Raw genomic sequence first — 54,240 nt, 5'->3', positions numbered from 1 at the left:
ATCTTGCCATGATGCTGTCCTGCGTTAGCTTACGAAATCAACTTTTTAAAAGTAGGGGGAATGGGTGCTAACGATTCTTTTCACGCAATCTATTGCGCTATGTATGCCATTTGGAATAAATAGCGCAAAAAGTGGCGGCTATTTTCCAATTACCCCCAAATCTACCCAATCCCCATCGCCTAAAAAATACCCTGATCACGGTATTTTTGCTTTTTTATTGGATAGGAGAATTCAAAACCAATACTTTGTAATAAAACACTTTACCTTTTGGGCTTTTTCTAGAGATTTTAAACCATTCAAATTCCTCGGCAATTCTTTTTATTGCTTGTTCTAAAGCGCTATCAGAAAAAGATCTAACAAATAAATTATGAGATTTCAGCCTTGTCTTTATTTCGCTTAACCTTCTTTCCTCTCTAAAATAAGTATCTGTTAAAAGTTGGTCTTTAACGAACCTATGAGCATTATGAATTTTTGATAAACTAATGAAATATTTAGGGTTTGCGGAATCATCAGACTTAAAATTAATTAGCTTCTGAAGTTTTGGGATATGGCTAGTTTTTACCGGATACTTATTTGAAATTTGAGAAGATGTTAAGCCGAATGAAAGCGCAATTTCATTTAGCTTATTTGGGGATATATTTGAAAGCTTTAAAATCGCCCTGTCGATTGTAGGCTTTGAGACTTTTGTGAATTCTACAATTCCATCAACCGTTAAATCTGCCTCCTTCATAATTAATTGTAAATTTTTGGAGATGTTTTCTGCTCTTAAATAGTCTATTTTGCTCATAATGAGCAAATCGATAAATATTTTCTAGTACATTTTATATCAATAATTTTTTTATTTGTACTGAAATATATACTTTTGGAATATCAGGTAATTAGACCTGAATTAATTGAAGATTATTAGCAGTCATTAAACTAAGAGTCTCTATCACAAATTCCGACAATTTGACAAGGGAGAGACGGTAGGTTAATGCCCAAGAGGTTATTTTGTGTACATTTGTATGCACTATAGCGCTTGGGCCCTATCGAAATCACCCCTTAAGGCGTCGGAACCTTGTGATGTGGTTGAGATAGAAGCCCACGCTATAGTGTTCTTTTTTTCGACCTCGTCCAGACTCGTTTTTATATAGCTGACCAATGCAAGCGAGTATGATACACAGTTCCACATTCGAATCGAATAATCAGCTTCTCAGCCAAGAGAAGGGGAGGACTGCTGTCTGTATGCCGCATGAGTCTGGAAGAACCCTCACCCTATTTGAACTTTTAAAGAACATCATCAAATCTCCGGTTTGATGGATGTGCCCTAGGTAAGGAAGGGTAGAAGTGGCGTTTTTGCCACCGATCCGGATTCCCTGTTCCTTGTTGTTCCCGATCTGCTGCAGAAGGTGATGGGAAAAGTATGCCCTCTTTCTTGATTTCTTAGGATGCCGTTGCTGCCCTTAAGGCTTGCCTGACACGCCTATGTCTATTGTTCAGGCTTCTTAGCTCAGCTTCGTCGCAGGCCGTTCTTCCCAGCATGCTTTCCTGCATGAGTTGGATGGAATCTCTATGCCTTTACTTAAGATTGAAAGAGGATGAGTGTTCGCTCTATCCAATCCAAAATCACTTATCAACCAATGTACGAAAACCACTGATCTGCTACTAACTGACAGGTAAGCAAAGTTGCTTGTCACCCCAAAACCCTCCGTACTTTCCTCATAATGGTAAAACGATTAACGATTCCCATGCAGCGCCGGATACACATACGGTGACGACGCTGCAGCGGAGGGGTAAGGTGCTTATTTACTGAAGTTCCTATTGTCTGTGCTTTTCAAATAAGGATCTTCTAAAAGAATAGGTAAAAACCAATTAGTGTTTTTAAATATATCCACAGTCTAAACAATCAAAAAAATTATGAAATTACGTATATCCCTTTTTCTTCTCCTTTTCACTTCTTATTCATTTGGATTTTCCCAAACAAATGAAAAAGAAGCCTTGATTTACGGAGAAGTATATTCCTTAAAGCCCAAGGAAAATATTCGGTTCCTTCTCTGGAATGATGTTTTTGAAATGTCAACTAAAGAAGAACCCAAACAGGATTCAATTATTCCGTTAAATCGAGCATCTGTTTATGCAGGTGCTATTTCACCTAATGGTCGGGACTTCAACTTACATATCTCAAATGATATACTTCCTGCATGGATAAGTTTTGAAGATACTTTAGATGGTTTTTCTTATGGACCTTATTTGCTTTCCCCCTCAGATAGCATCAAAATAATGTTCGATCAGCGAAAACAACAGGTGAATTTTGGAGGGCCTTCTAAGCATAGTTTTGAAATGGCTTCCAGATTGAACAGCTTGATAGATCAAGCTTGGTTTGAAAATTCGAATATGATTGATTTTTCAGCGTTTTCCGATATTCAACCTGAATTGTTAAGTAAATTAAGTGATAATAATAAAAAGTTTAGAAGAGAAGTAATTCCCATTTTAGATAGATCTGAAAGAATCACTAAAATGAATCAAAACTTAGCATTGGCTAAAAGTAATGATTTTATTCAAACAGCTCAATATTTCAGATCCAGAGTCTCAGAAGCAACTTTTTCAACCTTAATGATTGAATTTTACTCTCAAATATACAAAAAGGTTTTCTATGGCTTTTATGGATATTATTTCGGGGATTTAACCGAAAAAGCTCCTGAGTTGATTGATTCTTTTTCTCGATTCTTTGAATTTATGGAAAGTGAAATCGATAGCCTTAGCGCTATATATAATCCAGTTTTTTCCCCGACATATTTGAAGATGCAAGAAAACCGAATCCTTGGTAAATCAATGATTGAAAGTAAATCGTTTTTTGAAATTTCTAAGTTGGAGTCTAATCCACTTATCCGTGAAAAAATACTTGCTGGCTATTTTTTGCAGAGAAATGTCATAATTAAAGAGGGTTTAGGTGATTTCACAAAGTTCCTATATGAGGTTAACGACCCCCAACTTAAGGAAAGGCTTCAGGTATGGCATCTGGCTAGTACTCCAGGTTTACAAGTGCCCGATTATTCGTTCATTGATGATAGCGACAATGAGGTTAGGATTTCTGACTTTAAGGGGAAAATTGTATTAATAAATTTTTGGTTGACAGGATGTTCTGCTTGTAAATATTTTAATCAGCATCATTTAAAGAGAATTGTAGATGATTATAAAAGCGACTCTGATGTTATTGTGCTTTCTCTAAGTTTGGATTCCAAGAGGGAGATTTGGTTAAAGTCCAAAAAATCTGATATCTACTCTCCTAATGAAGTTATCCAACTATGGACTGGGTATGAAGGGAAATCTTCAGATCATCCTTACCTAGCATATTTTAACATAACATCTGCACCTCAACTTCAATTGATTGACCAAGAAGGTAGACTTTTCCGACTCGGTATCTCAGAAAAGACCTACAGTAGCATTAAATCTGAAATTGAGTCCTTAAAAGAAAATTTTTCTAGCACTATCTATCCCTAACATTAAAAACAATGAAAGAAATAATATTATTGGTGGCATTGAGCCTTATTGTTACATTGAGTTTTTCTCAAAACGAGAAATTTGTAATATCTGGAATAGTTAAAGAGTCTAATTCTGGTCTTCCTCTTCCTGGTGCAGTAATTTCACCGGGGGATCTTTCTATTGGAACAATTACTGATCAAAATGGAAAGTTTAGTTTACAGCTAGTGGCAGGAAATTACACCATTTCTGCTTCCTATCTAGGTTTTGAAAAATCAGAATTAAAGATTTCTTTAACTGAAAATATTGAGATTATTTTTAACCTTAAAGAATCGGGTATGGATTTAAGAGCCGTTGAAATAATGGCAACAGGTTATCAAGAAATCCCAAAAGAAAGAGCTACAGGGTCATTTGTTCAATTAGATAATGAGCTTATTAATCGTAGGGTTTCTACTAATCTGATTGATCGTCTTGAAGATGTTACACCAGGTTTAATTTTTAACAGGACAGGACCAGCAAATGACCCAATTAGTATTCGGGGCAGGAGTACAATATTTGCCAACACTCAACCTTTGATCATTATAGATAATTTTCCTTATGATGGACCTTTGGAAAATATTAATCCAAATGATGTAGAAACCATTACAGTCTTAAGAGATGCTGCTGCTGCCTCGGTTTGGGGGGCAAGGGCAGGGAACGGAGTTATTGTAATAACTACCAAAACAGGAAAAGTTGGAAAACCAAGTCTTTCAGTCAATAGTAATATTAACTTTTTTCAAATTCCTGATCTTTTTTATCAGCCTGTTATGTCAGTCGATGATTTTATAGAAGTTGAACAACTGTTATTCTCCAGAAATTTTTACAATGCACAAATCAATAATATTAATAGACCAGCACTTTCTCCCGCAGTTGAAGCAATGATTAAAGCCAATAATGGTTTAATTTCATTAGAAGAACTAGAAGAGAAATTTGCATTATTCAGATCAAGAGACACGAGAAGGGAACTTACAAATCATTTTCATAGACCTGCTGTAAATCAGCAATATAATATTAATCTGAATGGTGGTTTTGATAACTATAGGTACTCAATTTCTGCAGGTTTCGATAAGAATCTTGATAATATTGTTGGGAATGATAATTCGAGATATACATTAAGTATTAAAAATAGTTGGAGTTTATTGAAGAATCATCTTGAACTAAATACAGGGGTTTATTTGTCAAGATGGAATAGAAATATTCGAACAGATGTTCCAAGAACTCTATTTCCATATGAAGTTTTTAGTGATGAACTGGGTAACCCGTTACCTGTTACATTTGGATACAGTAGACGATTTATTGAAAGTATTTCCGAAGTAGGATTGTTGGATTGGAATTACTATCCAATAAAGGAAGTGGGTGCGGGGAATAACCATAATCAAGAAAATGATGTTAGACTCAATTTAAACCTAAGCTACAAAATAGTTGATGGTCTCAAAGCAGGTATTTTCTATCAATATTGGACAAATGGAAATAACACGGAAAACTTGCAAGGCCTTAATTTGTTTTCTACAAGGGATCTGGTAAATAGATTTACCCAGCAATCTCCTGGAGGTGTTCTATCTTTTCCTGTGCCTAGAAATAGTATTTTGGATATTCAAAATACTCGTGCTTTCAGTCATAGCCTCCGCGGTCAATTATCATATAATAAGAATTTGAGCTCTGTATCAACCATAGATGCTGTAGCAGGTTGGGAATTAAAGGATTTACAATCCATAAGCAGAGAATTTAGATATTATGGTTACAGGGAAAATATTGGTATTTCACAACCTGTGGACCTTATTAGTAATTTTCGTCAGTTTCATAACGGATTTCAGACTACAATATTTGATGGTACCAGGCATAGAGGATTTACAGATAGGTTTTTATCCCAATATTTTAACGCTGCTTATACATATAAAAAACGATATAATTTATCATTTTCTGCTCGAAGAGATGCTTCAAATTTGTTTGGAGTTGATATTAATCAAAGAGCCGTACCACTTTGGTCATCTGGTTTGGGGTGGGTTATTTCAGAGGAAAGCTTTTTTAATTTAACTTTTCTTCCATTCTTAAAATTAAGAGCTACTTATGGGGAAAATGGGAATGTAGACAAATCTGTATCTGCCTTAACCACTGCTGCTTATTTCGCAAATCCTTCTTTTTTATTGGCAGGAGGAGAACTTGCAGCCTTGATAACCTCTCCTGAGAATAGATCACTTAGATGGGAAAGAATTAGGATCTTTAACTTGGGTTTGGACTTTGAGACAAAAAACAGCAGAATTAGGGGTAGTATTGAAACCTACGTAAAAAACGGAATAGATCTCATTGGGGATTCACCCTTTTCCCCATCAACAGGATTCTTTAGAGCTCGAGTTAATAGTGCAAGCACAAAAACTACAGGGATGGATTTAGATATTCAATCTATAAATGTGAAATCCAACCTACAATGGACAACAAACTTAATGCTTTCGACGATCAAAGAAGAAGTTACAGATTACTTTTTTAGAGCAACACCTCTCAACTATCTAGCCCAGTCCCAAGGCCAATTATTTCCACTAGAAGGAAGACCTTTATTCTCTATATACAGTTTACCATGGCTAGGACTGAATCCAGATAATGGTAATCCAGTAGGTATTCTGAATGGAGAGCCAAGTGAAAATTATTCTGCCATTTTTGCTAGTACAAGCCCAGAAGACCTTACTTTTCATGGGCCTAGAAGACCAGGTATATTTGGTGCACTAAGGAATACTTTTCTTTACAAAGGATTAACTTTATCCGTCAATATGTCTTTTCGGGGAGCATATTATTATAGAAGAGAATCGGTTTTGTATAATACCATACTCAGAGGGCAGGGAGGACATGCTGATTTCAGCAGGAGATGGCAGCAACCAGGCGATGAGTTAACCACAAATGTTCCTTCTATGCCTTTAACAGCAAATAATGTTAGAGATAATTTTTATCGGTATGCAGAAACCTTGGTAGAGCGAGGAGACCATGTCAGGTTGCAAGATGTTCGGTTATCGTATAATCTAAATTCAGCTAATGGATCAAGATTTCCATTTAAAAATGCTGAAATTTATACATATATAAATAATCTAGGTATAATTTGGAAAAAATCTAGCGATCCAATTGATCCAGATTTTAGACAAATGCTTCCTCCAAGAAGTATCGCAATGGGTATAAATATAAATTTTTAACCATCTAACCTTAAAAATAATGAAAACCAATATTCTATATTTAATATTTATTTCAGCACTTAGTTGCCTGTTATTTTCATGTGATGATTTTCTGGATTTCAAACCAAGGTTAGAGCTTGAGGTACCTGAAAATCTTGATGAGTTAAGAGCTCTTTTAAGCAACGAACAAAGGATGAATGAGGGGGCGGTAATAGATATGATTGCATCAGATGATTTTTATCATACCAGAGATTTTATAGATTCTCAGGATAATCCTCTATATTTTAATGCTTATAAAAGACTCCTAACCCCTGATATGTATGGTGATGCTATACAACCAGAATGGACAATATTATATTCACAAATCTATACCGCGAACTTTTGTTTACAGCAAATCAATAATATTCCAAGAACATCTGGAAATGCTGTAGAATGGGATCAGGTAAAAGGTATGGCTTTATTTAAAAGAGCTTATGCCTATTCAGAATTGCTGAAAATATTTGCGCCGATTTTAACCGAACAGACTGCTAGTGTCGAAAGTATACCTCTTGTTTTAATTGCAGATATCAATACGATTGAAAGTTTCACAGCTCTTGAAAAAATTTATGAACAATTATTCATTGACCTTTTGGAGGCAGAACCTTTGCTTAATGATATTCCAGACATTAGAACTAGAGCTTCAAAATCATCAGTCTACGCACTTAAAGCAAGAGTATATTTAAGTATCAATGAATTTGAAAAAGCGTTGACGGAGATTGATAAATCTCTTGCCATTGATGATAGACTTATTGATTTTAATAAATTAAATCCAGCTTTAAATTTTCCAATCGGAATAGATAATGAGGAATTTATATATTATAGATTTTCAGGGGTTTATGGTCAGCTTAATTCTAATCCAGAAGCGAGGATAGATACTTTATTATTTGCTTCGTATGAAAATAATGACCTTAGAAAGACAATTTACTTTTTTAGAAATCCAGCAGGAAATATTAATTTTAAAGGACAATTTACAGGAAGGTCAAATTATTTTGTTGGGCTATCCGTAAGTGAAAGTCTTTTGGTAAAAGCAGAGTGTGAGGCAAGACTTGGGAATCTTCCTGGCGCATTTGATGCTCTGAATAAACTTTTGGAATCAAGGTTTTTATCAGGGACTTTCAAACCTTTAAAACCATCAGACTTTGATGATCCGCTAGGATTAATTCTGCAAGAAAGAAGAAAAGAGTTACTGTTTAGAGGCTTAAGGTGGTCAGATCTAAAGAGGTTTTTAGGCAATAGAGATGAATGGTTTCCTTTAAAAAGAGTTTTAGGAGTCGATACATTGGTAATGCAAAATTCTAAAGAAGCTTTTGTCTTTCCTGTGCCACTTGAAGAGTTTACTAACAGATAAAAAACGAATCAGGTAATTTCCATTGGAAACTACCTGATTTTATTGTTTATTTTAGTCGGAAAATTCCATTTGACCCTTGAATAGGAATTGAAAGATTTTCATCCTCAAATAAACATTGCGCTGTAGGATTACTCAAACACTCATATTGAGTTGATCCCATTTGTACTGGAACTGGCCCTTCATCAGGATCATTACCCCAAACGGTTTGATTTGTGTCAATCGGCTTCGTAAAAGCAAAAGCAAATACCGCTGCCAACATAAATACTCCTGCACGTAGCAGGTTTTTAATCGAATTTTTCATAAGATTGTATTGAATATAGTTAAAGTAATTCCGGTCGTTTGGCTAAAGGTTTTTCTGACAGCCTTTTGAGAGGAACGGCCGGTTTTATCCCCTCACTTCCAGTTTGTCACCTAGTAACTCCCCAGAAGATTCTTTGTGTTCATATCTTTTTTTCCTTCATTAGAAGATTTCTTCTTTTTCCATTTTCCCAACTTTACTGTCTCGCTTCTAATCTCTCGATTCTCGCGTCTCATCCCTTCCTCCTTCATCCCTCATCCTTCATCCTTAAGTTTCTCGCATCTCGCATCTCGCTTCTCATCTCTCGCTTCTACTTCCTCCCCAAATAAATCCCCACCACAGCAATTCCCAAAAAGAAGAGATTAAACCACAGATGTTCCCACCAGCCCAACTGATTCAATATTCCTCCACAGCTGCAAGGAACCCTACCAAATACATTGGTCAGTACTAAAAGGATATACCCGGAAAAAATTGCCATCAACACAGCCGACAACTGGAAACCATAGCTTCTCCAGGAAGGAATCAAGAGCATCATGGCAGCAATGATTTCTATCAATGGAAGACCCACCCATAATACGTCAGCCATCCATCCAGGAAAAACCTGATTATGCAGAGCTCCATAGCTTCCTTGTGCATCAATTACTTTGGAAACAGCCGTATACGTCCACAAACCAATCAAGCTAAGCGCACAAAATTCTTCCAAGAACTTTTTACTGAATCTTTTTTCCAACCGATTTATATTGAATAGTACCATCTTTTAGTTTTTAATCAGTGTATAAACTAATGTTGAAATCCTTACTCAAACTTTTCGGTTTGAAATTAGGAGAATAAAATAAATTAAAAAGTCTCATTTGAGACATAATAAAGAATCTGTAAAAAAGGTATCATTTGGGTAAAAATTTGGTTTTTCCAATTTGATTCAATGAGAACAACTAGATTTTTATAGGTTTTTAGTAAATTGTGATTGTTGTTCGTTTGCCGCAGTTCCAAGCTGTGTATGTATTGGCATTTTTTGCCCTGTAATACTTATGTAAAATTTTATCAAGGATGGAAGAGCTAGTAATTACAAAGCTTAAAATGATTTACGCTCCACTGATGTCAGTAGATGATAAGGTTTATAAAAAGCTTGCGCCATACCTTCAGTACAAAACCTATCCAGAAAATACCATTCTTAAAAATTTTGGTGAAGTAGAAACATCTGCAAGGTTGATCGTTGATGGTGTCATTTGTCAATATCAATTGGATAATGAAGGAAATGAATATGCTGCCAAAGTGTATTACAATGGACAGAATGCATTTGATCTTATTTCCTATACTGACCAACACGTAAGCGACACCTTGATTATTACCAAAACAGAAGTAGAGATCATTGAGCTTTCCAAAAAAAATGAAGAAGAATTATTAAGGCATGTTCCTGAGGTGATTTCTTTGGCAATAAAAATAAATCACTTGATCATCAAAGAACAACAAAAATGGGAGCAATTACTCAAACTCCCTAAACAGGTCGCCTACGATACTTTTTTAGGATTGCATAAAAATTTAGGAACTTGTCTCAAGGTGAAAGATCTTCAAGACCTTTTGGGCATCAGTAGAGCACACTTTAGCAGAATACGTGCCAAAAAAACGTAAATAGCTGTTAACCATGAATTTAGTCTCATTTGAGACATTTTTTTTATTTCACAAAAGATATTTAGTTGAAAATTTTTTATAAGCTATCTCCTTAACTAATTTCCACTTAAAAGTTGGAAGCCCATTGTTTGATTAAGTTAAAAAAAAGGAGAACTTATGAAGCATGTTAGCAAATCTCAGATCACCACTACTCACGGACTTTTATCCGATTTTGATCGTCACTACCCCAAGGAATTGGTCTACTGGGACTCCCTCGAATGGCAATTGTTTACTTGGCTGAATAAGCAAGGACTCCTAAAAAATGAAGTTGAGCACGTAAGAACCCAAGTATCGGCTATCTTAAAATTTGCCCCGAGACTCTTTCCTTATACCAATCCCCGCTTGCAGCTACTCTTTGCCAAGTTGTTTACCTTGCTCTTTATCATGGATGATCAGGCAGATCATCACAAGGGGAATTTTTGGGAAGAGGCATGGAATAAGCACCTGAAAGGAGGGGCGCATGACTTGATTGCTCCTTGTATGGAAGTGATACAACTGATCAATTTACACCGATCTACGGGTCATTCATCTGCACTCGTCCTCCTGCTCCAAGAATTTATTTACGCTGGCATGCAGGAAAAAGTACGGTGGAACAAGGAGGGCAGCCTTCACTATCAGGCCTACCTAGATTTTAAAACCCAAAGTTCGGGAGTGAAGATTGCTTTTGAATGTCTACATATTGCCCATCCAGAAATTGGCCTGATACTTTCTCCCAATCAGTTTGCCCTGCTCAAACAGAAGCTTTCTGCACTGATCATTCTGTCCAATGATCTGGATTCTTATCCAAAGGAATTGGCAGTAGGGGATACCAATAACTTAGTCATTTTGTATCAGCAGCAACGGAAGATAAAGCTCAGTTCCGCGATTGCCAACGTACGCACGCATCTGAAAGATGAATGGAAGGCCTTGGATGACTTACTGCTCAAGCAATACCACAAGTTCCATCAGGGAAAAGAATCTCCCTATTCGGTTTCCAAAACTATCAAAGAGCAAGTAGAGTGGAGGCAAAGCATTACTAAGGTTTTGGCCATTTTCTTCGGTTGCAAGCATTGGGCATCATTTGATACAGGCAGGTACCAAAAGAGATGATCGTTCCTTGATATTCAAATGAGGATGTTAAAAGCAAAAAATTACCCTCGTTCTGATTTTCTCCGAACCTTTCTCCGAACTTTTCTCCGAACTTTCTGACTATTTCTTTAGCGGGATAGTTGATTTCCTGAAAACGTTGGCTGGTTTTTCTCCGAACTGAAAGTAGGCATGCTAACCATTTTCTCCGAACTGGAATTGCATTTCCTCCGAACTTTAGTTGATTTTTATTACGAACCTAAATCAATTTTGTTACGAACCTAAATCCATTTTATTACGAACTTAAAAGTGCCTTTTTCAAGCTAAAATGGGGTTTTTATAAGCTGGATTGGATTTGTTACGAACTCAGGATGGGTTTCTTACGAACTCAGCTTCATTCCTAATCAATGATTTTCCAATACACCCTTGTTTTCCCAATCCTTTCCAAAACATCTTTTTTGTTTCAGGGAGTCAATGTGTTCGACCACCGTTGAATTATTAATCCAAGCATTTCGGCCATCTTACGAATCGAAATCCGTAGCTCTTCTTGAAGGAGAGAAAGGACCTCCAATTGTTTTTCTGACAGTCCGATTGTATGGGGTATTGTATGGGGTATTGTATGGGGTTCAATACCTGATTGGATGGGTTTTTGGGTGAGTTTTGGATGAGGGAATTCCCCATCTTTAGCATCCTCTTGGAACTGCACCGATAGCTCCATGATTTGACAAAAGCCCCTTTTTCCACCAATACGCGCTATAAACCCTAATCTTTTTAAGATATTATTGATTTCAATATAGTTTAGCTTGATGAACGTTGAAGCGCCCAAGGGTAATATTTACTCTTGAGATAAGAACGAGGGTGAAAAAAGCAAAAAATTACCCTCGTTCTGATTTTCTCCGAACTTTTCTCCGAACTTTCTGACTATTTCTTTAGCGGGATAGTTGATTTCCTGAAAACGTTGGCTTGTTTTTCTCCGAACTTACCCTTCGTTGGTAGCTTTCACTTTTCAGAAGCTGTAAATTCATTTTCTCTCACAGAGTTGAATCGGTATATTTTTTTTGTTCATTTTTTTTTATTTGTTCACGTCACGTGAACAAGTTGTTTTTGTGAACATAGAAGTAAAAACAGTTCAAATTTTATTTTTAACATACGTGTGTAAACAAAATTGTCAAGGGATATCAAACCGGATCTGAGTAAACTAAGGCCGGCAATTTTTTGGGATACTTCTTTAGATAAAATAGATTGGTTGCAACATCGGCAATATGTAATGGATCGTGTAATGGAAAGAGGGAATGAAGATGAGAAAAAGCTAATCAAAGATTTTTATGCCTTAGAGGGAAATAGTATCGATTTTATTTTTTTGATTTTATGATGTAAGGACTTTCTTATTCTTCAATCCCTCCATACTGATCCTCCATCAAGTCCAAATAAGCACCTTGAATTTCCTCGGAAAGAATGGACTGTTAGACCAATTGAAGTGTCTTCATTTTGAATTTTATCAATCGCTTGAAAGCTCTTTCGATTGGATTGCTCCTGTATTTATTAGACTAAGATAAAGGTACCATACAAGAATCGCTTTTTTACCATTTGGTAATTGGAAGGACTGGACAAATGCAGAATTTTGTCAATTGTTTGTTTAATTCAAAACTGTAAAAAAATGAAAAATAAAAGATTTGGCTTGAGTGGTTTAATGGCCCCTCTACTATTTGTCATTACTTATGTGATCATGGTTTCTCAGAGTCCAGAATATAGTAGTTTTACCAAAGCTGTGAGTGAGCTTGGCTCTATTGATGCACCCAATAAGTGGTTATGGAATATTTTTGGGTATATTATTCCGGGTATTTTGATAGCTTTTTTTTCTATAGGGCACTTTAAAAGTATGGGTTCTATGACTAAAAGCAAATTGCCTGTGATTGGTATTTTTTTCAGCGGTGTGTTAATGAGTCTGTCAGGAATTTTTCCAGGAGATTTTGATGATAGAACTTCAATTACTATGATATTACATACCTTGGGGAGTTTTGGTTGTTATATCTTTTTTTTACTAGGTGCATTTAGCTATCCTAAGTTGATGAGAAAAAGTAAGTACTGGAAATCAGCTGTTTTTCCTTCACTTGCTTTTACTTGGCTTACGATAGTTTTTGGAGCATGGCCATTTATATTTACCCAAATGCCTGGAATAGGTCAAAGAATTGTCTTCTCATTGTATTTCTTATGGGTTGGCTTCAATGCGCTAAAGCTTTATTATTATGAGTTGGAGAAAGATGAACTTTTATTAACCTAAATGAGTATCAAGATGGGAACAGTAAAAGTAGTTTGGCGGAATCTAATCTTGGCGCCTATTTGGTTTTTGATTGCCTTAATTTCTATTATTTCCTATTTTATTATCCAAGGGATGGATGAATCTGATATTTCTGAACAGATAATCACGAAAATCCCTGTAATACTTTTGATAGCTCAATTATTGATGTTGATCTATTTGCTGATTTCCACAAGGAAGATTGGGTTTGATGTAGTTAAAGATGGATGGAAAGCCGAGAAAAGAAAAATACCAATAGATATCATTGGGGGGATTGTTACAGGAGTAATTCTAGCTATAACGTATATTTACTACTTATCACCCTTGCAGCAATTTTTACAACATCGTTTTGGAGACTATGTGCCTGCGGGGGAAACTATGACTTCTTTAGGAATGCATTCTATGGCATTTTTCATAGCAAATGTTTTGTTGGCTCCTTTTGTTGAAGAAAGTCTGTATAGAAATTTCGCAATGAGAGAGTTTTTGAAGCAGTATGGACCTGTACAATCAATAGTTCTAACATCAGTTATGTTTGGATTAATGCATTGGCTGGGAGGATTTTGGTATATTATACTAACAGGGCTTTTGGTAGGTGTTCCGTTGGCAATGATTACAATCCAGCGAGGGAATCTGATTTGGGCTTTTACCGCCCATGTGGTATTGAATAGCATAGAGTTTAGCCATATTTCGAGCCTTTAGAAAATAGGATAATCCATAATTTTTTACCAAGAAAGGTTACAAGGTGATAGCTTAATCATTTTGTCAGGATGTTTTATCCATCTACCAAATGGTAATTTAGGTCAAGAACACACATGGTTTTTTGAGGGCTGTTTAAGTGTAGTGTCAGTAAAAATAATCCAAAAGCACTGTAACATTTTCTAAAGCTCTGTATCTAAAGTAAAAACGAATCTATTTAAAATAAAAAAGGGTGTTTGAGGATATCTACAAAAAGTATTGGCAAAAGGTCTTTAGGCTTTGTATGGGGTATGTTAATGATACCGAACTCGTGAAGGATTTAGCCCAAGAAACCTTTGTGATTGTCTGGAATAAGCTTTCTGAATTCAGAAATGAATCCACTATAGATACTTGGATTTATCGGATCACTTCCAATACCTGTTTAAGGCAAATTGAACAACAGAAACGTTTTCCTCGAGATGAACTGCCGACCGATTTGGTCATAGAAAATGAACCGGATGTAGAATCTAAAACCACTTTTTTATACAAATGCATTGCGGAACTTCATGAGATTGACAGACTGATAATATCACTGGAACTTGAAAATGTAAAGCAGGAAGAAATTGCTTCCATTCTTGGACTCTCAAAAACCAACGTCCGGGTGAAAATCCACCGGATAAAAGAAAAATTAATGGAAAAATTTAAAAAATACCATGAATAACAATGAATTAAACAGGCTTTGGTTGGGTAAAACAAGTAACCCACCAACCATAGATGAAATACGGGTTAGACTTCATCAGATGAAGAAAAAAAAGCAAGTAGAGCGTTTTGTTCTTGGTGGAATTGTGATCCTTACCATTGCTGCAATTATAACAATATGGATATTTTTCCAACCTACGCTTATCTCTACAAAAGTGGGGATCATTGTAACCCTTGCAGGAATGATTTTCTACCCCTTAGCATATTATCGGGTTATTCCTAATTTAAATGAATTCAATGAAGACTCCACTAGCAGTGTGTTTTTAGAAGCACTTTTAAAACTCAAAGGCAGGGAGAAGTTTTTGCAGACAAAGGTACTTGGAGCATATTTTATCATGCTATCTACGGGGCTTTTCCTGTATCTTTTTGAGTACATCTCTAAAATGGATACCATCCTGGCTTGGTTGTTTTGCTTGCTTACAATTGCCTGGTTAATGTTTAACTGGTTTTACCTTAGGCCAATTGTTGTTAAAAAAAATACAGCTAAACTGAATGAAACTATTGAAAAAGTAAAAGCTATCCAACAACAAATCGAATTATTCAGATGAAAACCATAGTTATTTATTGTGTATTATTAATCCTTGTCTCAACAGCTAATGGGCAAGGGCTGTATGTAAAAGCATACGGAAACCCTGCTGATTCTCCTGTGATTTTTTTACACGGTGGTCCAGGATTTAATTCAGCAGGATTTGAAGCAACTACAGCCCAACGTCTGGCAGATACCGGGTTTTATGTAGTTGTATATGATAGAAGAGGAGAGGGGAGAAGCCAACATTTACAGTCCTCCTACAATTTTCAGCAGTCTTTTGCTGATTTAAACCAACTATTTCAGACGTACCAATTACGTAAAGCCATTTTAGTGGGACATAGTTTTGGAGGGGTATTGGCAACCTATTTCGCCGATGAATTTCCTGAAAAGGTCCAGTCCGTAATTCTAGCAGCAGCTCCTGTTTCCATGCAAGAGTCATTTAAGACCATTATCGATGCTTCAAAAATTATCTATCAATCCAAAAATGATAGTGTAAATCTTGCTTATCTGTCCCAATTAGAAGAAATGGATAAATCCTCTCTTGCATACAGTTCTTATTGCCTTATGCATGCCATGCAAAATGGTTTCTACAGCCCAAAGAATTTAACAGAGGAGGCAAAACAGTTATATAATATCTTGTTAGCTGACCCGGAAATTGCGAGTCATGCTACTCAAATGACTTATCAGGCCCCACAAGGTTTTTGGAAAAGTGAGGCTTATACATGTATAGATTTAACAGATAAGATCAACGCTATAATTAGTAAGGCTATAAAGGTTTATGGGATCTATGGTAAAGAAGATGGACTTTACTCAGCCAACCAAATTTCAGCATTACAAAATTTGATTGGCTCGGAAAATGTGCTTTACCTTGATAATTGTTCTCATAATGTTTTTATCGATCAGCAAGCTCAATTTTTATCAGCTATCAATCATTGGATGAGTAACCAGCCAATTGAAGATTTTGGATTTTAAAAATTAAAAGAAGGTGTCTATGTCGTTTTCACAAATTACCATGATGGTAACGTTGGCAGTCTTGTTAGATTAATCTTTTCTTAAAATTATCAAATACGTATGCAATTCAAATTCATGTATAGTACCTCTCTCTTTGTTCTTTTTCTATCAGTTGTTGCCCTTGGACAGCAGCAGGAGGCAATGGAGACGTATCTTAAGCAAAAGCAGGAAGAATATCAATTACCCGGTCTAGCGGTGGGTATTGTGAAAAACGGGCAAGTATATTTTCAGCAGGGGTATGGTGTAGCAACTATTCATTTCCCCAAACAGATCACTGAATATTCAGTATTTCACACAGGTTCTGTAAGTAAACTTTTTACTGCACAGGCAATCCTCAAACTTGTAGAGGCTGATAAAATAGGCTTGGATACCCAATTGGCATCTTTAAACTTAGGACTCAGATTAAAAGATAGACAAATCTCAGAGATTACTATTCGTCAATTGCTAGAGCATCAATCAGGTCTACCCGATGTTTGGGGGTATCATTGGAGAAGACAAAACACGGACTCTTTAGCACTTCAGCGCTATTTTTCCAAAAAGAAACTGAAGCTTGCAACCTCTCCAGGAAAAGAATACCGTTACAGCAATTTAGGCTACAATTTATTGGCATTGATAGTGCAACAAGTAGAGGGATTATCTTTTGAAACCTTTGTCAAAAGAGAAGTGCTGCTGCCAGCAACTATGACAACAGCGGATTTTAGATATTTTGCTATTCCCGAGGAAATGCGGCTCTCTCCACATACAAAAAATTTGTTTGGCAAGGTAAAGGTTCGCAAAATCTATCCGTATACCCGGGAGCATGCGGGGAGCAGTACCTTGAACTCAAGTGTTGAAGAGTTAAGTAAATGGATGATACAGTTTATGAATGATCCCTTTCATCAACAGTTTTTAGTGCCATCGCCAGTGTATGCCTATAATTCATTGGGCTTTCAGTTATATCGTGTTGCAGGTAAAGATGGATTTGGCCATTACGGAGGAGATAAAGGTTTTCGGGCATTTTTAATGATGGTTCCTTCGGAAAAAACCGGTATCGTTCTATTGTCCAATTCAGATTTTAACGAGGACTTTCGTCAAGATATAGGATTCACATTGATGAAATCACTCCTTAACCCTTAATTTCTCTAACTGATTAGTAATAAAAATAAATTATAGCTAAAAAAATACATCATGAAACGGTCACTTCTTTTTATAGCAGCCACCATCCTGTTTGTTCTTGGTGGATTTATATCTTATAATCATTTCTCTTGGAAAAAGCTGCCTAACTTTGAATCTTCAGGATTCGAAGAGATATTCGATGAAATATATACTAAACAAGGAAAAGAATCTAGTAAAACACTTCGGGAACTTGTTTCAACTTTAAAAGTACCATCTGCTTCTGCGGCAGTTGCTGTCAATGGTCAATTGGTGTGGGTAGGTACCTATGGCTTTGCTGATATTGAAAAACAAACGAAAGTTTCTCCTCTGACACTTTACAGAATTGGGAGTACTTCCAAAGCCTTGACTTCGGTTGCGGTGATGAAACTTGTACAGGATGAAAAGCTTGACTTAGATGTGCCGATATCTACGATTATTCAAAATTACCCTGAAAAACAATGGTCTTTTAGTACCCGTCATTTGCTCTCGCACACTGCAGGACTTCCTGATTATGAAGATTTAGGAATTAAAGGCTTATATTATAGCATGTTGAACTTCAAACAGTTTTCTTCTGTGGAAGAATCACTTGCATTGTTTCAAAATATTCCTTTGCTATTTGAGCCTGGTACCGGATTCAAGTATAATTCTTTTGGTCCTGTACTTGCTTCTAGAGTAGTAGAGATAAGTTCAGGAATGTCTTTTGAAGAATTTATGAATAAGTATATTTTTCAACCCTCCGGTATGAAGAATACCTATTTGGAAAAAGGGAAAAATAATCCAGCTTCAATTGCCAAATTTTATGAAACTGATAATCAAGGTAGCTACAGAAATTGGCATACTTTCGGATTCCCCAAACAAATCCAGAATTTGAGTTATAAGTGGGCAGGAGGAGGGATGCTTTCTACACCCACGGATTTGGTATTATTGGGGAATAGATTACTGACAGATAATGAGTTTATAGGAGAAGATATAAAAGGGATTTTCTTCACCCCTCAATTATTGAATAACGGTGAAGTTAATATTCAGAATTATGCTCTGGGATGGAGATTGAATCAATCCTATACTTCTAAGCACTTTAAGAATAGAACTGTAACTATGATGGTACATCATGCAGGGATAAGTAAAGGATCAATGAATTTCCTCTGTCTTTTTCCAAAAGAAAATATTGTCATCAATGTTTCAACCAACGGGAGAAGTGAGGATATAGATTTTTCGCATTTCTGGGATTTTACTATGCAGCTTGTTGCTCCTTTTGTTGATGGATTACATAGTGAAGGTATGTAGAAGTAGAAAAAATCTTTTAATAAAGAGTAGCTATGTTATCAATACAATGGGGGTAATTTTCACAAAAGAAGACCTTGATTTTTGAGATTTATTTTTAACAAACTATGAAAATCATATTCTAGACAAAGATTTTGATTTCATAAAAGAAAATTCTTTAGCTCTAAAAAAGACCACCAACGGGAATTTAAACTATATCGCATGAGCCGCATTAGGAGGTTTTTATGGAGCCATCCCCAAAGGGTTACTTGCTTATTATACAGGAGTACATTATTTAGTTTTTGCAGGTGCCGCATTCGGCGCACTTATAGTGGTAATGAAGAAAATGAATGATAAAAAGAAACAAGTTTTAGAGCTGACTTTGAATTTAAGTAAAAGTATTTGGAATAATTATCATAAGTTAATCTACCGAATAATTAACTTTAAATCCATTCAGAAATGCATGATAGAATTAAAATTTTAATTGACAGATATGAAATCACCTAAACTTAAAAATAGAATTCTTGGGTTTATGGGAGGTATCATTATCGGTGCCACTGTTGCCTATCTTGTACTAGTGGTATTTGGTGATGTAAAGGGAGGTTCAGAATTCCCTTGGCACACTAAGTTACTGTTGTTTCCTGTTGTTGCAATAGCACTTTGGATAACCATATCCATTCATGAATTGGGCCATGTCTTCGCAGGACTTTCTCAAAAATTTGAATTTAGATTACTATCTGTGGGACCTGTGATAGTTGAAAAAGAGTTAGGCAAACTCAAATTGAAAAGAAATACAAATTTCAATACATTTGGAGGTGTTGCCTTGTGCTTACCGACGGATCAGCAAAATTTAAATAAGAGATTTGCAATCTTTGCATTTGGAGGACCTTTAGCAAGTTTAATTTTTGGTGGGTTTTTTTCCATCTTTCTAATCTTTATTCAACTGGATACTACCTTACTAAGGTTTTATTTACTTGAATCCTTTATCCTAATTAGTTGTATTCTTTCTTTTTGTATTGCTTTGGTTACATTAATTCCCATGCATTCAGAAGGATTCACTTCTGATGGAGGGAGAATATTAAATTTATTAAAAGGTGGGCCATCCGCCCAAATTGAATCAACATTATTGAATGCGATTGCTCAGGCGACCTCCGGGATTAGACCATCATTGATTAACCCCGATCCAATCTTAATAGCGCTTAATCTTCCTTATGAGTCTCCCTTAAAACCTTATTTAAGTGGACTATTGTATAACCATTACCAAGATGCAGGAGAATTAGAAAAGGCCAGTTGGCATTTAGATCAGTATCTGGAAGGTGCCCAATATATTCCGAAAGGCTATATTGCTTCGTTGTATTTAGAAAAAGCTTGGTTTGAAGCAAGACACAAGAAAAATCTCAGTCTTGCCAAAGAATATTTCTCCCGAGAAAAAGCAGGTGTAATGATACCTAAATCTCAGGTCTTGAGGGTAGAAGCGGCAATTGCCATGGGAGAAGGCAATTACAGCCTGGCTGTTAAAAAAATCAATGAAGCAATAAAAGAATTACCAAAACTAATAGATAAAGGTGCTGCAGTAGCTGAAAAAGAATGGCTTGAAGCGATGCTGGAGGACTGTAAGGTCGAATTATAGAAGAATTGATATCTTTCTTTTGCACTATGAAATTTAAATTTCACGGTGTAGATTCGACCTTATGAATTATGCACAAATACTTAAATCCTCTTTTGATCCCTATTTTCAAGCACCTCTTGAAATATGGGAAGGCTTTTTTCGTATGTGCAAGGTTGTTTCGGTGAAAAAGGGCATCATCATCAAAGAGTATGATGCCACAGAAAATTACTTTTATTTTATTGTAGAAGGGGCTGTTGGCGTGTTTTTATGGAAAGAAAACACCCCTGTTTGTCTTGACTTCGCCTTTGATGGTCAATTCTGCTCCGATTATATGTCAATATTAACGGGAGAGCCTACCCCTCTTTATTTAATGACCTTAGAAGATTGCTTATTCTTACGAATGAGTAAAGAGAAATACAATGAACTAACCCAAATGCCTATTGGTAAAATTATCCGATTAGTAGCCGGTGAGGTATCCTTCGTAGACAAACAACGGCAACAAATAGAATTGCTTACCAAAACAGCAAGCCAACGGTATCATTTGCTCTTGAAGCAATTTCCTGACATTCAAAACCGAGTCGCCCAACAGCATATAGCCTCCTACCTGGGTATCACGCCTCAAAGTTTAAGCAGAATCAAGCGTGAAAATTGACGCCTTTTCAGCTCGTTGATTTATGTTGACTCAAGTAAAATGGCCTAGTTTTAAAGAAAGGATTCAACTCCCTTAGGGTAAAAAGTCATTTTTTCTTTTATTCCATTGCTTTATTTGAGCTAATTTCCCTGAACTTTTTGACTATTTCTTTAGAAAAGGATTTGATTTAGTGAGAAAGTCACTTTCTTTACTTGTTCACGTCACCAGAAAAGTCCTTTGTTGGTAACAAGGAGAATATAAGGGTCATTGAATGAGTTTACTTTGAATTAACCTTGTTTTTAACTAAAATTAAAGTATGGAAGCTCTTTACATCGCATTATTATTTCTTGCTTTGGAGGCATTGATTAGAAAATTCCCGAATCTGATTGCGGGCTACGGGAGTTTGTCCCAGCGGGAAAAAGAGAACGCCATAAACAATGGACTCTCTGTTTATTACATTTGGATTTTTTTCACTATGAGTGCATTGATACTAATAGCGTATGTTGTTGGCATCTTGATAGATAGGCCAAACCTAGGGTCGGGCGTTGGACTGATCGTAACATTGCTTGGGGCAGTGGTACTGATTATTGTAGGCAATATGTTAGTTCAAAGAAAGTAGGGACTGATCAGCTCATTCTTTATTTGCCTCTTTTTCCCTTTCCAATCGCCTAAAATACCTTCGAAATAGAAAATTGCTCCTCATGGCCTCCATGTTTTCGGCAAAGGAGGCGGTGCCTTCTTCTATGTTGAGCATGCTTTTGAGCATGGCTTCTTTGAGTACAGGGTCTTCCAAAATTAGTTTAGCAGTTCCATCACTTTGCTCGATATCCTGGACAATGCTTTTAACCTGGAGCATAAGCTCTTGGGTTTGCTCGCTTACTTCAAGTAAGTGGCCTACAGATTGGGAGAAGTTGGTTGCAAGGATTGTGTCGGTAAAAACTTGTTGAACCAGGCCTTGACCCTGTTCTAAGGTGTACAGCATTCGCTTTCCGGACATGGCCATATCAGAAGCGTGGGTGCCGGCATTGCGGATTTCCTGTACAGTTGCTTTGACTTCCTTGACCAATACACTGTCCGACAGCAGGTTCCAAAGGGCTTTGCTGTCATTTAACTTTTGAGAGACATTGGATAAATGAAAAAATGTTTTCTCCAGATAGTCTCCCGTGGATTCCAGCGTTCTCAGCATTTCTTCCGTATCCAAGCCTGCTCGGGCAAAGAGGGTGTCTCCTTCCGAAATCATGGGAGAGTATCCTTCTTGTGGGAGGATTTGGATGATTTTGTTGCCCATCAAGCCATCCGTGTTAATGGATGTGAGAGAATTACTGCGGATAAATTGGGTCATTTTTCGCTGAACAGCCATTGTGATATAAATGGAAGAATCATTTTCCATGTTGATGGACCGAACGGTTCCGATATTTAAACCCTTAAAGCGTACATTATTGCCAGGAACTAAACCACTCACATTATCCACTACGGCTGTGATTTGAATGGCAGTGCCAAACAGGTTTTTGTTTTTCCCTATCATATACAAGGTCAAGACCAGGAAAATCAGTCCCGCGATAACCAAGAGACCAAGTTTTGTATTGTCGATTACTTTTGTCGCTTTCATAGTTATTCGAAAAACGCTTTAATTTTTGGATCAGTAGCAGCTTCTAATTCTTGGAAAGTCCCCGAAGCATAGTTCTTTCCGTCGATCAACATGATGATTCGGTTGGCGATCATGTTGATGCAATTCAAATCATGTGAAATCACGATTGATGTGGCGTTGTATTTTTTCTGCACATCAATCATCAGTTGAGAAATTTCCCTTCCCGTAATTGGGTCGAGGCCAGTGGTGGGTTCATCGTATAAGATTACTTTTGGTCGTAATATCAAGGCTCTCGCAAGGGCTACCCGTTTTCTCATGCCTCCGGACAATTCAGCAGGCATCATGTGGAGGGTATGAGCCAAGCCCACATCCTCCAAGGCTTCCAATATTGCTTGGTCAGCCATTTTTTCCCGTTTTTCTTTCGTCCAATGTCGGCGCAAGGGAAATAACAAATTCTCCCGAATCGTCATGGAATCATACAAGGCGTTGCTTTGGAAAAGAAAACCAATATCAGCTCTCCAAGTATTCAATTGGTCCTCATCCAAGGCGTCGATATCCTGACCAAGTACAGTTATTTTGCCACTATCGGCTGCTATCAGTTTGATGATGCATTTGATCAACACGGATTTCCCAGATCCTGATTTTCCTAGAATGACTAGGTTTTCACCCGTTTCCACAGCCATGGAGAAATCGCGTAAGACATGGTTTGTTCCAAATGACTTATTCACATGTTCTACCAGTACAATTGGATCTTTTGTTTGCATCTCAAGTCAAGTCTAGTAAATCAGTTATTTGTACAACCAATAAATCTATGATAAACACCAGTAAGGAAGCTACGATGACAGCTGTAGTGGCTGATCGTCCAACTCCTTCTGTACCTTTTTGGGAATAATATCCCTTATAACAGCCCACAATACCTATTGCAAAACCAAAGAAGATGGTTTTGATAAGTGATGGTACTACATCTCCAAAACTCAGGGAGTTGAACACTTGGAACCAATACAGACTCCAGCTGACATCACCTCTGAGATTGGTTCCCAAGTATCCACCGTATAGGGAAATAGCATTTGCGACACTGGAAAGCAAAGGGACCATGATTGTAGTAGCTAATACTCTTGTCACGATCAGGTATTTGAAAGGATTGGTACCAGAAACTTCCATTGCATCAATCTGTTCGGTTACCCGCATGGAACCAAGTTCTGCACCCATACCTGAACCAATCTTGCCTGCACAGATCAAGGCTGTGATTACTGGGGCAATTTCTCTGACCAAAGAAACAGCAACCATGGCAGGAAGCATCGCCTCGGCCCCAAACTCCACCAAGGTTGGCCTGGATTGAATGGTCAGTACCAATCCCATGATAAATGCAGTAATGCCTACCAAGGTCAATGTCTTGTATCCTACCCAAAAGCATTGATTGATAAATTCTTCCCATTCCTGTTTGGGCTTCACGAGCTCTCGGAAGAAACGGGCAGTAAACCTGCTTAATTCTCCAACTTCTTGCAGGAAGGCACTTTGTAGGATAAGAGGATTTCTCACGGGTTTGATTATTTTTACACAAGTTAGCTGATTTTAAAGATTAGTATTGGTAATCAAAATCAGTGGATTAGATGATAAAAATCATCTATTTTATGCAACCAACTTTCCCTAATTTCAAACCTTGAAAAACTTTGTGTTATGAAAAATGTGATGTTACTAATTGCCCTTTGGATATTTTCATTACCAAATCTGCAAGCCCAAGAAGCAATTTTCCGCTCCCAAGACTTGATTTCTCCCGAAATGGAGGATAATAAAGTAACGTTCAGATTTTATGCTCCAAATGCGCAGAAAGTTGAAATTACTGGGGACTTTCTTCCTACGGAAAAAATCGATTCACCCATGGGAAAAGTAGATGGCCCTGGCAAAGTTACATTGATTAAAAATGATAAAGGTATTTGGGAATTTAAAACCGAAACGCTGGCTCCTGAATTGTATAGCTATTCTTTTTTGGTGGATGGACTGCCGGCACTTGATCCCAATAATCCCTTTTTGATTAGGGATGTTGCTTCTGTGACGAATATTTTTATCATTGGAGGAGCGCAGGCCGATCTGTACAAGGTGCAGCAAGTGCCTCATGGAACAGTTGCTAAGCGATGGTATCCTTCCGAAGGTTTGAGAATGGTAAGAAGACTGACGATCTATACTCCGCCTGGATATGAACAATCTACCCAATCCTATCCCGTATTATTCCTGTTGCATGGTGCAGGTGGAGATGAAGAAGCCTGGATGACTTTGGGAAGAGCATCCCAAATCTTAGATAACCTCATTGCTCAAGGAAAAGCCAAACCTATGATAGTGGTCATGCCTAATGGAAATGTGATTCAAGATGGGGCTCCAGGAGAAGGATCTAAAGGGTTTTATAAGCCTCAGTTTATGATCCCTCAGACCATGGACGGGACCTATGAGGCCCATTTCGGTGAAATCATAGATTTTGTGGAAGCAAACTACCGCGTGAACAAAGAAAAATCCCAAAGAGCCATTGCAGGGCTGTCTATGGGTGGATTTCATACATTGCATATTTCCCGCTTCTATCCCAATGCCTTTGATTATGTAGGCTTGTTTTCAGCGGCTATTATGCCAAGGAAAGATGCTACCGGAAGAGTTTATAAGGATATCGATGCTACCCTAGAGCAACAGCGGGATAATGGCTATCAATTGTATTGGATCGCTATTGGAGAAACCGACTTTTTGTATGATGCCAATCAGGAGTTTATCAAAAAGCTGGATGCCATGAAGATGCCGTATACCTATGTAGAAACAGAAGGCGGGCATATCTGGAGAAATTGGAGAATCTATTTGAGTCAGTTTGTGCCGCAGTTATTTTAATACAATATGAGCTAGTAGCAATCAATATGGTAGGTTTATTTCTTTTTTTATACTGATGGTTAAAGGACTGTTATTCTCCTTCATGAATCCAAACCCCTGATTCATGAAGAAAACAAGGGCTTTCATGAACTTTCCAATTTTGAAAAACTTTAAGAACGTATGTTTGTAATGTATTCAAAAACAAAAATTTTGTAAGATTATATTTTTTGGTGACGACAACTCTTTTTCAGCTTTAAATCCGTTCTTCTGGCTGGGGAACGGATTTATTTTTTTATTCAAATCCAATGCTCAAGATTCTTCTTTAAAGGTGGCTTGTACACATGCTCATGTGTTTTTTGATTAAAAATGAAATCGGTTGCAAAAATTTATAATAATAAGTGTGTTTTTCACACTTTGTATCTATCTTTAACACACAAACCTATTAAACATATTGTATGAATAGTAATCAATTGAAAGAAATTGCGACTCAAGTGAGGCGTGATATTCTGCGAATGGTGCATCAGTGCCAATCTGGTCACCCCGGAGCATCCTTGGGTTGCGCCGACTTTTTTGTAGCACTTTATTTCTGGAAACTTAAGCACGATCCTCAGTTTTCTATGAAAGGGAATGGGGAAGATTTATTTTTCCTTTCCAATGGGCATATTTCACCTGTTTGGTACAGTGTCTTGGCACGTGCCGGGTATTTTGATGTAAGCGAATTAGCGACTTTTAGAAAACTAGACTCACGTTTACAAGGACACCCGACTACCCATGAAGGTTTACCAGGTGTGCGAATTGCCTCTGGCTCTCTTGGTCAGGGGATTTCGGTGGCTATTGGTGCCGCTTTAGGAAAAAAGCTGGATCAAGATCCTCAAAAAGTAATCGTATTGACAGGAGATGGGGAGTTGCAGGAAGGCCAAAACTGGGAAGCTGCTATGTTTGCTGCACACCATAAGGTGGATAATCTCATTGCTTTTGTAGATTACAACGGACAGCAGATCGATGGGCCAACAAAGGAGGTCATGGATAACGGAGACTTGGCAGCCAAGTTCACAGCTTTCGGCTGGGAGGTACTTTCGGCCGAAGGTAATGATATGGACCAACTATGTGAGGATATCAATGCTGCTTTTGAAGCTTCTGGAAAAGGGAAGCCTGTGGTTGTTTTATTACATACAGAAATGGGCTTTGGGGTAGACTTTATGGTAGGTACGCACAAATGGCATGGAATAGCCCCAAATGATGAGCAGTTGGAAAAAGCACTCGCTCAATTACCTTCAACGCTTCAGGATTATTAAACTAAGAAACCGATGATTTTAGAATATACAGAAAAAAAAGATACTCGCTCCGGATTTGGTGCCGGGCTTTCACAGTTGGGAGAAACACATCCAGATGTTGTGGCATTGTGTGCCGATTTGATTGGTTCACTCAAAATGGGTGATTTTCAGAAGAAATATCCGGAAAGATTTTTCCAAGTCGGTATTGCCGAAGCCAATATGATGGGAATTGCCGCAGGTTTGACCATCAGCGGTAAAATCCCATTTACAGGTACTTTTGCTAATTTCAGTACGGGTAGGGTATATGACCAAATCCGTCAGTCCATCGCCTATTCTCATAAAAATGTAAAAATCTGTGCTTCCCATGCAGGTCTTACCTTGGGGGAGGATGGTGCAACACATCAGATTTTGGAAGATTTGGGTATGATGAAAATGCTTCCGGGGATGACTGTTATCAATCCTTGCGATTACAATCAAACCAAAGCAGCTACCTTAGCTATTGCAGATCATTATGGACCGGTTTACCTGAGATTTGGAAGACCCGTGATTCCGGTTTTTACACCTGCTGATCAGGTTTTTGAAATTGGGAAAGCTTGGAAAATCAAAGAGGGTAAAGATGTGACTATTTTTGCTACAGGTCACTTGGTTTGGGAGGCCGTATTGGCAGAAGAAATCCTGAAAGCTCAAGGAATTGATGCGGAAATTATCAATATTCACACCATCAAACCACTCGATGAGGAGGCTGTATTGGCATCTATCCAGAAAACAGGCTGTGTCGTGACTGCTGAAGAACATAATCGCCTAGGTGGGCTTGGGGATAGTATCGCTCAGGTTATTGTTTCCAAACAGTTGGTGCCACAAGAGTATGTGGCTGTCAATGATAGCTTTGGAGAAAGCGGCAAGCCTGAAGATTTGATGAAAAAATATGGATTGGATGCCTTGACCATTGTCGAGAAGGTGAAAAAAGTCATCCAAAGAAAAAATTATGAATAAATCATTTGATGCAATTTTATTTGATCTGAACGGAACCATCATCGATGATATGGCCTACCATGCTAAGGCTTGGCATGAACTTTTGGTCCAAGATCTCAATGTAGCTATAACGATTGAGCGGGTTTGGTTGGAGATGTATGGGAAAAACAGTGAACTATTTGCCCGCGTGTTAGGTCCAGACGCCTTGACTGAGGAAGAAATGCATCATTGGTCCATTGAAAAAGAAAAACGGTATCAAGCAGTTTACAAAGATATCATTGCTCCAATTGAGGGTTTTCAGTCATTTATGGATTTACTTCAAGCGAAAAATTATAAAATAGCCTTGGGTACAGCAGCGATTCCTTTCAATGTGGATTTCTCATTGGATGCATTAGGGATTCGTTCCTGCTTTGATGCGATCGTTCATGCCGATGATGTGGTTTTAAGCAAGCCCAATCCTGAAGTCTTCTTGAAATGTGCTTCCGCAGTAAGTGTAGTGCCAGAGAAATGTGTCGTATTTGAAGATTCGCCGAAAGGAGTAGAAGCAGCCAGAAATGCGGGAATGCAGGCAGTAGCCCTTACGACCATGCATCCTGAAAAAGATTTCGCCTATTTAGATAATATTCTCTTTTTCATCCAAGATTACAGAGATGAACGCTTAGGTATTTTCAAGTGATGGTTGGAAAAACTGCTCTTCATTGAACGATTGATTACTAAACAAAAAAAGCAGAACGGGATACTCGTTCTGCTTTTTTTGTTCGTTTTGTATCGTTTACATGCCTAACTTATAAAAAGCATCACTCCACTTAATTTCCTGTTGAAGTTGCTTCAAAGAAGTGCCTTGTCCAATGGTGATATTTTCAATCCCTGCAATTTTAGCAAAGTCATCTAAATGCTCGGTAGTCAAGGACAAGCTCAAGCAAGTATGATGTGCACCACCTGCATATATCCATCCCGCACAACCTGTTTGCATATCCGGAAGGGGTTTCCATAAAATCCGTGCAACAGGGAGCTTAGGTAGTTTTTCTGTGACAGGTACTGCTTCCACCTCATTGACTACCAGTCGAAAGCGATTACCCATGTCTACCAAGGAGGCATTCACAGCGTATCCTGATTTTCCATTGAAGACCAAGCGAACAGGGTCTTCTTTTCCTCCGATTCCCAATGGATGTACTTCGCAACTTGGTTTATCTGCGGCTAAAACAGGGTCTACTTCCAGCATGTGAGCCCCAAGTACCATAGGGTTTGCAGGATCAAAATGGTAGGTGTAGTCTTCCATAAATGCACTGCCGCCTTTAAGTCCTGTTCCCATGACTTTCATAGCGCGAACCAAGGCTGTTGTTTTCCAATCTCCTTCCCCTGCATAACCATATCCTTCTGCCATTAGTCGCTGAGTTGCAATTCCTGGGAGCTGCTTCATGCCGTGCAAGTCTTCGAAGGTGTTGGTGAAGCCTTTGAAGCCACCTTCTTTCAAAAAGTTACGTAAACCGACTTCGATTTGAGCAGCATCTATTAAGGAAGATCGGCGGTTACCTGTGGATTTGAGCTCATCCGCCAGCGTGTAGGAACCCTCGTATTCATCAATCAAAGCTTGAACTTCCTGATCGCTGGCGGCTTGGATATAAGCTACCAAATCTCCAACAGGAAAGGTATTGACAGCGAATCCAAATTGTAATTCAGCTTCGACTTTGTCCCCTTCCGTGACGGCAACATTTCTCATATTGTCACCAAAACGGGCAAATTTAGCTCCTTGCCAATCCGCCCAAGCAGCAGCAGCCCTCGCCCAAGAGTCGATTTGGCGATGAACATCAGCGGATTGCCAGTGGCCTACCACCACCTTGCGTTCGATTTTCATTCTGGAAACCATAAACCCAAACTCTCGATCGCCGTGCGCACTCTGATTGAGGTTCATGAAGTCCATATCAATACTTCCCCATGGAATATCCCGATTAAATTGTGTATGCAAGTGCAGCAATGGTTTTTGCAAAATTTTTAATCCATTGATCCACATCTTGGCAGGGGAGAAGGTATGCATCCAGGTAATTACTCCAATACAAGCGGTTGACTGATTGGCTGCTTGGCAAATCTGATAGATCTCCTCGGTGGTTTTGACCGTTGGCTTGAAAATTACCTTAAGAGCAATGTCTTTTGAATTGTTAAGTTCCTGAGCGATCAATTGGGAGTGTTCTGCTACTTGTTGGAGTGTTTCTTCTCCATATAAATGTTGGCTTCCTGTAAGGAACCAAAGTTCGAATTGGTTAAAATCTTTCATTAAAATAGGTTTGGAGGTTTATTTTTTGGTTGATATTATTCAGCAGCCAGAGATATGTCACTTTTTGAAACAATAGGCAGGATATTGCTTAGGTTTCTTGTGTAGAAGTCCTCATTTAAGGAATAGTAATAAGCGCCTTTTTTGGAGCTGGATTTGTCCTTATCATTTTCCTTATGAAGGAGATTGGAAGAAAGGAGTTTGCGGGTAAAATTTCGCTTATCCAGTTTGATGTCATACAATCCCTCGTACATGGTCTGTAGCTGAGGAAGCGTGAATTTTTCTGGAAGTAATTCAAATAGAATGGGATGAAGTGCTGCTTTGTAGCGCAGTTGCTGTAAAGCAAGTTCAACCATGTCGCCATGATCGAAAATCAGCTTTGGGATTTCTCTTATAGAAAACCATTTGGCGTGAAAATCATTATTGATCTGCTTACTGTATTTTTCAATATCAATCAGTGAAACATAGGGTACAGCAATCACGCGCTCAATCGGATCTCTTAAAGGTTGGCTAAATGCAGACATTTGATCCATATATACATCATGGAGTCCTGTCAATTGATTCAAGATACGTTTGGCTGCTTCATCCAAGGTTTCATCCATCTGAACAAACCCTCCCATCAAGCTCCATTTTTCCTTTTCAGGCGCAAATCCTCGTTGGATAAGCAAAATTTTATAATCTGTTCCATCGAATCCAAAGATGATACAATCCACCGCAACGAGCATTCTTGTTTGATTCGAGTATTTCATGCAGGTATTTTTTTGGAAAAATAAGATAAAATCATTTTAAATCCAATTTATACACTTAATAAGAGCAATGGTATAGGTTTTTAGTGTCCAATAGATCAGTTTCTTAGTATGTGATGCTGTTTAAGGGTATAACATGTGTAAAAAATACACGTGATTATGATTGATTTTTAAGTATTGATTATCAGTGCTTAATGATTTTTTGTCCTTGTATTTGTTCATTAAACTTTGTATTGAGTTTGATTAGTGTAAAAAAAACATTTAAAAATTTGCTATTTTATTTTTTTTGCTTCAAATTCGAAAAAGTAATACGCTCATAGGATTTAACGATTGAGTGAATGAAATGTATTTTGGGTTAGTTGTTATTGGAAATTAAAGCAGGCGGGTTGAAAGATACCTGACTTGCTTTACTTTCTTTTTCAAAGGAATATTTTCTCACAAACCTATAAACCAATTCAAGTAAGGCAGCACTGCCTTACTTGAATTTTGAAAAGCCTTCATGAGTTTCAAAGCTTGTCTTCATATAATCGGATTCTTTTTGTTAGCTGTGTTGAGTGTTCAAGCACAGTCTTCCGCCGTGGAGTTTTTTCGTTTAGACCAAATCATGTTGCTAGAGAGTCCTTTTAAGCAAGCGATGGATGTCAACAAGCGGTATATCCTGGAAATGGATGTTGATAGACTTTTGGCTCCGTATATGAAAGAGGCTGGTATCCCTTGGTCGGCTGAAAATTACGGAAACTGGGAAAGTGGAGGACTGGATGGGCATATAGGAGGTCATTACCTGTCTGCCTTGGCCATGACCTATGCGTCAACTGGGGATCCGGATATCGAAAGTCGGTTGGATTATATGTTAGCGCAACTGAGGGTTGCTCAACAAGCGAGTGGTTCAGGTTATCTAAGCGGTGTACCGGGAGGGAAGAAAATCTGGGAAGAGCTTAGAAATGGACAAATTAAAGCAGCAAGTTTCTCCCTTAACGATCGTTGGGTTCCTCTGTATAATATTCATAAGGTTTTTGCGGGATTAAGGGATGCTTACCAAATCGCCGGTAAAGAACAAGCCAAACCCATGTTGATTGAGCTTACGGACTGGTTTATGGAACTCACTTCAAACTTTACAGAGGAACAGTTTCAAGAAATATTGATCAGTGAGCATGGTGGATTGAATGAGATTTTTGCTGATGTGTATGAATTGACATCTGATGAACGCTATTTGAATTTGGCCAAACAAATGTCTCACCAAACATTGCTAAATCCTTTGTTAGCTAGGGAAGATAGACTTACTGGTATGCATGCCAATACGCAAATTCCCAAGGTCATCGGGTTTCAGCAAATAGCTTTACTTTCAGGAGATGAAGAAATGGGGCATGCATCCAAGTATTTTTGGGATATAGTGGTCAATCAACGATCTGTATCCATCGGAGGTAATAGCGTACGGGAGCATTTCCATCCCGCCAATGATTTTTCATCCATGATTGCCTCCGAGGAAGGTCCGGAGACTTGTAATTCTTACAATATGCTGCGACTTTCAGAGAAACTATTCAAAAAATCTCCACAGGCCAGCTATTTTGACTATTACGAGCGTACGCTTTTCAATCATATTCTCTCAAGCCAACATCCCGAGCAAGGCGGTTTTGTTTACTTTACCTCTATGCGCCCCAATCATTACAGGGTATACTCCCAACCTCATGAAAATTTTTGGTGCTGTGTAGGTTCAGGTCTAGAAAACCATGCCAAATATGGTCAAGCAATCTATGCGTTGAGCAAAAATGATTTATACATCAACCTATTTATAGCCTCGAAACTTGATTGGGAGGAAAAGGGAATCAAATTAATTCAACAAACAAATTTTCCTTATCAAGAAGGCACTTCTATCAGCTTTGCCCATGAGGGAACTGTAGAAGCTAATCTTCGCCTGAGATATCCAAATTGGGTGCGGCCTGGTAAATTAAAAGTTTTTGTTAATCAGGAAGAAATAGAGGTCTTGAGAGATAATGAAGGGTATGTGCTGATTCAAGGACTTTGGTCGAAAAATGATCAAATTGAAGTTGAATTCCCAATGGAGGTGCGAAAGGAAAATCTTCCAGATGGTTCACCTTGGGTTTCTTTCCTGTATGGCCCAATCGTCTTGGGTGCTAAAACCAGCCAAGAAGGCCTCCAAGGCTTAATTGCAGATGGAAGTAGGATGGGACATGTGGCAAGTGGACCTATGACACCGCTTGAATTGACTCCTGTTTTGAAGCGAGCGCAAGAGACCTTGCCAATAAAATCCTCGGATAACTTAACTTTTGAGTTAAAAGCGGAAGACTTATTGACCTCAGCAGCATCTATTGAATTGGTTCCATTTTTTTCCATTCACGATAGCAGATATCAAGTCTACTGGCCGGAAATTGACTCCAAGGATTATCAAGAATTCAGAAAGGAGCTCCAATCCAAGGATGAACTGATTCGAAAATTGGAAGCTATCACGGTTGATAAAATTTCCTTAGGGGAGCAGCAACCGGAATCAGAACACGCTTTCAAAGGTGAACAGACACTAACAGGTCAGCAGGACGGTCTCTTTTGGAGAAGTACCCGCTCTTTTATCCAATATGAGTTGAAAAATATGAATGCTGAAGGAAAGGTGTTGAGGATAATGCTCTTCAAACCGGAAAGTAGTGAAGCTTACAAGCTTTTCCTCAATGGATCCTTAGTCGAGACCAAGCCTCGGCAAATTGATGCTGGACAGATGATTGTTCATGAGTTTGATTTGGAAAAACCACTTGAAGAGGTCTTGGAAATCAACATTCAAAGTATTGATGGGAAACAAACGCCAAAGATCCATCACATTCGATTGATGAAATAAATTAATAATAAGAATAAACCCAATGAACATGCGTATCATCTCTAGATTTCAGTTTTTAGCTTTTGTGCTGGCTCTTTGCTTATTTCCATTGGTGCTTGTTGGACAAAATAAATTGATTGTCAACACTGACCAAGGTCATATTACTATCAATAGACATATCTATGGACATTTTGCAGAACACTTGGGTAGAAATATCTATGGAGGGATTTGGGTAGGGCCGAATTCATCTATACCCAATGAAGATGGGTATCGCTTAGATGTGATGCAAGCCTTGATTGATTTGGAAATCCCAAATCTGCGTTGGCCGGGAGGTTGCTTTGCGGATGAATACCATTGGACTGATGGTATTGGAGATCCAGCTCAGCGACCAAAAATGGTTAATACCCACTGGGGTGGAGTAACGGAAGATAATTCATTTGGGACGCATGAGTTTTTAAACTTTGCCAAAAGGATTGGCACGGAACCCTACATCACAGGTAATGTAGGTTCTGGTTCCGTGGAGGAAATGTCCAAATGGATAGAATACATTAATTTTGATGGAGTAAGCCCTATGGCTGATCTGCGCAGAAGAAATGGGCAAGAAGAACCTTGGAATATCAAATATTGGGGTGTTGGGAATGAAAGCTGGGGCTGTGGAGGTCATATGACCCCTGAGTATTATGCCAATGAGTATAGAAGATATGCCACTTTTGCCAGAGATTACCCAGGAAGCAAATTATACAAAATAGCAGGTGGTGCCAACGATTGGGATTTGAACTGGACGGAAGTGTTGATGAAAAACATTCCCTTGAATATGATGGATGGTCTCTCCCTTCATTACTACACCGTAACAGGTACTTGGGAGAACAAGGGTAAGGCTACTGAATTCACCAAAGAAGAGTATTTGGAAACCTTGAGAAAGGCTGCTAGGGTGGATGAATTGATTACCAAGCATAGCACCATCATGGACATGTACGATCCAGAGAAAAAAGTAGGAATCATTCTTGACGAGTGGGGCACTTGGTTTCAAGTCGAGCCCGGTACCAATCCAGGATTTTTATATCAACAAAACACCATGCGTGATGCCCATGTAGCGGCTATATCTCTGAATATTTTCAACAAGCATGCGGAGCGGGTGCATATGGCTAATTTGGCCCAAACCGTCAATGTATTGCAAGCCATTATTTTGACCTCGGAAGATGATATGATTTTGACACCAACGTATCATGTTTTTGATTTGTATAAACCTCACAAAGACGCAACCTTAGTGCCTCATCATTTGGTGACCGAGAACGTTGCTTTTGGACAGGAACAATTGGAAGCATTACATGTATCTTCCTCCAAATCTTCTGATGGTACGGTCAATATCAGCATTGCAAACATTCATCCGGATAAGAATCTGCCACTTGAAATTGATTTGAGAGGCATGCAAGCCAAAGGAGCGACAGCAGAAATAGTTACTGCTCCCTCGGTAGATTCCTATAATTCTTTCACTAGCAAAGAGGTGGTAAAGAAAAGTAGTTTCAAGGATTTTAAGCTCAAGAGCAATCAGTTGAATTTATCTGTTCCGGCGAATTCAGTTTTAATGATTCGTGTAAAGTAATTCAAAATATGAACAATCAATTTGTTATAGGATTAGATTATGGTTCTGACTCGGTAAGGGCAGTATTGGTAAATGTTGAAACTGGAGTTACAGTAGCCAGTAATGTTTTTTGGTATCCTAGATGGAAGCAAGGATTATACTGTGATCCAGTAAAAAACCAGTTTAGACAACATCCATTGGACCATTTGGAGGGGTTACAAACTACCATCACGGCAGTTTTAAAAGAGTCAGGAATAGATCCAAAATCAGTAAAAGCTATCTGTGTTGACACTACGGGTTCTTCTCCTATGGCTGTCAATGAAAAGGGCCAATCTTTGGCCATGACGCCTGAATTTGCCGAAAATCCTCATGCCATGATGATCCTATGGAAAGACCATACAGGAATTGGAGAAGCAGATGAAATCAATCGAGTGGCAAGAACTTGGGAGGGAATCGATTACACCCAATTTGAAGGAGGGATTTATTCTTCAGAATGGTTTTGGGCTAAAATCCTTCGAACGATCAGAGTGGATGAATCTGTCAAAAATGCTGCATATTCCTGGATGGAGCATTGTGATTTTATTACAGCTCAACTGATTGGATGTCAAAATCCATTGGAACTCAAAAGAAGCAGATGTGCAGCAGGACACAAGGCTATGTGGCATGAATCCTGGGGAGGCTTACCTTCTAAAGAGTTTTTACAACTATTTGACCCTTATTTAGCTGACTTGAGAGACCGTCTCTACGAGCAGACCTATACTTCGGACACTGTTGCAGGGAATCTTAGTGAGGATTGGGCAGAAATCCTTGGTTTGTCTACCTCAGTGGTTGTGGCTGTTGGGACTTTTGATGCCCATGCAGGGGCTGTAGGTGCTGAGATTTCTGAAAATACCCTGATGAAAGTGATGGGGACATCCACTTGTGATATCATGGTGGCCAATAAAGCAAGTTTGGGGGAAAAGTTAATCCCAGGGATTTGTGGCCAAGTGGATGGGTCAGTCATACCAGGGACGATAGGATTGGAAGCAGGGCAATCTGCTTTTGGTGATGTATTGGCATGGTTTAAAAAACTACTGTTGGAGCCCAGTATAGAGCTCATTCAAAAAAGCAGTGCCATTTCAGACCATGAAAAGGCTGCTTTGATCCAAGAGTTGGATGATCAGTTGTTGGTTAAGCTTTCTGAACAAGCATTGCAAATTCCTGTGGAGGAATCAACCATTGTTGCCCTGGATTGGATTAATGGAAGAAGAACACCCGATGCCAATCAGGCATTGAAGGGTGCTTTAAGAAATTTGAGTATGGGTTCGGATGCTGCAAGGATATTCAAATCATTGGTAGAGTCCATTTGCTTTGGTTCCAAAAGTATCGTAGAGCGATTCAGACAGGAAGGAGTAGCGATTGATGCAGTAATCGGGTTGGGGGGAGTAGCAAAAAAATCACCCCTAGTCATGCAAACATTGGCAGATGTATTGAATATGCCAATCAAAGTTGCTACCTCCGAGCAGGCCCCTGCCTTAGGTGCAGCCATGTATGCAGCCGTAGCAGCAGGCATATATTCCAATACACAAGAAGCCATCCAAGCCATGGGTTCAGGCTTCGACAACATTTACTATCCTATCCCTGAGCATGTGGAAGTCTATGAAAGACTGTATCAGGAGTATGTATCTTTTGGGAAATTTGTTGAAAAAGGATGAAGGCAGAGGGATGAAGGATGAAGGAAGTAGGCAGAAGGATGAAGGGAGAAGCTAAGATTAGTAATTAATAAACGACACCTTAGTCGATTAAAATCGGATACTGTGTTTTAATGTCCATAATTTTCTACAAAAAATTATGGAAAAAGATTTAAAAAGGAGAACAAAAAGATTTGCATTGGACATCTTGAATTTGGTAGAGCGATTACCAAATACATTATCCGCAAAAGTTATTGCAAATCAGCTAGTAAGAAGTGGAACCTCTGTAGCTGCAAATTATCGAGCGGCAACACGAGGTAGAAGTAATAAAGAGTTTATAGCAAAATTAGGAATAGTCATTGAAGAAGCTGATGAGAGCGAATTATGGTTAGAGTTAATTCATGAAAAAGGGTGGTACAACGTAGAAAGTCTTCTTAAGGAGGTTTCAGAACTTATTTCGATTTTTGTGTCAATCGTAAAAAAAGTCAAAAGTAACCCAGATTAGACGATTTACTGGAAATTCATCCTTCATCCCTCATCCTTCATCCTTTAAACCAAAGACGATTATGTACGATAACATAAAACTCGCTTGCTACGAAGCCAACATGCAACTACCCCAACTCGATTTGGTGGTGTATACGTTTGGAAATGTGAGTGCAGTGGATAGAGAAAATGGTGTATTTGCCATCAAGCCTAGTGGGGTTCCTTATGAGCAATTGACCGTAGATGATATGGTGGTTGTAGACTTTGAAGCTAAGGTAGTGGAAGGTAAAATGCGCCCCTCCTCTGATACCAAAACCCATGCTTTTTTGTACAAGCATTGGGAAACAATTGGGGGGATATGTCATACGCACTCTACCTATGCTGTGGCTTGGGCACAGGCACTGATGGATATTCCGAATTTTGGTACGACTCATGCAGACCACTTGACGGCTGATATCCCATGCGCTCCTCCCATGGCAGATCACCTTATTGAAGGAGATTATGAATACAACACTGGGCAGCAAATTTTAGACTGTTTTGTGGATAAAAACCTTAGTCCTGCTGAAGTGGAGATGATTTTGGTTGGAAGTCATGGCCCATTTGCTTGGGGAAAGGACGCAGCCAAAGCTGTTTACAACAGCAAGGTATTGGAGGAAATCGCCAAAATGGCCTACTTAACACTACAAATCAATCCTCAGGCTAAGCGCTTAAAAGATGCCTTGGTGAAAAAGCATTATGAGCGCAAGCATGGGACAAATGCTTACTATGGTCAAGGATGCTGAAAAATTAACAACTATGAATAAGAAAAATTATTTCTACGCACTTATGCTGGCTGGAATTTCATACCTCACGATTGGGGGATGTTCGGCTCCTAAAAATGAAGAAGAAAAAATGGAATCAAAGACGATCAATTTTGAAGTAAAGATTAAGGAAGTTCCTGTAGGAGAGAATACTGCCAAGGTATTTCATTTAGATAATGGCAATGGTATGCAGGTTGAAATTTCCAGTTTTGGGGGAGTCATTTCCAAATTGAGTGTACCAGATAAAGATGGCAAAAGCGAAAATATTGTGTTGGGTTATGATCAAATTGCAGATTATGATACCAACGATTATTATTTCGGTTCGGCAATCGGTCGATTTGGAAATAGAATTGCCGAGGGAAAGTTTGAATTAGATGGACAATCCTATCAATTGGCAACAAACGATGGAGATAATCACTTGCACGGTGGGCTGTTAGGTTTTAACAGGGTCTTCTGGGATGCGGAATATCAAGAAGGTGATGAATCTATGATTGTAAAAATGACTTATACAAGCCCTGACGGAGAAGAAGGATATCCTGGAAATCTCACCACAACTTTAACTTTTGAATTGACAACCGATAACAAATTACTATTGGAGTTTACTTCCGAAACAGATAAGCCAACAATTGTCAACCTTACCCATCATGGGTATTTCAATTTGAGTGGGATGACAGAGGATATATTGGGTCATCAATTGAAACTCTATGCTCCAAAGTATACGCCAGTAGATGAAAACCTAATCCCAACAGGTGAATTGAAAGCTGTTGCAGGAACACCCTTTGATTTCAGCACTCCACGATTGATAGGTGAAAGAATTGCACAAGTACCGGGTGGATATGATCATAATTATGTGGTAAAAGAGTCTCATTCTTCAGAGTTGGTAAAAATGGCAACCTTGGAGCATGCAGGTAGTGGACGAGTGATGGAAGTCTATGCAGATTCACCTGCCGTACAGTTTTATTCCGGGAATTTTCTAGATGGGAAAGTCACTGTCAATGGAGTAACTTATAGCCAATACATGGGCTTGTGTTTGGAGCCTCAAACATTCCCTAACGCTCCCAATGAACCAAGTTTCCCTACTTCTCGCTTAAATCCAGGGGAGACATACAATCACAAAATTCAGTATCATTTTTCTGTAAAATGAAAAACGTAAGATGAAGTCTGACAAAGAAGTCAAAAGTTTAACAGGGGTAAGGATGGACATTTCGTTCATCCTTATTTTTTTGCAGCTATAGCCATCTGATGCCATTTAATGAAATCGGTTGCATTAGTCAAAAAAAAATTACAGATTTACCCACAGTTTAAGTAAAGAAACCCAAAGAGACCACTTCAAATTAGATGAATTCACCCAATAACAATACTTTTTCGATCAAAAGTATTCTTGTTTTGATAGGACTTGTTTTCCTAGCAGGGGGTGATTTGTATGCTGACTTACGATTACCCAAACTGATTAGTGATGGCATGGTTTTGCAGCGCGAACAAGCGGTGAAAATTTGGGGATGGGCAGAAAGTGGACAAGAAGTTAGCGTTGAACTTTTAGGAAAGAAATTTGCTACAAGCACAGGTGCTGATGGGACATGGGAAGTTGTTCTTGAACCACAGCAAGCGGGTGGTCCCCACAAGATGATCATCGCTACGCAAAAGGAAAGTATTTATATTCAGGATATTTGGTTTGGGGATGTTTGGTTGACTTCTGGGCAATCCAATATGGAGACGACCATGGAAAGGGTTTCTCCATTATTTCCTGAGGAGTTTAAATTAGCAGCCTATCCTACTATTCGATACTTTGATGTTCCAGATACGTATAATTTTGTAGAGGGAAATTTAGATTTACCTTCAGGAACTTGGCTGAAGCCAACTAGGGAAACCTTGCCTGTATTTTCAGCCATTGGTTATTTTTTCGCCAAAAACTTGGCTCATACCCATCAAATCCCCATTGGAATTATCAATGCCAGTGTTGGTGGTTCCCCAATCCAGGCCTGGTTGCCAAAAGATGCCTTACAAAAATTCCCTCAAGATTATGAGGAGGCGATGTACTTTGCGCAGGATGGTGTAATCGCGGCTCTTGAAAAATCAGAAAGAGAAAAAAAAGAAGCTTGGATCAAACAATTGGATGGAGCAGATCTTGGTTTGTCAGAAGGGGACACCCCTTGGTTTGATCCCTCAATGGATGATGCTTCTTGGAAGATGATTCCTGATTTATTTGCTATTCCTGAAGTAGATGGAGATTTAAAAAACGGTGTTTTTTGGTTTCGAAAAGAAGTTTTTCTAACTGACGAACAGCTACCAGAGCGTGAAAGTGCTTTGCTGATGGGGACTATGGTTGATAGCGACCGTACATTCGTCAACGGAATATTAGTTGGAACAACAGGTTACCAATATCCGCCAAGGAGATATACTATTCCGGAAGGTGTATTGAAGTCAGGGAAAAATGTTATTACTGTGAGACTGGTCAGTGAGCGGGGAAAACCGCAATTTATTGAGCAGAAGCCGTATTCTTTAGAAGTCAATGATGGGATGATTGAACTGGAGAGGGATTGGAAGTTTGCAATTGGTGCACGCATCAATCCTGCTCCGACTCAGACAAGTGTACGGTTAAAACCATTAGGGCTTTTTCAAGGAATGATTTTTCCCATGAAATCGATTTCATTGAAAGGCATTCTTTGGTATCAAGGAGAATCGAATACTGGTGCAGTTGAAGTCTATGAACAACAATTTCATGAATTAATTTATGGTTGGCGCGAATTTTTAAATAAACCTGATTTACCCTTCATTTATGTACAATTGCCGAATTTTATGGCACCATCGGAAAACCCTCAAGAAAGTAATTGGGCCCAGATGCGTGAAATTCAACGAAAAGCACACAAAATCCCGAATACAGGCATGGCTATCACCATCGATGTAGGAGAGGCAAACGATATTCACCCCTTAGATAAAAAATCTGTTGCTGATAGATTAGCAATGCAGGCTCAAAAAATAGTTTATGGGAGTGAAAATGGGCCTTTTTCTGGTCCTCTACCGGATAATGTCTATTTGGAAGATCAGAAAATCCGAATGACTTTTGTTGAAGTTGGGGAGGGACTTCGGTTACGAGATGGAGAACTAGTGTATGGATTTGCACTTTCAGGGCCGGATGGTCATTTTCACTGGTGCGAAGCTCGTATTGTAGCATCCAATACAATAGAGGTATCAATTCCATCATTTATCAGTTCGCCCAAAACCTTGCGTTATGCCTGGGCGAATAATCCCGAAAAATCCAACCTAGTCAATCATTTGGAGTTGCCAGCAAGTCCTTTTCAAATTATTTTTTAATTCTAAATCAAACGAAATAGACGTTGATTTTGAGTACTTTTCAGTGCTTTTTCTACAGATCTTTTTTCCTTATGGGTATTGATATAATTAATCGGCTTTTAGTGTTTCTTTTCTGTAGTTATTGCTTGAAAATATGGTAATGCTGAGTTTTCAAAACCAGTTGCAAGATAAGCGAAATGAACATTTATATGCTGTAAACATTTGCATTTGGAGGATTTTCCCATATTCTTTTCTGTGTTTTCGGATGCCTAAAGGTGATTTTGAATGTATGTTTTTGAAAAACAAACATTTGTGCTTTTTTTAATTAAAAAAAAATGATGTTGAAAAACATATAAATACCTGATAATCAATGGTTTTATCTAAGCGTAACATGGATTTTTTTAAAAAGAGAGCTAAAATGCCTTCATTTTTGCAGAATTAAGGTTTTTTCTCTTTTTTTTTCAATTTTCGTAAACGCAATGGGTAATTTAAAATATTGAAAATGAGGTAGTTGAGATTTTTTTACATTTTTATTTTTTAAATATGAAATTCTATATTTAAACAGTGGATTAGCATAAACCCAAGATTAATATGAGTAACCTATTCGAGTCAAAAGTATCTTTTCATGCAATCGATTTCGAACCGCATCTAAATAATGGTGGTTTCGAAGTACATTGTGTAAAGTTTTTGTCAACGAGCAGCAATGCTTGGAATAGGTCAAATAGTTTTTTCATGGGTTTTAGATTGCGCTGTTCCTCATTTTTTTTAAATGCTAATAATAAAAGGAATCAATCAATAAAATCTAAAACAACAAACACAATGTATTATGATTATACTCGGCAAGTCTCCTTAAAAGAGGAGGATTCTAAACTTTCTGCTGGAAATACTCCAGCGATCCAATTAATTCATTCAAACCTAATTTAACCTTAACAATTTTATGATTAAAAAATTACTAAGGCTATGTTTTAACTTCCAATGGAAAACATCTTTGATGTTGCTGTGGTCAGTATTCTTTTTGGCGATTTCGCAAACGAATGCTACTGTAGCATCACTTACAGATGAAAAGTACTTGGAAGCGTTGATTAATCATGGAGTCCCGGACAATCTGGAAGCTTCCGAAATCAACAAGAACAATGAAGAGTCTAAAGAAAAAGACGATGCTTCTGCCAAAACTTCCGAACGGAAAGAAAAGAAGCAAAAAAATGGAGTTGCTAAAAATGCAACAAGCGCTGTATCTGATGAAAAATTTCAAGAAATCAGAGGTGTAGTAACTGATGCGGCTGACGGTATGCCAATTCCAGGAGTAACAGTCCTCATTAAAGGGACCTCAAGAGGAGTGGCAACTGGAGTAAATGGTGATTTTAGACTAGATGCACAACCAGGAGAGATTTTAGTCATCAGTTTTATTGGTTTCAAATCCGTGGAAGTATTGGTAGAGGCAGGTAAAACTGTTTATAACATTGCCATTTCTGAGTCTCAAACTTCCTTGGAAGAATTTGTGGTCATCGGTTATGGTGAGCAAAGAAGAGAAACGTTAATTGGTGCCGTATCCCAAACTAGCGGAGAAGTACTTCAGCGTACAGGTGGTGTTTCTAACCTTGGTCAGGCGCTTCAGGGAAATCTACCCGGCTTAATTGCTGTACAAAGTGGCGGTGCACCTGGAGATGAGCAACCTCAAATAGTTATCCGTGGTAACAACACATGGAACGGAAATGGTCCATTGATTTTAGTGGATGGGGTAGAAAGACCGGAATTTTTTAACAATATGGATATTGGTTCTGTTGAATCCATTTCCGTGTTGAAGGATGCTTCTGCTACAGCTGTATTTGGTTCCAGAGGTGCTAATGGTGTAATTATCGTGACTACCAAAAGAGGAAAAGAAGGGAAAGCAGAGATTGTAGCAAGAGTAAATACAACTGTTAAGTCACCTTCCAAGCTTCCAGGCAAGATGGATGCCTACGATGCGATTGGAATCAGAAATTTAGCTATCGAAAGAGAGCTTTCAGTGAGTCCGCAGGCATGGTCGCAAATGATCCCTCAAGAGATCAGACAGTTGTATAGAACTCCTGGCAGCCTAGAAGAAGCTGAGCGATATCCAAATGTTGATTGGCAAAATTACCTCTTCAAGGATTACGCAATGGCTTACAATGCCAACTTGTCCATAACAGGTGGTACAAAATTAACGAAGTATTTTGCGGCCTTTGATTTCCAAAATGAAGGTGACTTGTTCCGAGAATTTGATAATGGCAGAGGCTATCAGCCTGGCTACAATTTCAACCGTCTCAATTTCAGAAATAACCTAGATTTCCAATTAACATCCTCTACTTTATTAAAAGTAAACTTGGGTGGTATATATGGGGTAAGAAAAACTCCATGGAATGGAGCAAACAGTGCGAACTTCTGGAGAGCGGCCTTTAGAAACCCACCGGATGCATTTATGCCGAGATACTCTAATGGGCTTTGGGGATATTTCCCATTGGATGACTTTGGAGCGATCAATTCAGCCAGAGTATTGGCAATTGGTGGTATTGAAAATACAACCACTACCAGTTTGTCTACCAATCTAGTATTGGAGCAGGATTTGAGCAGCATCATTAAAGGGTTAAACTTTAGAGGTACTGTAGCATTGGATAATACCTTTACTGAAATCGGAAGAGGTGTCAATGATTTATTTAACAATACTGAAGAGATGTGGATTGATCCTGTTACAGGTCGTGTCAATCTAAGAAATAACTTCGATAACAGTAACTTCGACTTTTTCCAACCGATTGCTTGGACTACTCAAGGAGGTACTATCGATGGTGGTACCATTCGAGGTCCTCAAAGAAGATTATTCTACCAAGCCCAGTTGAATTACAACACCACAATTGCGGACAATCACAATGTCAACGCGATGGGATTGGTGATGAGACAAGAAGATGCAATTGGTAGCGTTATTCCAAGTTACCGGGAAGACTGGGTATTTAGAACTGTCTATAACTACAAAAACAAATACCTCGCAGAGTACAACGGTGCTTACAACGGTTCTGAGAAGTTTGGTGTAAACTATCGATTTGCTTTCTTCTCCTCTGGAGGTCTTGGGTGGGTGATTTCTGAGGAAAACTTCATGAAGCAAATCTCCGCCATTGACTTTCTGAAAGTAACTGCATCTTATGGTGAAGTTGGGGATGATAACATCGGAGGTAGATTCCTTTTTATGAATCAATGGGCTTTTGGTGGAGCATCAAGAATGGCATCCTTTGGATGGAGAGATGATTTCAGTCCATTTACTTGGTATAGAGAGACAGTATTGGGAAATCCAAATGTACGTTGGGAAACCGTGTATAAGTATAACTTGAAAACGGAGTTCAGTCTCTTCCAAGGACTAATCGATGGTAGTGTTGATATCTTTAGAGATAACCGAGTGGATATCTTGATGGCAGGTGATCGATCAGTACCAAGTTACTTTGGAGCTCAGCCTCCGGCGGCCAACTTGGGTAGAGTACAGACTACCGGTTATGAGATTGAATTGAGGCTCAACAAAATCTTGAATAACGGAGTGAGATTGTGGGCTGATTTTGCTATCACAAGAGCAGTGGATGTAGTCATCAATAGAGATGATCCGATGTTTTTACCGGCATATCAAAAACAAGCAGGTTTCCAGTTAGGTCAAGCTAGATCTCATATCCATAGTGGCTTTGTAAATACTTGGGATGAGGTTTTTGCAACCACACCACATGATACCAACAATGGAGGAAAGCTTCCAGGAGGTTTCCAAATCTTGGATTTTAATGGTGACGGTGTGATTGATGCATTTGATGTGGCGCCTTATGGATTTTCCAATATCCCACAAAATACCTTCAATACCAATATTGGCTTCGAGTACAAAGGTTTATCCTTCTTTATGCAGTTTTATGGTGTTACGAATGTGACGAGAAGTATTCCATTCACCAACCTGGATGGTCAGCGTAACCTGGTATATGATGAAGGTACTTACTGGTCTAGAGACAATCCAAATGCGGATAGCCCACTTCCAGTATGGTTGACTCCAGTTTCCTACTACTATGGAGCGAGATATTTATATGATGGTTCATTCTTAAGATTACAAAATGCTGAGATAGCTTATAATTTGCCTGTTGCACGTGCGAGAAAGCTCGGTATGGGAGGATTAAGGATCTTTATGAATGGTAATAATCTTTGGGTATGGAGTCAAATGCCTGATGATAGAGAATCAAATTTTGGAACAGGTGCTGCTTGGGAGGGGGCTTACCCGATGATGAGAAGGGTAAACCTTGGTTTAATGATGTCATTCTAACAATTGATTTGCTATGAAAGCTTTAAATTATATAAAAACTAAAATCAATATACTTGCCGCTGCTGTGCTTGTAGTGGTAAGCTCAACTTCTTGTTTGGACTACTTAGAAAGAACTCCTGAGTCTGTAATCTCTGAGGAAATTGCTTTCTTGAATTTTCAAAATTTCCAAGGTTTTACCGAAGAATTATACCATTGTATTCCAAATTTTACCACCAATTACTGGACAGCTTCTTGGAATTGGGGAGATGATGAAATGGTGTCCGCAGCGGGTAGTTTCCACGTAACCTTTGCTTTTGATAGAGGAAACTTCTGGGCCTGGCAGGTAGAACATTCTGGCCATGGTGGACAGGCAAGCTGGATGGACCGATGGTCTGCAAATACCAACGATAATCCACATACCAAAGGATTATGGCCTTTGGCTTGGTATGGTATTCGAAAAGCTAATCAAGGCTTGGAGAATCTTCACCGTATGACGGATGCCACAGATGAAGAGCGTGCCTTGATTGAGGGTCAATTGTTATTCTTCAGAGGGTGGTTCCACTTCATGTTATTCCAACATGTGGGAGGATTACCATATATCGATAGAGTGCTACCTGGAGATGAACAATTGAGAGAGGGTAGATTGAATTACCATCAAAGTGCAGAAAGAGCAGCTGCTGACTTGAGAAGAGCTGCGGACCTTTTACCTATCAATTGGGATAATACGGTAGCGGGTCGACGTACCTTGGGTAGAAATGAATTAAGGATCAATAAGATTATGGCTCTAGCTTATTTGGGTAAAAACCTTTTATATGCAGCTAGCCCCTTGATGAATCTTGAATCTACAGGTAGTCGAACCTACAATACGGATTTTGCACGTCGTTCTGCTGAAGCCTTTGGTGAATTACTTGATTTGGTAGAAAGTGGTCAGACACAATATGCATTGATGCCTTTTGATCGTTGGCATGGATTATTCTATACAATGGGACAAAATTGGGCACTTTCAGGAGGTACTGAGACTATTTTCCGTTCTTTATATTGGTCTGGAGATCAGTCTAACTGGGGTATTACCAAGCAGTATTTCCCATCCATTATTGTAGATGGTGATGCGACGAAGTTTGTTCCTACGGCCAACTTTGTTAACAAATATTTTGGTATGGCCAATGGCTTACCACTTCCTGCTGATATTACTCAAGTAGATCCTGAATCAGGTTACGATCCGGAGTTTCCATTTAGAGGAAGAGATCCACGCTTCTACAAGAGCATCATGTTTGACGGGATGCAGGTGGTGCAAGGTTCCATGCCTCCTAATCAGGAAGATAACCGATTTGCCAACCTTTTCACTGGTGGTAGCTATCGCGGTGCTGTTTCAGGAAGTCCTACAGGTTTTGTGAATAGAAAGTTTGTTCCATTGACTGCTAATGCCTATGACAATGCATTCGCTTTCGGTGCAGCACTTCACTTGAACGTTCCATATTTGAGATTGGCTGATGTGTATTTGATGTATGCAGAGGCAGCATTGATGGGGCACAATTCTGTAATGGGTAAATCAACCAACTTCAGTAAAACAGCCGTGGATGCGGTAAATGTGATCAGACAAAGAGCAGGAATGCCCGATGTCTTACCAAGATTTACGGCCTCAGTTGATTTGTTTTTAGAAGAAATCAAGCGTGAGCGTGCTGTGGAGTTGGCTTTTGAAAGACATCGATTCAACGATCAGAGAAGATGGATGCAATTTATTGATCGCCCATACAATTTGAAAACGTCCATTGAATTTACCAGAGCTCCGGAATCTGAAGTAGGTGGTGATCCTACGCAGATGCGAGTATTAAACTTGAGAGAACAGGTACTAGTAGAAAGACCATTGGCAGATAGACATTATTGGTTGCCATTGAAGGTTTCTGACGTAACACTTTACCCTGAATTCAGACAAAATCCAGGCTGGTAATTAATCAATTTCAACATTTTGAAAAAGCACTCATGAAATATAAAAATATAATTTGGATGTTGGTTTTGATGCTGATGATGAGTCCTGTATTTGTCTATGCTCAAGAACAACAAACCATTCGGATACAATCACGGATAACAGACACCAAGGGAGTGCCGATAGCTTCCGCGCAAATCTTGAATGATGACGAGGAAGTTTTAGGTACAACCAATGCTCAGGGGGCATTCGACATACAAATAATTCCAAATGCGCTAATTATTTTCAGAGCCGAAGGGTATGAAACAAAGGTATTGAGATTGTCAAATCAGACAGAGGATATCATCCTGACGCCTGAGTGGGAGTCAAGACAAGTGAATACTGCCTTTCAAGCGAAAGATAAAGCAAACTTGATTGGAGGGATTTCTTATGTAAATGTGCCTGAATTGTTTGAGAAGAATTATTTCACTTGGACATTGGACAATATGGAAGGATTTGCCCCTGGTTTTCACGGGAATATCTGGGGAAATAACGAGTATTTATTGCTTGTGGATGGTGTTCCTAGAGATCCAGGAAGTGTGATGCCGATAGAAATTGAGCAGATCACATTCTTGAAAGGCGTTTCAGCAGTAGCATTATATGGTAGCCGGGCTGCTAAAGGTGTGATCATGGTTACCACCAAGCGTGGGAGTGTTGGTAGACAGACTATCAATGTAAGAGCTAATACCGGTGTCCATGTAGCGAGAGAAATCCCTAAGTACTTGGGTTCTGCCGAATACATGACCTTGTTTAATGAAGCTCGGGTAAATGATGGATTGCAGCCTTTATTTTCTCAAGAAGAAATCTTCAATCATGGTTCTGGTTCAAATCCATATCGCTATCCTAATTTGGACTTCTACTCAACTGATTACTTACAGCAAGCCTACAGCAGACATGATGCTACGATGGAAATTGCGGGTGGAAATGATCGTGCAAGATATTACACCAACTTGGGTATGATGTCAGAAGGTTCACTTCTCAATTTTGGCCAAGCAGCTCAAAATAGAAATGAGCGTTTCAATGTTCGTGGTAATGTAGATATGAATCTGACTGATTATATCTCAGGTTTTGCAGACGCTGCTGTTATTCTATATAATGGAAGAGGTGTCAACACCAATTTCTGGCAAGGTGCTGCAACCATCAGACCGAATAGATTTTCTCCTTTGGTACCGATCAGTATGATTGAAGAAGATGATTTGGTTTCCCAAAATTTCATTCAGAACAGTAGCCACATCATTGGAGGTCAGTACCTTTTAGGAGGAACTCAATTGGAGCAGACCAACCCGATAGCTGATATTTATGCAGGTGGATCTAATGTCTTTACAAGCAGACAATATCAGTTCAATACAGGGGTAAATGCAGATTTGAGAAATATAGCACAAGGGTTGACTTTCAATTACAGATTTGGTTTGGATTATCAAACTTCATATACCCTCGCATTTAATAATCAATATGCTGTTTTCCAACCACAATGGAATAACTATGCGGGGCAGGATTTAATCACAAGTTTAACCAGATTTGGACAGGATGCCAGTACACGTACTCAGAATATCAGTGGTAGCCGTTTCCAGCAAACCATGGCTATGTCAGCTCAATTAAATTACAATACTGTAATTGATAACAAACACGAGCTTTCTGCTATGTTGATTGCAGGAGGATTCCAAACAGGAGTTTCTCAAATGTACCATAGAGTAAGCAATGCAAATCTTGGAATTCACTTAGGATACAATTACCAAAATCGATTCCTAGCAGAATTTAACGGTGCTGTTATTCACTCTGCAAGACTTCCAGAACAAAATAGACAAGCCTTTTCACCAACGGCATCCTTTGGTTGGAGATTAAGTAATGAAGGTTTTCTGAAAAACTCTTCTGTCGTCAATAATCTATTGCTGTCTGTTTCTGGTGGTATCGTTCATACGGATTTGGATATCATGGATTATTACATGTATGAGCAGGTATTCACCCAGCAAGGGGATGGCACTGTGTTCTACACCTGGAAAGATGGTTTGAACAACATTACGACTATTTCCAGAAGGGGGGCAAATCCTGAGATGAGATTTCCGAGAAGAGAGGAAATCAATATCGGTGTAGAGGGGTCCTTCTTTAACAATAAGGTGTTCTTCGCAGGTTCTGCATTCATCAGTAACATGACAGGCTTATTGGTACAAAGAAGTGATATCTATCCAAGCTTCTTCACTACGGGGTTTCCAGTTTCTTCATTTATTCCATTTGAAAACTACAATAGCGATCAGCGAACAGGTTTTGATTTCAATTTGAATGTAAGGGAAAAAGTTGGAGCAGTTAATTTAAATGTAGGACTGGTTGGTACTTACTATGCTACCAAAGCTTTGCAACGTGGAGAAAACTGGTTGGATGACTACCAGATTAGAGAAGGTAGACCAATAGATGCTATCTGGGGTTTGCAGAATCTAGGATTCTTCGAAAGCAATGCACAGATTGGTTTGTCTCCAACTCAAATATTTGGTGAAGTCGTGCCAGGTGATCTTCGCTACCTCGATCAAAACGGTGACGGCAGAATCACTCCTCAGGATGAAGTATTCCTAGGAAGGGGAGGTTGGTTTGGTGCTCCATTAACTATGGGTTTAAACGTAACGGCTCAATGGAAAAACTTTACCTTCTTCGCCTTAGGTATGTGGAGAAGTGGAGCTTTTGCCATGAGAAATAGCTCTTATTTCTGGATTGCGGGCGATGCTAAATATTCTGAAGTAGTAAGAGATCGCTGGACTCCTGAAACTGCTGCAACAGCTACCTATCCACGATTGACAACCCTCAATGGAGCCAATAACTTTAGAAATTCGGATTTCTGGTTGTATAGTACCGATAGATTCGATTTGGCGAGGGTTCAGGTGACCTACCGTGTACCTGCTGACAAATTCTTTGGAGGTGCATTTATCAAAGGGATGGATGTGTATATGAATGGAGCTAATCTGTTGACTTTGGGTCCAAACAGAAAAATCCTGACCACGAGTATTGGGTCTGCTCCACAGACACACTTCTTTAATCTAGGTTTAGCGGCACAGTTTTAAAATCGAAACAACATGAAGAATTTAAGAAACATATTGGGTACGCTGGCAATGGTTACTGTATTAAGTACTGCTTGTGTGGACCTTTTTGAACCGGCAATTCAGAACAACCGTGACTTGGAAAGTAGCTTCAATGAACCAAGATTTGCTCAGGGTTTGATTATTAATGGATACGCACGTATTCCAAGAAACGGTTGGTCATTCAATGATATGGCCACGGATGATGCGGTTGCCAACAATGAAAACAATGCCTTCTTTAATATGGCAAGTGGTCAGTGGGCTTCTGATAATAATCCTGTTATGCAGTGGACTAATTCCAAGGCTGCTATTCAGTATTTGAATCTGATGATTGAGACTGCTGATAGCGTGACATTTACAGTTAATAATTCTATGCTAGACAGGATGTTTGCTGATCGTATTAAAGGTGAAGCCTTGGGATTACGTGCCTTGTTTATGTTCCATTTGCTTCAGGCACATGGAGGGATGGCAGACGGTCAGATGTTGGGTGTTCAGATTTTCACTGAATCCAAAAATCTAAACTCACAATTCAATCTTCCAAGAAATACATTCGAGGAATGTATGCAGCAATTGTATTCAGATGTGGAAACAGCCCTTGAGTTATTGCCTTTGGATTTTGAAAACATCGCGAGTGAAGACGATGTACCTTTGAAGTACCGTGCATTGGGTGCTAACAGGAATGACTACAACAGAGTCTTTGGAGAAGATGCGAGACAATTGTTGAGCGGAAGAATAGCAAGAGCCATTAGAGCTCAAGCTGCGCTGATGGCAGCGAGTCCAGCCTTTAGTCAAGGTAACAGTACCACTTGGGAAGATGCTGCAAGATATGCAGGTGAGTTATTGCAGTTGAATGGTGGTATCTCGGGAATAGCTCCAACGGGACTGACTTGGTATACAAATGTCAATGAAATCAATAATTTGGGAGGTGGTATCAATCAGCAGGAGATTCTGTGGAGAGCTTCTCTTGGAGGGCCTTCCAGTAACTTAGAAGCAGCACATTTTCCTCCTACTCAATTTGGAAATGGTTTGTTGAATCCAACTCAAAACTTGGTAGATGCATTTCCAACAGTTGATGGATATCCAATCACACATCCAAACAGCTCCTATGATCCGGCAAATCCTTATGCTAATAGAGATCCGAGATTCAATCATTACATCATCCGCAATGGTAATACTGCAGGACCAAACAATCAGGTCATCAATACTACGGCAGATGGAGGAACTAATGATGGGATTAATAGGGTGGAGGTTTCTACTAGAACAGGGTATTACATGCGTAAACTGTTGAGACAGGATGTCAATCTGAACCCTGTATCTGTTAGTGGGCAGTTGCATGTGATGCCAAGAATCCGCTATACAGAATTGTATTTGATCTATGCTGAGGCTGCAAACGAAGCTTGGGGGCCTCTAGGAACAGGAGGGTTTGGGTTCTCAGCTTACGATGTCATCAAAGCACTTCGCCAGCGTGCAGGCATAGGTTTGAATAATGGGGATGCTTATCTTGAATCCATTAGAAATGATCAAAATGCTATGCGTGAAATGATCAGAAATGAGAGAAGGTTGGAGCTTTGCTTCGAGGGATTCCGCTTCTGGGATTTGAGAAGATGGAACTTAAACTTGACTGAACCAGCACGAGGCATGAGAATTCAAAACAATAGTTTTCAAGTCATCAATGTTCAGAACAGAGTGTTTGGAGAGCATATGAAATATGGTCCTGTACCTTTGAGTGAGCTGTTGAAATACAGCGCACTAAGACAAAATACAGGCTGGTAAAAATCATCTACTGGTAATTCTTGAAGCCAAAAGAAAAAAACATGAAAAAATTTATAATTCTATTTATCGCAGTCATAGGCATCAGTTCCTGTGTAAATCAAGACTGGCAATTTCCGGACTTCGATTTTCAGAGCGTGTACTTTTCACATCAATATCCTGTAAGGACGATTACATTGGGTGAAGATTTCTTTGATACTACTTTGGATAATGAGTGGAGATTTAGGGTGATGGCCACCACGGGTGGAGTCTACCAAAACCGAAACAATATCCAATTGGATCTTGAATTTGATCCTTCCTTAGCTGAAAATCTATTGTTTTCTCAAGGTGGCAGGGAGGTCAAAGTCATGCCTTCTGAATATTTTCAAATGCCTGAACCTGTCCTTACGATTCCAAGAGGTTCCCTTATTGGGGGGATCGAATTTGAATTAACAGGGGCATTTTTCAATGATCCGGATGCGATCCACAATACATATGTGATTCCATTGAGGATAGTTAATGCTGCAAATGTGGACACCGTATTGAGAGGTTTATCTCCTCTCCCTAATCCAAACCGACATGTAACCGGTGATTGGGAGGTTTTACCAAAAGATTTTGTCCTGTATGCTGTGAAGTATGTGAACGAATGGCATGGTATCTACCTGAGAAGGGGATTGGATGTAATCACTGGTAAACCAGGTCATGAAGATTTGACTGGTCAAGTAGTCAGAAGAGAGCGTTTTGTAGAGCATGATGAGTTAAAAGAGCTAAATACGCGCTCATTGACCTCTATTGATTTTCCTTTGACTATTCAGAGTGCCGGTGGTGTCAATCAAACTGTTAATCTGAGGTTGGATTTCAACAATCAGGGGAATTGTACCATTTCTTCCATCACTGATGGTATAACGGCTACCGGTTCTGGTCAATTTGTCAAGCGTGGAGAAAAAAGAAGTTGGGGGAATCAAGACAGAGATGCATTATATCTACAATATGAACTTGATTTACCCACGATGAGAATGGCAACAACAGATACGCTCGTTATGAGAAATCGTGGTGTTGGTTTAGAATTTTTTAATCCTGTTGTTCAATAACCTGAAAAATCTAAGTGTATGAAAAAAATTATTTATTCTGTTGGTGTTGTAGGTTTATTCAGCTTAGCTTCTTGTGCTGATTTTGGAGCATTGAATGATTTTCAGGTTGAAAAACCTTTGAGCGTTGAGATGCAAGAACAGATCAATAGCTTTGGAGATTTGTTGAATTATGTGGAAGAATTGGGTAATTCCAATTTTAGATTAGGAGTCTCTTTGCCTATGAGTGATTATACCAATCAGGGGGTCCGATTCAGATTGGTTAATCGAAACTTCAATGAGTTTTCACCTGCATCAGGTATGGATCACCGTTCTGTTGTGCAGAATAATGGTAATCTCAATCTGGCGCAGGTACAATCTTTATTGGAATTAGCGGATTCAAGGGAAATCAATGTTTTTGGAAATCCATTGATTTGGCACCGCAATCAAAATTCAGGATTCCTCAATGGTCTATTAGCTCCATTAATTGTAAATTCCCCCGCATTTATGAATGAGTTGAATGTAAATACCTTAGGTTCTGGTAACTTGGAGGATTGGTCTTTTTCTCAAGGCGTTTCCTTTGCTCCTAATGAAGGAATGGGATCAGGTACTCCCGCCATTCAATTACAGGCAGGTATGTCAGGTAACCCTTCAGACTTGAGATTTTCTTCCCCAATGATGGGAATTATTCCAGGAAGAACGTACGAGGTAATTGCCTATATTAAATCTGATCAACCAGGTGAAGGAAGATTTACCTTTGAAGGACTCAACAATAATGAACCTGAATTAGCTTGGGGTGGAACTGGCCCTG

At 38.9% G+C, this 54,240-nt stretch carries 42 protein-coding genes (1 of these 42 only partly in view); 33 read left to right on the top strand and 9 right to left on the bottom strand.

Annotation, left to right across the window (positions count from 1 at the left end):
• Positions 1-214: 214 nt before the first annotated feature.
• Positions 215-787 carry a hypothetical protein gene (locus IE080_RS05930; RefSeq protein WP_189579538.1) on the bottom strand — a complete coding sequence of 191 codons (573 nt, stop codon included), beginning with the start codon at positions 785-787 and terminating at the stop codon, positions 215-217.
• Between the two features lie 1,109 nt (positions 788-1,896).
• Here IE080_RS05930 and IE080_RS05925 point away from each other — a divergent pair.
• The 3 genes from IE080_RS05925 to IE080_RS05915 are packed head-to-tail and all read left to right on the top strand — an operon-like array spanning position 1,897 to position 8,040.
• On the top strand, positions 1,897-3,480 hold the full coding sequence (locus IE080_RS05925; RefSeq protein ID WP_189579537.1) for a TlpA family protein disulfide reductase: 1,584 nt from the start codon (positions 1,897-1,899) through the stop codon (positions 3,478-3,480).
• A gap of 11 nt (positions 3,481-3,491) precedes the next feature.
• Positions 3,492-6,674, top strand: coding sequence for a SusC/RagA family TonB-linked outer membrane protein (locus IE080_RS05920; RefSeq protein ID WP_189579536.1), 3,183 nt, complete (start codon positions 3,492-3,494; stop codon positions 6,672-6,674).
• A gap of 19 nt (positions 6,675-6,693) precedes the next feature.
• The gene (locus tag IE080_RS05915; protein WP_189579535.1) at positions 6,694-8,040 is read left to right on the top strand and encodes a RagB/SusD family nutrient uptake outer membrane protein; all 1,347 of its coding nucleotides are present in this window, start codon (positions 6,694-6,696) and stop codon (positions 8,038-8,040) included.
• A 46-nt stretch (positions 8,041-8,086) separates the two neighbouring features.
• Here the strand turns inward: IE080_RS05915 and IE080_RS05910 are convergent, their stop codons facing one another.
• Together IE080_RS05910 and IE080_RS05905 are read right to left on the bottom strand one after the other, a co-directional pair.
• Positions 8,087-8,341 carry a hypothetical protein gene (locus IE080_RS05910; RefSeq protein WP_189579546.1) on the bottom strand — a complete coding sequence of 85 codons (255 nt, stop codon included), beginning with the start codon at positions 8,339-8,341 and terminating at the stop codon, positions 8,087-8,089.
• A 307-nt stretch (positions 8,342-8,648) separates the two neighbouring features.
• A complete protein-coding gene (locus tag IE080_RS05905) occupies positions 8,649-9,092 on the bottom strand; it encodes a MauE/DoxX family redox-associated membrane protein (protein WP_189579534.1) in 444 nt (147 codons plus the stop codon).
• 293 nt (positions 9,093-9,385) lie between these two features.
• Here IE080_RS05905 and IE080_RS05900 point away from each other — a divergent pair, with 293 nt between their 5' ends.
• Together IE080_RS05900 and IE080_RS05895 are read left to right on the top strand one after the other, a co-directional pair.
• A complete protein-coding gene (locus IE080_RS05900) occupies positions 9,386-9,967 on the top strand; it encodes a Crp/Fnr family transcriptional regulator (RefSeq protein WP_189579533.1) in 582 nt (193 codons plus the stop codon).
• A 156-nt stretch (positions 9,968-10,123) separates the two neighbouring features.
• Complete coding sequence (locus IE080_RS05895; protein ID WP_189579532.1) at positions 10,124-11,095, top strand: terpene synthase family protein; 972 nt, start codon at positions 10,124-10,126, stop codon at positions 11,093-11,095.
• Positions 11,096-11,534: 439 nt separating this feature from the next.
• On the opposite strand, the gene IE080_RS05890 is transcribed toward IE080_RS05895, so the two are convergent.
• Positions 11,535-11,789, bottom strand: coding sequence for an Lrp/AsnC family transcriptional regulator (locus tag IE080_RS05890; protein ID WP_189579531.1), 255 nt, complete (start codon positions 11,787-11,789; stop codon positions 11,535-11,537).
• A gap of 447 nt (positions 11,790-12,236) precedes the next feature.
• On the opposite strand from IE080_RS05890, the gene IE080_RS19715 reads away from it, so the two are divergent.
• From IE080_RS19715 to IE080_RS05840, 11 genes are all read left to right on the top strand, one after another.
• Positions 12,237-12,443, top strand: a complete 207-nt coding sequence (locus IE080_RS19715) for a DUF6922 domain-containing protein (protein WP_373295120.1) — start codon at positions 12,237-12,239, stop codon at positions 12,441-12,443.
• 285 nt (positions 12,444-12,728) lie between these two features.
• Positions 12,729-13,352, top strand: coding sequence for a DUF998 domain-containing protein (locus IE080_RS05885; protein ID WP_189579530.1), 624 nt, complete (start codon positions 12,729-12,731; stop codon positions 13,350-13,352).
• Positions 13,353-13,364: 12 nt separating this feature from the next.
• Positions 13,365-14,066, top strand: coding sequence for a CPBP family intramembrane glutamic endopeptidase (locus IE080_RS05880; protein WP_229800520.1), 702 nt, complete (start codon positions 13,365-13,367; stop codon positions 14,064-14,066).
• A gap of 229 nt (positions 14,067-14,295) precedes the next feature.
• Positions 14,296-14,763 carry an RNA polymerase sigma factor gene (locus IE080_RS05875; RefSeq protein ID WP_189579528.1) on the top strand — a complete coding sequence of 156 codons (468 nt, stop codon included), beginning with the start codon at positions 14,296-14,298 and terminating at the stop codon, positions 14,761-14,763.
• Positions 14,756-15,349, top strand: coding sequence for a hypothetical protein (locus tag IE080_RS05870; RefSeq protein ID WP_189579527.1), 594 nt, complete (start codon positions 14,756-14,758; stop codon positions 15,347-15,349). The genes IE080_RS05875 and IE080_RS05870 overlap by 8 nt, the downstream gene beginning before the upstream one ends.
• Positions 15,346-16,302, top strand: a complete 957-nt coding sequence (locus IE080_RS05865; RefSeq protein ID WP_189579526.1) for an alpha/beta fold hydrolase — start codon at positions 15,346-15,348, stop codon at positions 16,300-16,302. Before IE080_RS05870 ends, IE080_RS05865 begins: the two co-directional genes overlap by 4 nt.
• Before the next feature lie 99 nt (positions 16,303-16,401).
• Positions 16,402-17,457, top strand: a complete 1,056-nt coding sequence (locus IE080_RS05860; RefSeq protein WP_189579525.1) for a serine hydrolase domain-containing protein — start codon at positions 16,402-16,404, stop codon at positions 17,455-17,457.
• A gap of 51 nt (positions 17,458-17,508) precedes the next feature.
• Positions 17,509-18,759, top strand: a complete 1,251-nt coding sequence (locus tag IE080_RS05855) for a serine hydrolase domain-containing protein (protein WP_189579524.1) — start codon at positions 17,509-17,511, stop codon at positions 18,757-18,759.
• 469 nt (positions 18,760-19,228) lie between these two features.
• Positions 19,229-20,365, top strand: a complete 1,137-nt coding sequence (locus tag IE080_RS05850; RefSeq protein WP_308428147.1) for a M50 family metallopeptidase — start codon at positions 19,229-19,231, stop codon at positions 20,363-20,365.
• 61 nt (positions 20,366-20,426) lie between these two features.
• Positions 20,427-20,996: a Crp/Fnr family transcriptional regulator gene (locus IE080_RS05845; RefSeq protein ID WP_189579522.1), complete on the top strand. Its 570-nt coding sequence runs from the start codon at positions 20,427-20,429 to the stop codon at positions 20,994-20,996.
• 295 nt (positions 20,997-21,291) lie between these two features.
• Positions 21,292-21,594 (top strand): DUF3784 domain-containing protein, encoded by a 303-nt coding sequence (locus IE080_RS05840; RefSeq protein WP_189579521.1) that lies wholly within the window; start codon positions 21,292-21,294, stop codon positions 21,592-21,594.
• A 12-nt stretch (positions 21,595-21,606) separates the two neighbouring features.
• Here the strand turns inward: IE080_RS05840 and IE080_RS05835 are convergent, their stop codons facing one another.
• The 3 genes from IE080_RS05835 to IE080_RS05825 are packed head-to-tail and all read right to left on the bottom strand — an operon-like array spanning position 21,607 to position 24,102.
• On the bottom strand, positions 21,607-22,584 hold the full coding sequence (locus tag IE080_RS05835; RefSeq protein WP_189579520.1) for an MlaD family protein: 978 nt from the start codon (positions 22,582-22,584) through the stop codon (positions 21,607-21,609).
• A 2-nt stretch (positions 22,585-22,586) separates the two neighbouring features.
• On the bottom strand, positions 22,587-23,327 hold the full coding sequence (locus IE080_RS05830; RefSeq protein WP_189579519.1) for an ABC transporter ATP-binding protein: 741 nt from the start codon (positions 23,325-23,327) through the stop codon (positions 22,587-22,589).
• Position 23,328: 1 nt separating this feature from the next.
• Positions 23,329-24,102, bottom strand: coding sequence for an MlaE family ABC transporter permease (locus IE080_RS05825; RefSeq protein WP_189579518.1), 774 nt, complete (start codon positions 24,100-24,102; stop codon positions 23,329-23,331).
• Between the two features lie 138 nt (positions 24,103-24,240).
• Between IE080_RS05825 and IE080_RS05820 the strand changes: the two genes are divergently transcribed.
• From IE080_RS05820 to IE080_RS05805, 4 genes are all read left to right on the top strand, one after another.
• Positions 24,241-25,428, top strand: coding sequence for an esterase (locus IE080_RS05820; RefSeq protein ID WP_189579517.1), 1,188 nt, complete (start codon positions 24,241-24,243; stop codon positions 25,426-25,428).
• A gap of 434 nt (positions 25,429-25,862) precedes the next feature.
• Positions 25,863-26,702 carry a transketolase gene (locus tag IE080_RS05815; protein WP_189579516.1) on the top strand — a complete coding sequence of 280 codons (840 nt, stop codon included), beginning with the start codon at positions 25,863-25,865 and terminating at the stop codon, positions 26,700-26,702.
• Positions 26,703-26,714: 12 nt separating this feature from the next.
• Entirely contained in the window at positions 26,715-27,674 is a 960-nt protein-coding gene (locus IE080_RS05810) for a transketolase family protein (RefSeq protein ID WP_189579515.1), read from the top strand.
• Positions 27,667-28,329: an HAD family hydrolase gene (locus IE080_RS05805; RefSeq protein ID WP_189579514.1), complete on the top strand. Its 663-nt coding sequence runs from the start codon at positions 27,667-27,669 to the stop codon at positions 28,327-28,329. Before IE080_RS05810 ends, IE080_RS05805 begins: the two co-directional genes overlap by 8 nt.
• A gap of 96 nt (positions 28,330-28,425) precedes the next feature.
• Here the strand turns inward: IE080_RS05805 and araA are convergent, their stop codons facing one another.
• Both araA and IE080_RS05795 read right to left on the bottom strand, forming a co-directional pair.
• Entirely contained in the window at positions 28,426-29,925 is a 1,500-nt protein-coding gene (araA, locus tag IE080_RS05800) for an L-arabinose isomerase (protein WP_189579513.1), read from the bottom strand.
• 35 nt (positions 29,926-29,960) lie between these two features.
• Positions 29,961-30,671: an NUDIX hydrolase gene (locus IE080_RS05795; protein ID WP_189579512.1), complete on the bottom strand. Its 711-nt coding sequence runs from the start codon at positions 30,669-30,671 to the stop codon at positions 29,961-29,963.
• A 496-nt stretch (positions 30,672-31,167) separates the two neighbouring features.
• Here IE080_RS05795 and IE080_RS05790 point away from each other — a divergent pair, with 496 nt between their 5' ends.
• The 13 genes from IE080_RS05790 to IE080_RS05730 all read left to right on the top strand — a co-directional run.
• Positions 31,168-33,510 (top strand): glycoside hydrolase family 127 protein, encoded by a 2,343-nt coding sequence (locus tag IE080_RS05790; protein WP_189579511.1) that lies wholly within the window; start codon positions 31,168-31,170, stop codon positions 33,508-33,510.
• Positions 33,511-33,538: 28 nt separating this feature from the next.
• Positions 33,539-35,092 (top strand): alpha-N-arabinofuranosidase, encoded by a 1,554-nt coding sequence (locus IE080_RS05785; RefSeq protein ID WP_189579510.1) that lies wholly within the window; start codon positions 33,539-33,541, stop codon positions 35,090-35,092.
• Positions 35,093-35,100: 8 nt separating this feature from the next.
• Positions 35,101-36,765 carry a ribulokinase gene (locus IE080_RS05780; protein WP_189579509.1) on the top strand — a complete coding sequence of 555 codons (1,665 nt, stop codon included), beginning with the start codon at positions 35,101-35,103 and terminating at the stop codon, positions 36,763-36,765.
• Positions 36,766-36,901: 136 nt separating this feature from the next.
• A complete protein-coding gene (locus tag IE080_RS05775; RefSeq protein WP_189579508.1) occupies positions 36,902-37,246 on the top strand; it encodes a four helix bundle protein in 345 nt (114 codons plus the stop codon).
• A 61-nt stretch (positions 37,247-37,307) separates the two neighbouring features.
• Positions 37,308-38,006, top strand: a complete 699-nt coding sequence (locus IE080_RS05770) for an L-ribulose-5-phosphate 4-epimerase (protein WP_189579507.1) — start codon at positions 37,308-37,310, stop codon at positions 38,004-38,006.
• Positions 38,007-38,019: 13 nt separating this feature from the next.
• Entirely contained in the window at positions 38,020-39,168 is a 1,149-nt protein-coding gene (locus IE080_RS05765; RefSeq protein ID WP_189579545.1) for an aldose epimerase family protein, read from the top strand.
• A 194-nt stretch (positions 39,169-39,362) separates the two neighbouring features.
• Positions 39,363-41,336: a sialate O-acetylesterase gene (locus IE080_RS05760; protein WP_189579506.1), complete on the top strand. Its 1,974-nt coding sequence runs from the start codon at positions 39,363-39,365 to the stop codon at positions 41,334-41,336.
• A 916-nt stretch (positions 41,337-42,252) separates the two neighbouring features.
• Positions 42,253-45,609 carry a SusC/RagA family TonB-linked outer membrane protein gene (locus IE080_RS05755; protein WP_229800519.1) on the top strand — a complete coding sequence of 1,119 codons (3,357 nt, stop codon included), beginning with the start codon at positions 42,253-42,255 and terminating at the stop codon, positions 45,607-45,609.
• 13 nt (positions 45,610-45,622) lie between these two features.
• Entirely contained in the window at positions 45,623-47,536 is a 1,914-nt protein-coding gene (locus IE080_RS05750) for a RagB/SusD family nutrient uptake outer membrane protein (protein ID WP_189579505.1), read from the top strand.
• A gap of 32 nt (positions 47,537-47,568) precedes the next feature.
• A complete protein-coding gene (locus IE080_RS05745; protein ID WP_189579504.1) occupies positions 47,569-50,598 on the top strand; it encodes a SusC/RagA family TonB-linked outer membrane protein in 3,030 nt (1,009 codons plus the stop codon).
• 12 nt (positions 50,599-50,610) lie between these two features.
• A complete protein-coding gene (locus IE080_RS05740) occupies positions 50,611-52,386 on the top strand; it encodes a RagB/SusD family nutrient uptake outer membrane protein (RefSeq protein ID WP_189579503.1) in 1,776 nt (591 codons plus the stop codon).
• Positions 52,387-52,427: 41 nt separating this feature from the next.
• Positions 52,428-53,453, top strand: coding sequence for a DUF5627 domain-containing protein (locus tag IE080_RS05735; RefSeq protein ID WP_189579502.1), 1,026 nt, complete (start codon positions 52,428-52,430; stop codon positions 53,451-53,453).
• Between the two features lie 18 nt (positions 53,454-53,471).
• Positions 53,472-54,240, top strand: the 5' portion of a protein-coding gene (locus tag IE080_RS05730; RefSeq protein ID WP_189579501.1) for an endo-1,4-beta-xylanase. The gene runs 1,340 nt beyond the window's last position; the window shows 769 of its 2,109 coding nt (coding positions 1-769); its start codon is at positions 53,472-53,474; its stop codon lies beyond the right edge, outside the window.

It is taken from the genome of Mongoliitalea lutea (genome assembly GCF_014652135.1).
Taxonomy (GTDB): Bacteria; Bacteroidota; Bacteroidia; order Cytophagales; family Cyclobacteriaceae; genus Mongoliitalea; species Mongoliitalea lutea.
This window is presented reverse-complemented; position numbering and strand designations above follow the sequence as displayed.

Coding starts and splice junctions, on each gene's coding strand:
- IE080_RS05895 (WP_189579532.1), top strand. CDS start 10,124: ATGAAGCATGTTAGCAAATCTCAGATCACCACTACTCACGGACTTTTA.
- IE080_RS05915 (WP_189579535.1), top strand. CDS start 6,694: ATGAAAACCAATATTCTATATTTAATATTTATTTCAGCACTTAGTTGC.
- IE080_RS05910 (WP_189579546.1), bottom strand. CDS start 8,341: ATGAAAAATTCGATTAAAAACCTGCTACGTGCAGGAGTATTTATGTTG.
- IE080_RS05805 (WP_189579514.1), top strand. CDS start 27,667: ATGAATAAATCATTTGATGCAATTTTATTTGATCTGAACGGAACCATC.
- IE080_RS05810 (WP_189579515.1), top strand. CDS start 26,715: ATGATTTTAGAATATACAGAAAAAAAAGATACTCGCTCCGGATTTGGT.
- IE080_RS05765 (WP_189579545.1), top strand. CDS start 38,020: ATGAATAAGAAAAATTATTTCTACGCACTTATGCTGGCTGGAATTTCA.
- IE080_RS05890 (WP_189579531.1), bottom strand. CDS start 11,789: ATGGAGCTATCGGTGCAGTTCCAAGAGGATGCTAAAGATGGGGAATTC.
- IE080_RS05795 (WP_189579512.1), bottom strand. CDS start 30,671: ATGAAATACTCGAATCAAACAAGAATGCTCGTTGCGGTGGATTGTATC.
- IE080_RS05820 (WP_189579517.1), top strand. CDS start 24,241: ATGAAAAATGTGATGTTACTAATTGCCCTTTGGATATTTTCATTACCA.
- IE080_RS05855 (WP_189579524.1), top strand. CDS start 17,509: ATGAAACGGTCACTTCTTTTTATAGCAGCCACCATCCTGTTTGTTCTT.
- IE080_RS05770 (WP_189579507.1), top strand. CDS start 37,308: ATGTACGATAACATAAAACTCGCTTGCTACGAAGCCAACATGCAACTA.
- IE080_RS05750 (WP_189579505.1), top strand. CDS start 45,623: ATGAAAGCTTTAAATTATATAAAAACTAAAATCAATATACTTGCCGCT.
- IE080_RS05745 (WP_189579504.1), top strand. CDS start 47,569: ATGAAATATAAAAATATAATTTGGATGTTGGTTTTGATGCTGATGATG.
- IE080_RS05835 (WP_189579520.1), bottom strand. CDS start 22,584: ATGAAAGCGACAAAAGTAATCGACAATACAAAACTTGGTCTCTTGGTT.
- IE080_RS05930 (WP_189579538.1), bottom strand. CDS start 787: ATGAGCAAAATAGACTATTTAAGAGCAGAAAACATCTCCAAAAATTTA.
- IE080_RS05780 (WP_189579509.1), top strand. CDS start 35,101: ATGAACAATCAATTTGTTATAGGATTAGATTATGGTTCTGACTCGGTA.
- IE080_RS05840 (WP_189579521.1), top strand. CDS start 21,292: ATGGAAGCTCTTTACATCGCATTATTATTTCTTGCTTTGGAGGCATTG.
- IE080_RS05860 (WP_189579525.1), top strand. CDS start 16,402: ATGCAATTCAAATTCATGTATAGTACCTCTCTCTTTGTTCTTTTTCTA.
- IE080_RS05885 (WP_189579530.1), top strand. CDS start 12,729: ATGAAAAATAAAAGATTTGGCTTGAGTGGTTTAATGGCCCCTCTACTA.
- IE080_RS05900 (WP_189579533.1), top strand. CDS start 9,386: ATGGAAGAGCTAGTAATTACAAAGCTTAAAATGATTTACGCTCCACTG.
- IE080_RS05815 (WP_189579516.1), top strand. CDS start 25,863: ATGAATAGTAATCAATTGAAAGAAATTGCGACTCAAGTGAGGCGTGAT.
- IE080_RS05870 (WP_189579527.1), top strand. CDS start 14,756: ATGAATAACAATGAATTAAACAGGCTTTGGTTGGGTAAAACAAGTAAC.
- IE080_RS05740 (WP_189579503.1), top strand. CDS start 50,611: ATGAAGAATTTAAGAAACATATTGGGTACGCTGGCAATGGTTACTGTA.
- IE080_RS05760 (WP_189579506.1), top strand. CDS start 39,363: ATGAATTCACCCAATAACAATACTTTTTCGATCAAAAGTATTCTTGTT.
- IE080_RS05845 (WP_189579522.1), top strand. CDS start 20,427: ATGAATTATGCACAAATACTTAAATCCTCTTTTGATCCCTATTTTCAA.
- IE080_RS05790 (WP_189579511.1), top strand. CDS start 31,168: ATGAGTTTCAAAGCTTGTCTTCATATAATCGGATTCTTTTTGTTAGCT.
- IE080_RS05865 (WP_189579526.1), top strand. CDS start 15,346: ATGAAAACCATAGTTATTTATTGTGTATTATTAATCCTTGTCTCAACA.
- IE080_RS05880 (WP_229800520.1), top strand. CDS start 13,365: ATGGGAACAGTAAAAGTAGTTTGGCGGAATCTAATCTTGGCGCCTATT.
- IE080_RS05775 (WP_189579508.1), top strand. CDS start 36,902: ATGGAAAAAGATTTAAAAAGGAGAACAAAAAGATTTGCATTGGACATC.
- IE080_RS05785 (WP_189579510.1), top strand. CDS start 33,539: ATGCGTATCATCTCTAGATTTCAGTTTTTAGCTTTTGTGCTGGCTCTT.
- araA (WP_189579513.1), bottom strand. CDS start 29,925: ATGAAAGATTTTAACCAATTCGAACTTTGGTTCCTTACAGGAAGCCAA.
- IE080_RS05755 (WP_229800519.1), top strand. CDS start 42,253: ATGATTAAAAAATTACTAAGGCTATGTTTTAACTTCCAATGGAAAACA.
- IE080_RS05920 (WP_189579536.1), top strand. CDS start 3,492: ATGAAAGAAATAATATTATTGGTGGCATTGAGCCTTATTGTTACATTG.
- IE080_RS05925 (WP_189579537.1), top strand. CDS start 1,897: ATGAAATTACGTATATCCCTTTTTCTTCTCCTTTTCACTTCTTATTCA.
- IE080_RS05830 (WP_189579519.1), bottom strand. CDS start 23,327: ATGCAAACAAAAGATCCAATTGTACTGGTAGAACATGTGAATAAGTCA.
- IE080_RS05735 (WP_189579502.1), top strand. CDS start 52,428: ATGAAAAAATTTATAATTCTATTTATCGCAGTCATAGGCATCAGTTCC.
- IE080_RS05905 (WP_189579534.1), bottom strand. CDS start 9,092: ATGGTACTATTCAATATAAATCGGTTGGAAAAAAGATTCAGTAAAAAG.
- IE080_RS05850 (WP_308428147.1), top strand. CDS start 19,229: ATGAAATCACCTAAACTTAAAAATAGAATTCTTGGGTTTATGGGAGGT.